Genomic DNA, 40,918 nt, shown 5'->3' on the forward strand with positions numbered 1-40,918 from the left:
ATTCGTTCAAATACCCGTCGCCGTCACGCTGGCGCTTTCGTGCGTCCAGTAGATCGAGCGGCGGCGCGACACCTTGGTCACCCTGGCTCCAGCGACGGCGTGCCGGGCCGTCATAGCCAAAAGACTGCAGGTGAGACTTGCCTATGAGTGCCGTGGCATAGCCTCCTGCGCGCAGCAGTTCCACAAAGGTAGTGTGATCGCGCGAGAGACTGATGCCGTTGTGCACCACGCCATGCAGCGATGGCAGCCGTCCGGTCATCAGCGTGGCGCGATTGGACATGCAGGTGGTGCTGGCCGCATGGAAGTTACTGGCGCGTACGCCGGTGCGGGCCAGGCGGTCGATGTTCGGCGTCCTCAGCAGCGTGTTGCCCGCGCAGCCCAGGTGGTCGGCACGCTGCTGGTCGGTGACGATCAGCAGCACGTTGGGAGTCTTGTTCGTCATGAGGCCGGCTTTCAGTCGGCAGTGATGCCAAGTTCTTTCACAAGCTTGCCGTAGCGCTTGTAGTCGGCGCGGGTCTTTTCGGCGAAAGCGCTGCGTGGCTGGTTTTCCACGCTCTGGTACAGGTTTCTGAACTGGGCTTCGACCTCGGGCTTGGCCAGAATCTCGCGCAAGGTTTTGTTGATATCGTCAGCCAGCGCCGGGTCCATGTTGCGGGGGCCATAGACGCCGAAGGAAATGTCGACCTCCACCCCTGCAAAGCCTTGTTCGTGCATGGTTGGCAAGCTGGGCAGAAAAGAGCTGCGGGCTTTGTCTGCCACGGCCAGCGGTACCAGGCGTCCCGCATCGATCAGGGGCTTGGCAACAGGCATGCCGAGGAAGGTCAGCATTACATGGCTGCCCAGCACGTCGTTGATCGCCGGTGTCGTGCCTTTGTAGGGCACATGGCGCAATTGCACGCGAGCTACCTTATTGAACAGCTCGCCCACTATATGCATGGGAGACCCATTGCCCGAGGTGGCGTAGCCCAGGTCGGGCTGTGTCTTCGCTATCCGGGCCACATCGCCCGCCGTTTTTGCACCGAGTCTGGGGTTGGCGAGCATCAGCATGGAGGCTGATGAGAGCAGAGCGATCGGAGTGTAGTCCTTGACGACATCGGCATGCTGCCCGCCCGCCGGCAGCACGTGAGGGACCATGGTGAAGGTATTCGGTGTCACCAGCAGGGTGTGGCCGTCGGCCTCGGCGCGGGCTACGGAGTCGTTGCCCAGGTTGCCCGACGCTCCCGCCCTGTTCACCACGATGACGGGATTTTTCCAGCGCGCTTGAAGCTGGGGCGCCAACAGGCGCGCTATCTGGTCGGGAGCCCCTCCTGGCGGGAACGAGACGACCAAGGTGATGGGCCTGTCCGGATGTGTGGGCATGCCGGTTTGCGCGGCCGCGCCCCAAGCTGCCCCGCCGAGGCCGAGGCAAAGGGGAAGTAATAGTTGTCCAAGCAGGTGGGGCATCTGTGTGTCTCCGGCGATTTTGAATGTTTGCCAAACTTTACTTAGCGCCCGCTTGCTGTCACAGTGGGTGAGAGATTGAAATAGCTTCAAGCAGAATTTGTAAATCCATGGACAGGCTTAGACTCATCACCACATTCATGAACGTGGCTGAGGCAGAGAATTTCAGCCGTGCCGCGCAATCGCTGCACCTGACGCCACAGGCTGTGAGTCTGCAAATATCACAGCTCGAATCGTGGTTGGGCGTGCGCCTGTTCCACCGCTCCACCCGCCGCATGGCATTGACGGAAGACGGCCGTGTGTTCTATGAGCGTTGCCGCGTCGGCCTTCAGTCGATCGATCAGGGCGAGCGCGAATTGCGCGACCGCGCAAGCGGCATCACCGGCTCGATCAAGGTGGCCTCAAGCCTGAGTCTCGGGCAGTTGCTGGTGGCGCCACTGCTGGCACAGTTCAATGAAAGCTATCCCGATATCCGCATCGAACTCGTGACACAGAACCCCTGGCCCGACACGGTGGACCTGGGTATGGATATCGGTGTGATCGGCGGGCCACTGCTCAACGTATCGCTGGTCGCGCGCAGAGTCGGGCGCTTCACTCACATGCTCTGCGCCGCGCCTGCCTATCTGGCTGCCAAGGGGACACCCAAGAGCCCGCAGGAACTGCTGCAGCACTGCTGCATCGGCCTGAGGCACCCACGCACCAACCGCATCTGGCCCTGGACCTTTCAATCGGCGCGCCGGCAGACGATGCTGGAGCCACCGTTCTCCTTCATCACGCAGGACCCTGCCGTACAGCGGCAGCTCGTGCTGCAGGGGGCAGGTATCGGCCAACTGACAGATTACTTTGCGCGACCTCTCATAGCCAGCGGAGCGCTGGTAGAGCTCCCCCTTGGCTACAGCGGCCCTCGTCTGGACGTGCATGTTTTCATTCCCCAGCGCGAACACACGCCCCGGCGCATCAAGTTGCTCAATGATTTCCTCTATGAAAGGCTCAAGCAGTTCTTTCACAGCTAAAACAGCTAAAGACGAAGGATAGAGGGGCCCTGGTCGATAGCGAGGGCCGCAGATGCAGGAGTGGGAGTACACCAGAATAGGTATCTGGCGCATCAATGCTTTGCACGCAAATGGTGAGTTCGGGCATGTTTCCCCGCTGCGAAACTCACGCGAGCTGGACACCTCTCCAGCCACCCATCAGGCGCACAACCGGGCTACCCCTGATGAGGCGTACTTTGCAGCATTGCCGTTTGCACAAATGCAGGCGGCATAACCCTGAGGATCTCGCTTAGCAACAGGGTTGAGTTGTTCAAAGGAATGGGGCCACTTCTCACGACGGCGGCGGCTGCATAGTCAACTTGTGCTGAACGGCACAGTAGCCTCCGAATAAGCCGCCATACCGCACTGGTCAGTCGATTACTCCGCCAGTTCCTTTAGGAAATTTCCGAATTTTCACTTTAATGCTGGATTTAAAAAAGAATCATTATTATTTGCGTTAATCTTGATTCTTGCTGATTTTGGCGTTACGGATTTTCCAAAATTGGGAGGGAAGCGATGAATTTTATGGGTGCCACCTGGGTTACCGGAACCTGGGAAAACATGCTAGTAGTGGGTGTTGCCTGGTTCGTGGTTTATTTCGCGCAGTACGGTGCCTACCAACTAATAAGGAAGTTATGGAAAAAAGATTGGGATAAAAAACCAAACCTATTAGTTTTTATATTTATGACATCTACTTCCGGTTTTGCCTCGTCCATGGCTGAGAAGTGGTTATTATTTTGAAAGGAAATGTGTGAGAGAACTAACTTGCAAAAGCAGCTCAAGCTGCGAACCCCTAGCATTGGTGAACGTTTGGCATAGTTCACCCCGTCATAAATGGTTCGGAGTTTTTCCAAGGCTAGGAATTAAGAAGGAGTTCATAGAAGCCGGATACATATCTAGTGGAGCAGTCGTTCTCGCTCAGCAAGCTCTGATCTTAGACAATCCTGCTGCAGCCTTCCTCAGAATCTCACCGGAAAATATCGCTAATCCGTGCGTGTCGGCAATGATCTGAGAGTGGCTGATCTCGCCTATAGATGTGCAGTCTGTTCCTCGTTTCGAGCACCTTGCTCGTCTTGCCAGTCAAAAGTCACTGACGGCGCTTGCTTTTAAACGGCCAATAGATAAAGAAACTATGAATATACCCTACATTCACAGCAGCCTATTTGCCGGTATCTTGAAGGAGTAAATAAATGGATTTTCTTGGCGCGAAATGGCATTTAGGTACCACCTCTCACTTCCTAGTAACACTTTCTATCACGCTAATAGTTTTCTTTATTATTTTTGGAGGTTATCAATTACTTGGGAAAATGCAAAAGAAAAATAGAAAAAAGGAACTCAACGTCGGTTTTTTCACACTGACTCTTGCAGTATCGGTTGTTATAGGCCGTTGGGCCGAAAAATGGATATTTAGTTGAAATGGAATTATTATGAGAGAGCTAACAATACAGGACTGTGAAGTGGTAAGCGGCGGCTTCGGCCCTGTGGGGGCTGGCATTGGTGCAGTGACGGGGGCTACGACATATATTGGTGCCACCATTGGTAGCGGTACCGGCTTGCTTGGCGGGCTACTCAACAGCACTGTTAAATCGGAATATTTACTGGCCAGCCAGTCCCAACGGCACAGTAGCCTCCGAATAAACCGCCATACCGCACTGGTTCAGTCGACTACCCCTCAGTTTCTGCATGAAATTTCCGACTTTTCACTTTCAATGCTAAATTAAAAAGAATCATTCTTATTTGCATTAAGTTTGATTCTTGCTGATTTTGGCGTTACGGATTTTCCAAAATTGGGAGGGAAGCGATGAATTTTATGGGTATCACCTGGGTTACCGGAACCTGGGAAAACATGCTAGTAGTAGGCGTTTCTATGTTCGTGGTTTTTTCCACGCTGTACGGCGCCTACCAACTAATAAGGAAGTTATGGAAAAAAGATTGGGATAAAAAACCGAACCAATTAGTTGTGTTGTTTATGACATGTACTTCAGCTTATGCCTCAGCCATGGCCGAGAAGCGGCTTTTGTTTTAAAAGGACTGCAATGAGAGAACTTACATTACGTGATTGCGAAGTTGTTAGCGGTGGATTTGGCCCCGCTGGAGCCGTCGTAAATGCTATAGGGGCGGGTGTGACATATACAACCCATTCCGCAGTTTCCGGGACGGGGTCGTGGGGGGCCTAGCCCTCGCTGTCGCAGGTGGCGCAGCTGTTGGCTTTGTCACTGGGCCTGCTGCTACGACCGTGACGCAGTTTGCGGCCAATATGGTTTTAAATTCTGTCGTCGGGTCCAACGTAGGACTGGCCACTGGCGCCGGACAAAAAATGCTAGACGAAGCGGGTACTGACTATAGCGGAACTAATTATCAATAATCAACTGTATTAATGGTTGACGTGTAGCAAACATATTATTTGCTACACGGTTTGAAGAATATATAAAATATCTTAGTAATATGAATTTAGAGCTTGGCATTTCCTCTTCAGATTTTCAGGAGAATTATTTTGGGGTAAAGCCGCTGCTAATCCGTGGCGCAGTTTCCCCCTCTTTGATTACCTGGCAAGCTGCAAACGAAGTTTTCGGACGCTGTGATGTCTTGTCTAAAGACTTCAAACTCTCACATGGAGGGCCGGTGGATAAGTCCCTGTATGTGGAGCCGTACATGGACATTGGCGTTCTTCGACACCGCCTTATCAAACCCGTGGTGTACGACTATCTGCGTGATGGATCCACTCTAATCGCCAATAAAATCAAGAATGAACCACTCATTGACTCGCTTGCAAAACAGATTTGTCGGTTTACGGGGCAGCAAGTGGTTAGTAGCATCTACGCTGCTTTCGGTACACGAGATTCCTTCCGCGCACACTGGGACACCCGTGATGTATTTGCAATCCAATTAATTGGCCGCAAGCGCTGGACTGTTTACGAACCATCGCTGCCCTACCCAATCTACACTCAGCAGAGCAAGGATTACGAGCACGCCTACCCTTGCCCGGACCAGCCTTGTATGGATTTCGTGCTTGAAGCGGGTGATGTGTTTTATCTGCCTCGTGGCTGGTGGCACAACCCTCTTCCCCTTGGCGAGCCGACATTTCACCTATCGGTTGGTACGTTCCCGCCACTTGCCCACAATTACCTGGCATGGGCCGTCGAACAGGCCAAGTCGTATGTGGAACTTCGGAAACCTCTTTCTGAGTGGGACCAGAGTCAAGACACCATCCAGGCAATGGCTAGCCACATCGCAGCCTTTTTAGCCAACTCCGACAATTACCGGAGGTTTCAGGATGAGCATTTAGCGGCTGCCCGCCTCGACTCGTCGTTAGCTATTGAGACTCTGGGCAGTCCAGGCGATACCACCCTGCCCGACGAGCAGCGCCTGCGATTGTGCGCGATTGCATTGCATGGTATGGATAAAAATACCTAATTGCAAACGGAACCCGAGTAGATTTCGACGAATCAAGTCTTTCAGTAATTCAGTCAATTGCTCATACGCCGGGAATTACAGTCGGTGAATTGTTGTCACAGCACCAAGCCATCGCACCTAAAAAGATTCGATCACTTGTCACTGAGCTTTGCCGCCAAGATGTCTTGGAACCCGTCTTCTAATCGGTGACGGGTATGGCTCCAGTCGATTTTTATCGAAAAGAGGCATCTTCTGCCGAGGTTGTGCCGTGGTTAGGAAAGATCATTCTGACCCGGCCATTATCGTTCACGATGCTTGTCACTCTCGCAGGCACCGTGACCGTCACGCTGTTTGCAATACTGATACTGGGGTCCTATACCAAACGGACAACGGTAAAAGGTCAATTGGTGCCTGTGGGCGGACAGATGAAAGTCTACGCGCTGCAGGCGGGCGTCATTCTAGAAAAATACGTCTCTGAGGGCATGACGGTAGCCCGCGGTGCTCCGCTATATAAGATTTCCAGCGAACGCTACGATGCCAACGCGTCTCCGGTGCAAGCGGAAATCAGCAGCCATCTCACGGACCGCCGCGACCTACTGACTGGCGAACTAGAAAAAGCTCGAAAATTGCATGCCGATGAGCGCGACACCTTGGTCAGAAAATTAGCCAGCATATCGCGGGAATCTAAAGCGCTGGAGGCCCAGATCGTCAGTCAGCGACAATTGGTTCACATCACCAAAGATGCTTCGCAGCGTTACCAGGGCTTAGTCGAAAAAGGCTACATCTTTACCGACCAATTTCAGCAGCGCCAGGCGGACCACCTCGCACAGATGAAGGTGCTTCAAGGCTTGGAACGAGAACTTGCCGCGCTAGACCAGCAACGCGTAGAGAGAAGCAACGAACTATCGGGATTGGATCTGCGGCAGGCTAATCAGTTGGCCGCAACAGATCGTCTGATTTCCGCCGTTAAGCAGGAACTTGCTGAAAGCGAAGCGCGAAGAACCGTGCTCATCCGTGCACCCGAGGCCGGAGTTGCGACTGCGGCCTTTGCCGAAGTCGGACACAGCGTTGACAGTGGGCTACCGCTGGTGAGCATTGTGCCGTCAAACACTCAGTTGGAGGCGGAACTGTACGCACCCAGCAAGTCCATCGGTTTCATTAAATCAGGTGATGCGGTCAATATTCGCTATCAAGCGTACCCATACCAAAAGTTCGGCATCTATAAGGGACAAGTCCTGTCGATCTCGCGCTCCAGCATTCCACCGGCAGAGCTTGCTCGCACCGTAAACGGAATTCACGGCATGGACAGCAGTACCGAGCAGCTCTATCGCCTACGCGTTGGGCTGTCGGCACAGGACGTCTTAGCTTATGGCCAGCCACGCCCCCTGCAAAGTGGCATGCACTTGGACGCAGACATCATGCAGGACAAGCGACGTCTCTATGAGTGGGTGCTTGAGCCGTTGTTCAGTCTTACGGGCCGGGTGTAGGAGAAGATATGTACGGATTCGATGCGCTCGCGTTGGGCTTTGGCCGACGCCTTCCTGTGGTTATACAAACGGAAGCGGCTGAGTGCGGGCTGGTTTGCCTAGCCATGATCGCCAGCTACCACGGATACCGCGCAGATGTGACGGAATTACGCCAGCGCTTCAGTGTGTCGCTCAAAGGCATGACTCTGGCGCAGATTATGCAAATAGCCCAGCAATTGAAACTAGGTACGCGAGCTCTTCGACTGGAGTTGAATGAGCTAGAAAATTTGTCGTTACCTTGCCTAGTTCATTGGGAATTTGATCATTTTGTTGTCGTCAAATCCGTTAATGGCCGGCACGTGGACATCCATGATCCAGCCTGCGGCGCCCGGCGCCCGGCGCCCGGCGCATGGCATTGAGTGATTTTTCCAAGAAATTCACAGGAATAGCCTTGGAACTGTGGCCGTCCGCAGACTTTCAGAAAAAAGAAGCTAAGCCCCGGATACGGCTGCTTGGTTTGATGGGGAAGATTAGCGGGTTACGACGCTCGCTAGGCCAGATTCTGGTCTTGGGCTGCGCGTTGCAGGCATTCACCCTCGTTGGCCCTTTTTTAATGCAATGGACCATCGACAATGTAATTGTCAGCGATGACCGCGGCTTGCTTAACACGCTAGTGCTAGCGTTCTCGGCACTGCTCATCTTGCAGATCGTGCTCGGCAGCGCCCGCGCTTGGGCCATGATTCATATGAGCACGCTATTTAGCGTTCAATGGCGAACCAACGTCTTTAGCCATCTTTTGAGATTGCCCAGCCAATATTTTGAGAAAAGGCACTTGGGCGATTTGGTCGCGCGATTCGGATCAGCCGATCAAATCCAGCAGACCCTTACTGCAAGCTTCCTGTCCGTCATTCTGGACGGGCTGATGGCAATCACGACAGTTACGCTGATGTTTGTCTTTAGCCCCCAGCTAGCAATGGTGGTAGTCGGTGCCATGACGATCTACGCCATGATTCGATGCGCCTGGTACACCCCGTTGCGCGACGCTACTGAGGAGCAAATCGTCCATGCTGCTCGACAGCAGACCCACTTCCTCGAAACAATTCGGGGTATCCAAGCAATCAAGCTTTTCCGTCATCTTGATCTGCGACGCTCAGCCTGGTTGAGCCTATTCGTTGAGCAGATGAACGCAGGCATTCGATCTCAAAAGCTGCAACTTTTTTACCAGCAGGCCAATGCGCTGCTATTCGGAGTTGAGAACTTAGTGGTGGTTTGGCTAGGTGCCACCATGGTGATGGACGGGGAGTTCACGGTAGGCATGTTGATGGCTTTTTATGCGTACAAGTCACAGTTCAGCGGTCGTGTTGGTAGCTTAATAGATCGTGTTTTCGAGCTGTTCATATTGCGCCTGCATAGCGAGCGCCTCGCCGATATTGCCCTTCATCCTCCAGAGGATGAGACGATTCAAATGGACCGCGAATCAATCGTAAATTTACGCGCAAATATCGAGGTGAAAGGTTTGAAGTACCGCTACTCGGACCAGGAACCTTGGGTGCTTGACGGGGTTGATTTCACCATTGCAGAGGGTGAATCCGTAGCGATAGTGGGACCGTCTGGTGGTGGGAAAAGCACCTTGTGCAAAGTGTTGCTTGGCATCCTGCCAATCGGCCAAGGCAGCATACGTGTGTCGGGGCAGGAAATTACGGCACTAGGAGTTGGCGCATTGCGCGACATTTCCGGCAGCGTTATGCAAGATGACGTGTTATTCGCCGGGACTCTTGCCGAGAACATCAGCTTTTTCTCTCCTGATTCCGACATGGTCTGGGTTATGGAATGCGCAAAAACTGCAGGCCTACACGACGATATTGAATGTATGCCTATGCGATACAGCACTCTGGTCGGTGATATGGGCGCCGCGCTGTCGGGCGGGCAGCGGCAACGACTGCTGCTGGCTCGTGCCTTGTACAAGCGACCCAAGATACTTTTCCTTGACGAAGCGACCAGCCATCTCGATACCGACTGCGAACGTCGAGTCAATGCTGCCGTGAGAGCATTGAAGATTACCTGCATTATCGTTGCCCATCGGCCTGAAACAATCGCCAGCGCCGACCGAGTCATCGTCCTCGCTAATGGCCGCGTCGCAGACCTGCATAGCCATAGTCCATCATCGAACCGGTACGAGGAGCAGCTTTCTTGCGTCGATTAGCTGTTCCCATCCTCTTGATTGCTACCGCTTGTTCTGCATCTATCTCTGCCGCCCACGGCGTGGGGTCAAAAGCTAATGCGATTGAGCCAATCCAGTTAGCGCTTGAACAGACGTTACACGCTGACCGTGATTCTTGCAGCAGAACCGGAAAAATAGCCACCCCGCTCGCCCTTGCTGAAGCAATAGAACGAAGCCTTTGTCATGACCCCACCCTACGGCAAGCGCTAAGCGGAGCGCAACTGCGTCTAGCTCAATTGGGCCGGAAACGTGCGGCATACCTGCCACGTATCGATGGCCAGTCCGTAAATTCATCGGGTCGTTCGGTGATCTACGAGGATGAGCGTGACCCAATGCGAACGAGCAGCCGGGCGCAATCGGGGGGTCTTAGTTTTAGTTGGGTTCTATTTGATTCAGGCCATAGGAAATCGGCACTAGATGGTGCGCGCGAGCTGCTTGCAGCCGCTAATGCCGACCAAAACGATGCAATGCAGCGTGCATTTTTAGACGCAGCTCAGCTGTATTTTGCGGTGCAAGCAGCGCATCGGCGTTTAACCGCGGCAGAGCAAGTCTTAGCCATGTCCAAAGAGCACTTTGTTGCGGCAAGCGAGAGGCATAAGGCCGGCGCCGCCGCATTGGCCGATCGCTATCAAGCACAGACTGCCTACACCCAAGCAAATCTGCGACGGTCGCGCGAACAAGGCGCATTAGTCAGCTCTCAAGGAGTTCTGGCCTTAAGAATGGGGCTGAGCGCGAGTGATCCTGTGCCCGTCATAGTCGACGAGACGAATTTGCAAACTCATCGTTACGTTGAGCATGTGGATGAATTGATTGCGGTGGCGCAGCAAAAACATCCGGTACTGGTAGCTGCACAAGCGCGCGTGGCTGCCGCTAACGCGGCCGTGGCTGAAGTTAAGGCGCAGGGTCGCCCGACATTGTCATTGACGGGAAATCTGAATAAAGCAAAAAATCGTATGACAGGCAGCGTAGGCGCTGAAAGCAACCGCAAGGAAAGCACGATAGGGCTGCAATTGAGCATCCCAATATTTCACGGTTTCGAGAAAACTTACCAAGTACAAGAAGCGCAAGCGCAAGCGGCCATTCAGATTGCGGCTCTGGATACACATCGGTTGCAAGTATCAACGGATGTGTGGACGCAGCACGCGAGTTTGAAGATGGAAACTGAGAATCTTTCACACACGACACAATTAGTCCAGCAATCGATGAAGTCCTTAGAGATCATGCAAGGTCGATACCTAGCAGGCGTGGGCAGCATGACCGATGTACTCAATGCCATGAGCGCCTATGCAAGCGCGCAAGAGCAACATATCGAAGTTACACGGAGTTGGCAGGTGAATCGCTTGAGTTTGGCAGGCAGTCTTGGCCGCCTGGGATTCTGGGACTTGGGCGACGAATGACTCTGCGGGTCACACACAATAAAGATCTGTTGCCGGCAAGGCTGTCCGCCATGATCTCTCGAGAGACTTCGTTCTTCGCGGGTCTGAAGCCCAATGCGCATAGGCCGGCGTGCAGGGGTTTGCTACATTGAACCCATGAAACATGCTTCAAGCCTGGCAGGGATGATGATCGTCGTGGCGGCAGCCGGTGGCTGCGCGCAGTCGGTCTCGGTCAATTTTGGCAACCCCTCGGAAGCCAACTGCAAAAAGCAGGGCGGCGTGCTGCGCACCGAGAAGGGGGCGGATGCTGATCGAAATACCTGCGTGCTGCCTGACGGCTCTGCTTTTGAGGAATGGGTGCAGCACGCGCGGCAGCCGCCCGCGAAATAGGTCTAGGCCCAGACCTGAATTCAGGCAGTGGCAAGGCGCTGCTCAGGCCAGAGCTGCCTTGATGCCGCGAGGCCTGGCAGGCGTGGAAGCTGGCTTCAATCGCGCAGCACCACGGAGTGCTCGAAATTTTCCGATATGGCCTGAGTGCCGTCGTCAAAGACCAGTACGCGCTCGGGCCAGCGCATGGCGGCGAGCTTGCTGCGCTGCACAGGGTTGTCGCCGCGCAGGCGGTCTAGCCAGCGGGCGCCCACCGAATAGTCCACGCAGAACACATTGCCGCGCAGGCCGTGCCATGACAGCGGGGGCGTTGCGCCAAACAGGTTTTCAAACTGCGAGCCATGCGCCGGTGCGTCAGCCGGGCGCAGGCGGCGCCAATAGTGGCCGACGATGACGGCGGGCGCTTCTTCATATTCATTCCACCAGCCCACGCGTTCGACAAAACGCCATTTGCCGCCCGCGTAAAAGGGGTTGCGGCATTCGCGCTCCACGCCGGCCGTCAGCACCTTCAAAGGGTTGACCATGGCCTTGTTGAGTTCGTTCTCGCTGTGCGCTTGCAAAAAGGGTGGCTCGTGGCGATAGTCTTCCAGGCTGTAGGGCCAGCTCAGTTCTTCCTGGCGCATGCGTTCGGCCACGCATTGAGCGACGGACTGTTCTTCGGCAATTGTCTCGAAGTGGTCGTAGGCGGCGCGTGCGCTGCCGCTGGGCAGTTGGCGAATCATGGCGATCTGTTCGGGCCTCCAGGCGGCGTGAACAATGCGCAGATCCTCACGCTCCAGTGCGATCGGCAACTGGCCGAGCCGCTCGAGCATGGCGGGAATCTGCTCGGCCGGCATGCGTGCAAAAGGCGCGTACTTGGGCTGATCGGAGTCGATGCGGCTATCGAAGAACCAGCCCGAGCCATCCTTGGCATCTTCGCGCAGCAGATTGATTTCGTGGTTGCCCAGCACCGCATGGGCCGTGCCCGAGGCCAGCATGGCGCCGACCAGCGCGAGCACGGAAGGGCTGTCCGGCCCGCGGTCGCAGAAGTCGCCGACAAACACCAGTCGCCGTCCTTCGGGGTGATTGCCCTGCAGGTCGTAGCCCAGATGGCCCAGCAATTGCACCAGCGCGGCGTATTCGCCGTGGATATCGCCGACGATATCGAGGGCGCCAGGAGGCAGGGGCTGGACTAGGCTCATGATGAAGGGCGATAGGCTTGCGGGTTTGGAGGGCTCAGGCTGCAGCAGGCTGCCTTGCCATTGTCATACGGCAGTCATGCAATGAAGCTGACAATTGTTGCAATGCAACACCGCGAAGGCAAGAGAGTTTTGTCTCTTGCCGGACTGCTGGCCGCCCCGTGCCGATGCGATCCCGCACGGCACGAGACAAGGGTCAGCCCCGGCGCTCGAAGCGCACAAAGCAGTAGGGCAGGCCATTGGCGGAGACATGCTCGCTGCGGCTCACGGCTTGCCACTGCTCGCCCAGCTCGGGGGCAAAGGCATCGCCTTCGAAGTCGCGGCCGATTTCGGTCACTTCCACGGCATCGGCCAGTGACAGGGCCTGGGCATAGATCTGCGCGCCGCCGATGACCCAGACGTCTTGCGAGAGCTTGCGGCCCAGCTCCAGCGCTTCTGACAGGCTGGCAGCGCGCAGGACCTGATCGGATGCCGGCTCGGCTTGCCAGTCGGCCTGGCGGGTGACGACGATATTGCTGCGGCCCGGCAGGGGACGAAAGCGCGGCGGCAGCGAGTCCCAGGTCTTGCGGCCCATGATGACGGCGCAGCCCCGGGTCAGTTCCTTGAAATGCGCCATGTCTTCGGGCAGATGCCAGGGCATGGTGTTGTCCTTGCCGATGACGCCGTTGGCTGCGCGGGCGTAAATGAGTTGAATGGCCATAGCTATCAATAAAGAAGCTGCTGGCGCTTGCTATTCATGGACTTCAGATATGAAAATATTTGAAATCGCAGGATGGCAAGCGCAAGCAGCTTTGATTTTTATAGTGATCCGGAGGGTGCAGCTCAGACCGCCACGGGAGCCTTGATGCCGGCATGGTGCTGATAGTCCAGCACTTCGAAGTCTTCGTACTCGTAGTCGAAGATGGATGCGGGCTTGCGCTTGATGTTCAGCGTCGGATAGGCGAAGGGCTGTCGAGACAGCTGGGTCTGCACCTGCTCGAAGTGGTTGTTGTAGATATGGCAGTCGCCGCCGGTCCAGATGAAGTCGCCCACTTCCAGGCCGCATTGCTGGGCCAGCATATGGGTCAGCAGCGCATAGCTGGCGATGTTGAAGGGCACGCCCAGGAAGATGTCGGCGCTGCGCTGGTAGAGCTGGCAGCTGAGCTTGCCGTCGGCCACATAGAACTGGAAGAAGGAGTGGCAGGGCATGAGCGCCATCTGGTCCAGCTCGGCCACGTTCCAGGCGCTGACGATGATGCGGCGGCTGTCGGGATTGCTCTTGAGCTGCTTGACGACTTCGGCAATCTGGTCGACATGCGTGCCGTCGGCCTTGGGCCAGCTGCGCCATTGCACGCCATACACCGGGCCCAGGTCGCCGGTTTGCTTGTCGGCCCACTCGTCCCAGATGGTGCAGCCGCGTTCCTGCAGCCACTTCACATTGCTGTCGCCGCGCAGAAACCACAGCAGCTCCAGAATGATGGATTTCAGATGCACCTTCTTGGTGGTGACCAGGGGGAAGCCTTCATTGAGGTTGAAGCGCATCTGGTAGCCGAAAACGCTGCGCGTGCCCGTGCCCGTGCGGTCGGTCTTGGACGCGCCGTGCTCGTACACATGGCGCATAAAGGTTTCGTACTGGCAGCGCACGGGGCGCAGGGTGCAGGTGCTGGAGTTCATGGTGCAAAAAGCGGTCAAAGACTGGCAAAGACTGGCTGTGCTGGCAGCGTACACAAGGTGCCGCAGCTCTTGAAGAGGGTGGGCCCCGAGGGCCGCGATAGCCGAAGTGTGCCACGTGCCGGAGCATGCCGAGTTGCCCGCTGTCAATGACCCGTCCTGCGGCCCTGTCAGTCTCAAATCTGCCGCAGCTGGCTTCACAATGTCATGGAAAACAACCGAGCCGAACAAGGAGAGTGAGTTCATGTCACGCAATTTTGTGAGCACTGCGGCTGTTGCGCTGGCGATTGCGGCCTTGATGGCTGCCTGCGACAAGACCAAGGCACCATCTCCCACCGCCGCTGCAGCGGATGCCCGGGCAGCGGCCGCTGCGGCTGCCGCCCCGCCCGATGCCATGCCCCAGACCCAAGAGTCCGCTGCCACGGCGCAGATCGAGGAGGCGGCCACGGTCTCCATCGAGGAAGTACGCGTTCCCCATGTGGTCAAGGACGGCGAGCCAAGCCTGGACAGCCTCAAGCCGCTGCAGGGCAAGTACCGCTGGGATGGCGTGGACTATGTGAAGGACGGCGTGCTGGCCCAGCGGCTGAAGACGCTGATGGGCGGCAGTCAGTACGAGACGCTGCTCAAGAATCTGCAGGCCCTGGGCCCGCTGGAGCCCTCTGCAGGGCTGCTCTATGTGATGGGAAATCGCCAGCATCAAGGGGGCGAGGAAATGGCAGCCGTGGTGATTGATCCTGTGCGCAACGGCTTGCGTGTCTGGTTGCTTAGCGAGGGCAGGCAGACCGTGTTCACCGATGTGGATGGCGCAGACATCCCCTGGCCCAGCGCGGTTGAGAACATGCTGCGCAATATCGTGGCCTCTCGCTAAAGCCCTGGTCAATGCAAAAAGCCCTGCACAGCAATGCAGGGCTTTTTTGTCGGCGATGCCAGGATCAGCCGCGCGTCAGCACCACGCCGGGGTTCATGAGGCCCTGGGGATCCAGCGCATTCTTGATGGCGCGCATCATCTGCAGCGCAACGGGGGACTGGTATTTTTCGAGCTTGTCCGTCTTGAGTGCGCCCACGCCATGTTCGGCCGAGAACGAGCCGCCGAAGGCGTCCACGGCCTCGTAGACCAGATGGTTGACCAGGGCTTCCTTGTCGCGCAGAAAGGCCTTGCCGTCCTCGCCCTCGGGTACTTGCACGTTGTAGTGCAGATTGCCGTCGCCCAGATGGCCGAAGTTGACCAGACGCACGCCGGGAATCTCGCGCTTGAGCACGGCGTCGGCATGTTCGACAAATGCCGGGATGCGCGAGGCTGCGACCGAGATATCGTGCTTGATGTTCAGGCCTTCCTCAGCCTGGGCCAGAGGAATGCTCTCGCGGATATGCCACAGGTCATGGGCCTGGGTCAGGCTCTCCGCCACCACGGCGTTGACCACGCAGCCGTCCTCAAAGGCCAGCTCCAGCAAGTGCTCGAAGCGCAGGCGCGCATGCTGTTCGGACTCGCTGTCGCTGTTCTCCAGCAGCACACAGTAGGGTGCTTCGTCGCCCATGTCGGCAAATGGCACGCGCAGCTGCGGCATGTGCTTGACGACCAGGCTCAGCGCAAACTGGCCCATGACTTCAAAGCCCGTCAGTCCCGCGCCCAGATGCTGGTGCGCCAGGCCCAGCAGGCGCACGGCAGCTTCCATGGACGGCACGGCGGCAAAGGCCGTGAGCTGGGCGGCCGGCTGCGGGAACAGCTTCATGGTGGCGGCGGTGATGATGCCCAGCGTGCCTTCGCTGCCGATGAACAGATCGCGCAGGTCATAGCCGGTGTTGTCCTTGCGCAGGCCCTTGAGGCCATCCCAGATTTCGCCCTGAGGCGTCACCACTTCCAGGCCCAGGCACAGATCGCGGGTGTTGCCATAGCGCACCACCTGTGTGCCGCCCGCGTTGGTGCCCAGATTGCCGCCGATCGTGCAACTGCCTTCGGCGGCCAGCGACAGCGGGAACAGCAGGCCTTGCTGATCGGCCAGCTCCTGCAGGTTCTGCAAAATGCAGCCGGCTTCAACGGTGAAGGTCAGATTGTCCTTGTCGATATGGCGCACGGCGTTCAGGCGCGTCAGGCTGAGCACGACCTGCCGGCCGCTGTCGTCGGGGGTGGAGCCTACGGAAAGCCCGGTATTGCCGCCCTGGGGCACGATCTGCACGCCGGCTGCGGCGCAGGCCTTGACCACGCCGGCCACTTCGGCCGTGTTGCCGGGGCGCACCACGGCCAGGGACTTGCCGTGTACGCGCTTGCGCCAGTCCTGTTCGTAGGCGCTGAGGTCGCCGTCGGTCAGCACATGGGGAGCGCCCACAATCTGGCGCAGGGATTCGAGCAAAGCGGTGGAAGTCATGACAAGCAGGCCGCAGCAGGGGCGGCAGAGAGGGGAGACAGACGGAAATCCTAAGCCACGCACAGCGCTGCGACCGGAAAACCATGAAGCCGCAAGCGTAGAGCATGGCAGACTACGGGGCAATCGAAATAAATTGCTTGGTTATGCCAGTTTTTCCGAACAATGTCAGCCTGCGCCAATTGCGTGCCTTTGACGAGGTGGCGCGCCAGGGCGCGTTTGCCCCCGCGGCACGCGAACTGTGCCTGACGCAGTCGGCCCTGTCCGAATCCATTCGCCAGCTGGAAGATGCCCTGGGCCTGCGGCTGTTTGATCGCACCACGCGAACCGTGGGGCTGACGGCTGCCGGCCAGGCCTTTTTGCTCGATGTGCGCCAGGCCTTCGAGACCCTGGAGCAGGGCTTTCAGAACCTTGGCGATCTGACCGCACTGCGCCGCGGCAAGGTGCGCATTGCTGCCGCTCCGTCGGTGCTGGCGGTGTTGCTGCTGCCGGTGCTGCCGGCCTTGCGGGCCAGGCATCCGGGCATCGAGGTGGATCTGATCGAGGACAGCGCCGAAGGCATTGCCCAGCGTGTGCAGGCCGGCAGTGTGGATTTCGGCGTGGGAGCGGCACACCCGGCCGGCGGCGATTTGCTGACCCAGCCGCTGATCAGCGATGCCATGGGACTGGTGGCCAGGCTCGATGAACCTCTGCTGCAGGCGGGGCGGCTGACGGCGGCCGATCTGGCCCGGTTGCCCCATCTGGCTTTTGTGGGCCTGACCACCGATACCGCCATCAGCCAGCTGCTGGCTTCGGCCCCGGGCATGCCGCAGAACCTGCTGCAGACACCGCTGCGCCTGTCCAATCCGCAATTGCTGTTCGAGGCCGTGAGTCTGGGCCTGGGCGTCAGCATCGTTCCGGCGCTGACGGCGCGTCACCCTTCGCTGGGCCTGCAGGGCGATCTGGGCTTTCGCCTGCTGGACGAGCCGCGCATCTTGCGTCGCACGCTGCTGATTCAGCGCCCGCGCCGTGCGCTGTCGCCGGCCGCGCAGCTGCTGTTCGATGCGCTGGCGGCGCAGGTGCGGACGCTGGCGCAGTTTGAAGGCATCACGCCTGATTGAGCCGGGCCGCCTTGACGGCACGTTGGCGCAGGCGCACATGGGCTGCGCAGGCGATGAAGAGCAGCACGCACAGCGCCACCTCTGCCAGCGCCAGCCAGCGGCTGGGCGCGGCATCGCTCCAGGCCCGCACCACGCCTTCGGTGAAGTACAGCCACACCAGCAGGCTGAGCCAGCGATAGGTGTACATGCGGCGCTTGAGCAGGCCGATCACGGCGAACGCCAGCGGAAGGGCTTTGAGAAACAGCCAGGTGCCGCCTTCGCGCAGCGGTGCCAGCCACAACTCCCAGGCCACGCACAGCAGCATCAGTGCCAGCAGGCTGCCCACGGCCAGCCAGCGCGTGGCGGCCACATCGGAGCCGGGCTGCTGGATTGGTGAAGAAGTGTTTTCGGCGGCTTGGGGCGAGAGGGCGTCGGTCATAGCAGTGGCATCATATCGGTCATGCCAGCTCTGTTTGAATCCGGTCGTTTTGTTTTGCGTTCTGCGCTTGATGTTGCGCAGCACCCGTCCTCCTTTTGCGTTCGTGAAGGAGTGCCGTCATGAAGAAAAACGAGCGTGCCGGCTTTTGGGCTGCGTTGGAAGGCAAGGCGCAGCAAGCCAGGCCGGTGACGGAAGATCGGGACCGTGTGGTATCGCCGGCGTCGACAGCCGCAACTGCTGCCGCGAACGTTGCCGCCGAGCCCAGACAGGTAGAGCAGCGCCAGGAACCCAGCCTCGATGGTCCGGGCCTACCGCTGGAGCCATTGTTCGAACCCATGCCAGATCTTGGCAACGATCTGGCTCGGCCCGAACCCGTGCCAGCTCCTGCCGCGACGCCTGCGGCGGCATTCAGCACGGCAGCTCAGGGTTGGACCAGCTATTCCACGCCGAATACGACGCCAGCTCAGGAACAGAAAGCGGTGCATGCTTGCGTTTCAGGAGTGACCGACAGTCCTGACGACAGCTCGCAGCGCGCTGCCGAGAGCCCGCGCAGCAGCAGACTCGACAAGGCCAGGGCGCTGGCGGCTAGCTGCAAGGATCTGGCCGGGCGTATCCCCAAGCCCCAGATGCCCAGCCAGCAGGAGCTCAGGACTGAGCTGCGCCGCAGAAGCCGCCGTGCGCAGCAGCGCCTGCGAACCTTCCCCTGGCACAACACGGCCCAGGTGCTGCTGGCGCGCTTCAAGGAAGACCGTTTGGGCGTGACGGCCAGCAGTCTTACTTTCACATCGCTGCTGGCGCTGGTGCCATTTTTTACCGTGGCGCTGGCCTTGTTCACGGCTTTTCCGATCTTTGGCAAGGCGCAGAAGGTGCTGGAGCGCTGGCTGATGGACAGCCTGATTCCCGAGACCATTGCGCGCCAGGTGCTGGGCTATCTCACCCAGTTTGCCTCCAAGGCCAGCCAGCTGGGCCTGGTCGGCTTTTCCATACTGATGGTCACGGCCATTGCGCTGATCCTGACCATAGACCGCACGCTCAACAACATCTGGCGCGTGCGCCAGCTCAGGCCGCTGGGCCAGCGCGTGTTGATCTACTGGGCCGCCATCACGCTGGGGCCGCTGCTGCTGGGCCTGAGCCTGGTGCTGTCGTCCTATGTGATGTCGGCCTCCAAGGGCATGGTCAATGCGCTGCCCGGCAGCCTGCGCTTTGTCTTTGATTCCATAGAGTTCGTGGTGCTGGCCGCTGGCATGGCCGGGCTCTACCACTATGTGCCCAACACGCCGGTGCGCTGGCGCCATGCCTTGGTGGGGGGCGTGTTTGTGGCCGTGTTCATGGAAGTGGCCAAGAAGGTGCTGGGCCTGTATCTGTCGTCCGTGCCGACCTACTCGGTGATCTACGGCGCGTTTGCCACGCTGCCCATCTTGCTGATCTGGATGTATGTGGCCTGGAGCATTGTGCTGCTGGGGGCTCTGGTCACGGCCTATCTGCCCACGGTGCTTGCCGGGGTGGAACGGCTGACAGGACATCGGGGCTGGCAGTTCGAGCTGGCCGTCGAGGTACTGCAATGCCTGGCCAAGGAGCGCGAGCTGCCGCACAAGGGCCTGTATGTGCACCAGCTTTCGCGGCGCCTGCGCGTGGAAGCCTCTCAGATTCAACCCGTGCTGCAGGCGCTGGCCAAGCTGGACTGGGTCGGGGCCGTGCAGCCGCCCGATGCCTATGTGTCGCTTGAGAGCACCGAGCCGCGCTATGTGCTGCTGGTCGATCCGCATGTCACGCGGGTCGAGCCCCTGGTGCAGAGCCTGTTGCTCGAGCCCTCAGAGGCCGTGCGGCCGCTGTGGCAGCGTGCCCAGCTCGATTCCATGACCATGGCCGAGCTGATTGCCGCGCCTGGAGGCAATATTCATAGAGTTTGATGGCTGTGGCGGATATCTATGAATATCTGCGCTCAAGATCGGGCCGCCGATTCGCTGCCTGCAAAGCAGGCCAGCGGGCGCGCTTCAGAGGGGGAGTGGCACTACATCTTGATGCGGCCCAGCAAGATGTCGCGCCACATCATCCAGTCGCCGAGAAAGCTGTAGAGTGGACGCTTGAAGCTGGCTGGCTTGTTTTTCTCAAAGCCGAAATGCCCCACCCAGGCAAAGGCATAGCCGCAGATCAGGCCTGCGAGCAAATACCACCAGTCGCCCGTCAAAAACAGCGCCAGCAGGAACACCAGCGACAGGCTGGTGCCGATGAAGTGCAGCCGTCTGCAGGTGGCGTTGCTGTGCTCGCCCAGGTAGAAGGGGTAGAACTCGGCAAAGCTCTTGAACTGGCGCGGGTCCACGCTGGCTTTGACAGCGTCGTCCGGTTCTGAGGTCGTGGTCTGTGACATGGCGAACCCCGGTGAAGTTGATGCTGTTTTTATACTGCCGACAGCATGGCCAGGCCAGCGGGTTAGCGAGTGCTGGCAATTTGCTGCCGGAGGTCTTCGTCACCTGAACGACAGGCTATATACGGTAAGACTGCGCAAAATCGGCCAGATTCGTCATCTTTGCGGCCACTCCAGCTTCTGGCTAAGCTGCCATGAGCGTTCTCTTGCTAAGGTGACCGTGCACCTCATCGCCATTCAACCCAGACCCTGCCCATGTTTGACGACACCATGCCGCCCGTTGTGATCAGCTCCAGTGAAACCCGTGTTCAGACGCCCGACGGGCTGCTCCATGTCAAACGCTGGCAAGCGCAGGGCGGGGCGGCCAAGGCGCCGCTGGTGCTGATGCACGACTCTCTGGGCAGCGTGGATCTGTGGCGCGAATTTCCCGCGCAGCTGGCCGCGGCCACCGGGCGTGAAGTCATTGCCTATGACCGCCTGGGCTTCGGTCATTCGGACCCCAATCCGCATCGGCTTCAACCCAGTTTTGTGGAAAGCGAGGTCGAGGCCGGCTTCACGCCGCTTCATCAGGCGCTGGGTCTGGACGCTTTCGTGATGCTGGGACACAGCGTGGGCGGCGGCATGGCGGCCATGGTGGCAGCTGAGTATGGACGGCAATGCCAGGCGTTGATTACCGAATCGGCCCAGAGCTTTGTCGAAGACCGCACCTTGCAGGGCATCAGGGCGGCGCGAGACAACTTTGCCCAGCCCGGCCAACTGGAGCGGCTTGCCCGCTACCATGGCGACAAGGCGGCCTGGGTGCTGTCAGCCTGGGTGGACACCTGGCTGAGCCCGCCTTTCGCGCATTACCGGCTGGATGCGGCCTTGAGACAGGTGCATTGCCCGGTGCTGGCGATCCACGGCGAGCTTGATGAATTCGGCTCCCTCGTGCATCCGGAGAACATCTGCACCTGGGCGCAGGGCCCTTGCGAAGCGGAAATCATTGCCGGCGGCGGCCATGTGCCGCACCGCGAGCTGCCTGATCGCATCAGCAGCCGCATCGCCGGTTTTCTGTCAAGAATCGCCTGACTCTGTTTGAGCCAGGCGCCCGCGGGCGTAGTCGACCAGATCAGCCGGGTAGTGCGGGCTGCTGCGCAAAGCGCTGTCATCCCAGCCATAGAGCACGGCCAGGGCGGCCACCTCCAGTGCCCAGTAGCCCGTGCCCAGCCACGGACTGCCTTTCTTCTGCTGCTTGGGCGAGAGCTTGAGAAACTCCTGGTACTGGGTTTGCAGATAGGGCAGCAGTGGGTCAGGCAGAGCTTCGAGCTGTTCAAAAAAAGGCTTCATGGCGCCGTAAGGGCGTTTGTGGAAAAGCTCCTCGCTGACCTGCTGCAGCTGCAGACCGCCTGCGCACAGATAATCCAGCAACTGGTCCGTATCGAAGGCCAGCACATGCTCATCGATCGCCGGTACGTCATCCTGCGCATCCAGCAGTGTGGCCAGTGACAGCAGGGTCACGGCAACAGCGTAGTCGTCAGCGCGTGTGTTGATGGGCGGAGCTACGCCATAGTCCTCGCCAGTCTCCTGCGCCATGCTGGCGCGCGCATGCTCGGCCACCGAGGCGGCATCAATCCACAGCGCGGTCACTTCCTGGTAGATGGGGCGCAGCACATCACCGTTCAGGCCCAGATCGATACCATAGATCAGCAGCCAGCGCGCCTGCTCGCCCGCTTCCTTCCATTTCCAGTAGTTCTCCAGCGCGGCATGTGCCTGGAAATCCTGGTGAGCTTTATAGCTATCGCTGTTGGCAAAGCGCTTGAGCGCGCTCAGTGCTTGCTTCCAGTCGGCTTTTTTATCGCTCAGATTGAGATTGCGCCGGGGCTGCAAACCGGTCAGTGAAATCTTGGCCCATTCGGCGCAGGCGGCAGCCAGTTGGCCGTGGTGCTGGAAGGTTTGGCTCATGGCCCAAGCTTAATGGCTCATGCAGCCAGAAAATCCCGAATCGCAAACAGCGTCGCATCGGGCGACTCCGTCATCTGGTTGTGGCCGTTGGGAATGATCTGCACGCTCACCGTTTTGCCCGCGCCTTTGGCGGCTTCTATCAAGCCTTTTGCAGCCTTGGGTGGTGTCATCTGGTCTTGCTCGCCCAGCACAAACAGAAGCGGGCAGCTGACCTGCGTCATGGCCGCTTCGCCGCCCGCATAGCTGTCACAGGCCTTGAAGCCTGCATGCAGCAGATTCGTGTGAGCATTGCTGGCCAGCACGCGGCGGCCCAGGGCCACGCCGGCGCCAAACACCCAGCTGCCTGCGCCATTGGGCGGTGCCAGCGTGGCGCGCGAGAAGGTGTTGACCATCTGGATGGCTTTCTCGGGCGTATTCAGGGCCGACTCCAGCAGCGCGGGCGAGACCTTCATGGGGAAGGCCGTACCCACCAGCACCAGATGGCTGATGCGGTCCTGCAGCCTGGCCGCAGTCTCCATGGCAATCAGACTGCCCCAGCTATGGCCGATCAGCGCAGCTTGCTGCAGGTTTGCCGCATCCATCAGCGCGCCTATGAAGCCTGCAGCCTCCTCGACGGATTCCGGTGCTTGGCCGCCGCTTTTGCAATGGCCAGGCAAATCGATGGCCAGCACGTTCCAGCCGTGATTGGCCATGTAGCGGCTTTGCAGCGCCCAGACACTGTGATCGCAGAGCACGCCGTGGATGAAAATGGCCGTGGGCTTGGCCGCGTCGAAAGCCTTGCCGCCGGTGTAGGCGTAGATGTCTGCGCCTTGCACATTGATTTGCATGTTTGTCTCCGGTTCTGTTCTTTGTGATTCAGCAGTGTTCATTCAGCCATTGCTGAGCCAGCTCGCGTATGTCGTCGCTGGCATCGTGTTCAGCGGCATGCTCAATCGTGGCGCGCTGCGCTGCGCTGGCTTTTTTCCAATACCGCAGGCCCAGCATGGCCTGATAACGTACGTTTTCGTTGCGGTCGTGACTCAGGGCTTGTGCCAGTACAGGAGTGATGCGCCTGCCCGCGGCGGCCCCAAGGCTTCGCTCTCCCATGATGCAAGCCGCATGAACGCGCACCAGAGCGTGAACGGACTGCAGAGCGAGCAGGGCTTGCTCCAAATCCTCAACCCGAAGGCTGCAATAACCGGTTCCGGGTGATAGCTCTTCATTCAGCGCCTGGGTCAAGGCCGGATGCTTGAGGTCGAGCGCCCGCTCCAGCGGCGCATAGTCAAGGTGCAGGGCCGTGGTGCCTGGTTTGCTGTTCCAGGAACGGTAGGGATAGGCAATGCCTTGCGCGATTCTGTCCACAGGCACGGCCGTGGTGCCTATTTGCTGCTGCAGCCATTCCTGGTCACCTAACGACCCCAAGGCACTGGCGCACCAGCCTCGCTCGCTTTCTTCCCGGGTGCTGCGGATGGGGGCCTGAACCTGCCGACGCAGTGCAGTCAGTACCTGTTCGTCTCGGTAAGCTATCTGGGCCAGCAACATGGCCGCGCGCCACTGTTTGCCAGGCCGATTCAGCATGGGCAGCAGCGCATGGGCCACCTGGCTGTGATTCATGGCAAGCAGCGCAGTCTCGGCCTCTTCCCCCAGCAATTGCGCCTCTTTTGGGCTCAGTCCCAGTTCCGGGCACCCGATACCTTCAAGACAGCTCAGATGGTATTGCAGCTGTTGAGCGGGGGAGAGCGCGGCAACTCTGGCGCGTCTTTGCGCTTGCTGGTCATGGCTGGGAAACAATGCAAGAAAGCGTGCCTCCCCCATGCACTCGCGTGCCATGGCTTCGCATTCCTGAGTGTCTTCCACATAGATCAGCACCGCAAACTCTGGAGTGAGCTGGCCGGACCAGGGCGATTTTTGGCAGGCTTTGGTCAGTTGCTTGCAGATGCGGATCAGCGCCTTGATCAGCTGCGCCTCGGTACGCAACCAGTGGGCAGGCGTGCTTTTATTGGCCTCGGCCAGCAAGGCTTGTTCCAGTTGCTCCAACTCCTGAGAGTCCGAGGCTGAATCCAGCTCCTCCCATTCCCAATCCGGCGGGTTCCAGCGCAGACTGCCCAACTGGCCGGTATCCAGGTCGAATTCGGACAAGCGACCCTGCGGCTCGGGGGCATTCACCATTTGTGAATAAGCCTGCTCGCTATTGGCAGACAGCGTGGGCAGGTAAATGGGGCCGTCCTCCTCGCGGTACAGGCCGTTCAGTGCCAGTGCGTAGATGCTTTCTTGAGGGTTCGCGGCCAGGAACGCCTGAGCATCTTGCCAGTAGATGCTGAATAAAGTCTGTTCAAACTGCTTCCAGTCCAGCGATGCAGAAGTTGTGGCAACCATGTTTGTTCAGGTCTCTCAGGCTGCTTTCTCGGCCGCCTTCAGCGCGCGCTTGAGGTCGTCGATCAGGTCGTCGGCGTCTTCCAGGCCGATCGACAGGCGGATCGTGCCCTGGCCGATGCCGGCCTGGGCGAGAGCCTCGTCGCTCATGCGGAAATGCGTGGTGCTGGCGGGGTGGATCACGAGAGAGCGGCAGTCGCCCACATTGGCCAGATGGCTGAAGACCTTCAGCGTTTCGATGAACTTCTTGCCCTGGTTGCGGTTGCCGGCAATGTCAAAGCTGAACACCGAGCCGGCGCCGCGCGGCAGCAGCTTCCTGGCCAGGGCGTGCGAGGGGTGGGTCTCCAGCATGGGGTGGCCCACGCGACTGACCAGCGGGTGGCTGGCGAGGAACTGCACCACTTTTTCGGTGTTGCGCATATGGCGCTCCATGCGCAGCGGCAGGGTCTCTATGCCTTGCAGGATCAGCCAGGCGCTGTGCGGGCTCATGCAGGCGCCGAAGTCACGCAGGCCTTCGCGGCGAGCGCGCAGCAAAAATGCACCCGTGGTGGATTCCTCGCTGAACACCATGTTGTGAAAGCCGTCATAGGGCTGGGTCAGCTCGGGAAAGCGCCCCGATTTTTCCCAGTCGAAGCTGCCGCCATCGACGACGATGCCGCCGATCACCGTGCCGTGGCCGGACAGGAACTTGGTGGCCGAGTGGTAGACGATGTCCGCGCCATGTTCGAAAGGCTTGATCAGCCAGGGCGAGGTCAGCGTCGAGTCCACCAGCAGCGGCACGCCGGCTTCGTGGGCGATCTGGCTGACCGTGGGAATGTCCAGCACATCGAGTCCGGGGTTGCCCACGGTCTCGCCAAAGAACAGCTTGGTGTTGGGGCGCACCGCAGCCTTCCAGCCATCGATGTCGCCTGGCTTGACGAAGGTAGTCTCTATGCCGAAGCGCGCCAGCGTGTAGTGCAGCAGGTTCTGCGAGCCGCCATACAGGGCCGTGCTGGCCACGATATGGCTGCCCGCGCCCATCAGCGTGGCAATCGACAGGTGCAGCGCCGCCTGGCCGCTGGCCACGGCAATTGCGCCCACGCCGCCTTCCAGGGCCGAGACGCGTTGCTCGAGCACCGCGTTGGTGGGATTGGAGATGCGGCTGTAGACGTGGCCGGGGCGCTCCAGATTGAACAGGCTGGCCGCGTGGTCGCTGGATTCGAAGACAAAGGACGTCGTCAGATGGATGGGTACGGCACGTGCGCCGGTGGCGGGGTCGGGCTGGGCGCCTGCATGCAGGCTCAGGGTGTCAAAGCCGGGGTCAGAGTAGCCGGGCATGTTTTGTCTCCATGGCTGGTTTTGATCGACGCAATGTGTGATCGAGCACGCAATCAAATATCGATTTGGTCGGATAGACGAATGAATATGTGGAAATTCATATGTTTCGTCATTGATTTAGTTTTTCTCAATGCAAGCCATTGTGGGCTATATTTGTGCACGCACCTGCATTCTGTGCAAAGCGATGCCGCATGTGCTGACACATGCAGGACAAAAGCTGCCACAGCGTGCCAAACAGATTCGGAGAACAGCAATGAAAGTTAGTGACATCCTGCGCGTCAAAGGCAATACCCTGTACACGGTGTCGCCCGACGAAAGCCTGGCCGCGGCGGTGCAGGTGATGTCGGAGAAGGACATTGGCTCGCTGGTCGTGATGGATCACGGCGATGTGGTGGGCATGCTCACCTTCCGCGAAGTGATCCAGGGCTTTGTGAAGACCGGCGGCGTGGAGAACATCTCCGTGCGCGGCGCCATGGACGACGCGCCCATGACCTGCACCATGGAAACCGATATGGACGAGGTGCGCCGCATGATGCTGGACCGCCATGCGCGCTACATGCCCGTGATGGACAAGCGCATGCTGATGGGCGTGATCTCGCTGTACGACGTGGCCAAGGCCGTGGTGGACAGCCAGAACTTCGAGAACCGCATGCTCAAGGCCTATATCCGCGACTGGCCCGAAGGCGAGCGCCAGGGTGCCGAATAAGCCAGCTTTTGCTGCAGACCCCGCCGAGGCGGGGTTTTTCATGTCCAGCCTGATGTGCTCTGCAGGCGACGCAGCGCTGCCTTATGGCTGTCGGTCGGCTGGGCTGTGCGGGCTCTGCAATACAGTTGTTGGCGACTTTGCCTTGCGCAGACCCTTGAGTAGCAGCCCCACAAAGCACAGCACGGCGACACCCAGGCCCACCATCATGCCGATCACGGCCTTGCCGTAGCCGCAGGCATACTGGCCCGCGCAGCGCGACGGTGCAAATTCGAAGAACAGCAGACCGCCGACGCCGCCGATCACCACGGACACCAGGGCCGAGGCCAGAATAAACGCAAGTTTGAGCATGGTGAAAAGACTTTAGGCAGGACAGTGTGCAGCCGTCAATCATCACTTCAACGATAATCAGCAGCCTATGAGCGGCAATACCTTCGGCACAATTTTCACGGTCACCAATTTCGGTGAGTCCCACGGCCCGGCCATTGGCTGTGTGATTGACGGCTGCCCTCCGGGCATGGCCTTGAGCGAGGCGGACATCCAGCATGATCTGGATCGACGTCGCCCCGGGACCAGCAAGTTCGTCACCCAGCGCAACGAGCCCGATGCCGTGGAGATTCTCTCCGGCGTCTACGAAGGCAAGACCACGGGTACGCCGATTGCGCTGCTGATCCGCAACACCGACCAGCGCAGCAAGGATTACTCCAATATCGCGCAGAGCTTTCGTCCCGGTCATGCCGACTACGCCTACTTCCAGAAGTACGGTATCCGCGATCCACGCGGCGGCGGTCGCTCCTCGGCACGCCTGACAGCGCCCACGGTGGCAGCGGGTGCCGTGGCCAAGAAATGGCTCAAGGAAAAGTTCGGCACCGAGTTCCGCGCCTGCATGACCCAGATAGGCGAGCTGTCCATAGGTTTCGAGAGCTGGGAGCATGTGCCGCACAATCCCTTTTTCGCGCCTGTGGCCGATGTGAGCCGCTTCGAGGAATACATGGAGCAGCTGCGCAAGAGCGGCGATTCCTGCGGTGCGGCGCTGCGTGTGAACGCCAGCAATATGCCGGTCGGCCTGGGCCAGCCCCTGTATGACCGCCTGGACGCCGACATCGCCTACGCCATGATGGGTCTGAACGCCGTCAAGGCCGTGGAGATCGGCGCAGGCTTTGACAGCGTGGCCCAGCGTGGCACCACGCATGGCGATTCGCTGAGCCCCGAGGGTTTCCGCAGCAATAACGCGGGCGGTATCGTGGGCGGCATCAGCACCGGCCAGGATCTGGAAGTGCGTATCGGCATCAAGCCCACCAGCTCCATCATCACGCCGCGTGAGTCCATTGATGTGCACGGCCAGAGCACCGAAGTCATCACCAAGGGGCGCCACGACCCCTGCGTGGGTATCCGCGCTGCGCCGATTGCCGAGGCGCTGCTGGCGCTGGTGGTGATGGACCATGCGCTGCGTCACCGTGCGCAGAATGCCGATGTGGATTCTGGCCTGGCTCCGATTCCTGCCTCGGCCAGCTGACATCACCCAGACCTTTTTGTGCGTTAAAACCTCTGACTCAGGAGAGTCTGATGGTTTCAGCTGACAAAAAACCGGATCAACGCCAGTCTCGCGCCCTGTCGCCAGGCTGGCGTTGTGCTTTTCGCAAGGTCTCCGCTCCTCTCTGCGCTACGCTGCTCGCATTGGGCTTGAGCGCATGCAGCGGTGGTGTGACAAGGCCTGCCAGCATGGAGATCACCTTGCTGGGCTTCAATGACCTGCACGGCCATCTGGAGCCGCCCAGACTGGCCGTGACGGCCCAGAACGCGCAGGGGCAGAACATTGCCGTGCCCGCTGGCGGCGTGGCCTATATGGCCCGGGCCATCGCCCAGCGCCGCCAGGCCAGCCGCTATGTGGCGCTGGTCACGGCCGGGGACATGATAGGGGCCTCGCCCATGGTCTCTGCGCTGTTTCTCGATGAGCCGACGATAGAGGTGCTCAACCTCATGCGGGTGGACTTTGCGGCCACCGGCAATCACGAATACGACCAGGGCGTGGCCGAGCTGCTGCGCATGCAAAACGGTGGCTGCGAGAAGTTCACCAGCAAGCAGCCATGCCAGATCAGCCAGCCCTTCAAGGGTGCGGAGTTCCCGTTTCTCGCGGCCAATACGCTGCGTGAAGACGGCCGGCCACTGTTCCCGGCGACCGGGGTGAAGTTTTTCGAGCAGGACGGTCTGCGCATAGGCGTGGGCTTCATCGGCATGACACTCAGGAACACCCCGCATATGGTGCGACCCAGCGGGGTCAGGGGGCTGGCATTCGCCGACGAGGCACAGACGGCGAATGCGCTGATCCCGCAGCTGCGTGCGCAGGGGGCCGATGTGATCGTGCTGCTGATCCATGAGGGAGGGGCCACCACGTCCGGCCTGCAGGACGATAGCTGCAAAGGCCTGTCCGGAGCCATCGTGCCGATTCTGGAGCAGCTCTCCGGCGAGGTCGATGTGGTGATCTCCGGTCATACCCATCGCTCCTATATCTGCGATTACGCCAGGGTGAATGCCCGCAAGCCGTTCCTGCTGACCAGCGCCGGTCAGTACGGCGCGCTGCTGACCGAAGTCAGACTGACGGTGGATGCGCACACACGCCGCGTCAGCCGCAAGTCGGCGCACCAGACCATCGTGCAGGGCGAGGCCTATCGCAGCGCTGGTGGCCAGGTGGGCTTGCAGCCCGAGTTTCCGGTCTTTGACGCCGATGCAGACGTGGCGGCGCTGGTGGCGCGCTACAAGGCTGCGGCGCGGCCGCTGGCCGAGGCCGTTGCAGGGCAGCTGGCCGGGCCTGTCAGCCGCATGCCGCAAGCCAATGGCGAAAGCGTGATGGGGCGCATCGTGGCCGACGCCATACTTGCGGCCACGCGCGATGTCGCCGCGGGCGGGGCACAGCTGGCCTTTGTGAACCCCGGCGGTGTGCGCGCCGACCTGCTGCCCGCGGCCGACGGCAGCGTGAACTATGGCCAGCTGTTCAGCGTTCAGCCGTTCGGCAATACGCTGATGGTGATGAGTCTGACGGGCGAGCAGATTCGCCAGGCGCTGGAGCAGCAATTCGACAGCGGCAGCAACACCGTGAATGCGCCACGCATCCTGCAGGTCTCCGAGGGCTTCAGCTACCGCTTTGACCGTCGCCTGCCCGCGGGCCGGCGCGTGAGCGAGCTGCGCCTCAACGGCCGGTTGCTCAAGATGTCACAGCGCTACCGCGTGGGACTGCAGAGCTATCTGGGCAGCGGCGGCGACAATTTCAGCATTTTCACGCAAGGCATCGACGTGGTGGGCGGCATGCTGGATCTGGATGCACTGGCGGAGCATGTACACGAACAAAGCCGCAGCGGGCCGATGGCGCTACCTTTGAAGGAGCGTGTTACGCGCGTTCATTAAGGAGATCAGATAAAAACTTGTCTGATTTCCTTTTAGATCAGGCGCTAGATGCTCATTAGTTCATAGCTGATGCTTGCCATCGAGCGCGCAAAACAAAAGCCACCCAAGGGTGGCTTTTGGCATGGCAAGGCACGGCGGTCAGAGCTAGGGCTTTTTGGCGGCCTTGGCCTTGGGGCTGCGAACCTCATCCATGATGTTCTTGAAGTCGTCCACATCCTCGAAGCTGCGGTAGACGCTGGCAAAGCGGATATAGCCGACCTTGTCCAAGCCCTTGAGTTCATCCATCACCAGCTCGCCGAGGCGGCTGGAATCGATTTCACGCTGGCCCAGATTGAGCAGCCTGTCCTCAATGCGCTCTATGGCTGCATCGATGAGCTCGGTGCTCACGGGGCGCTTGCGCAGCGCGATCTGAAAAGAGCCTTGCAGCTTGGCGCGCTCGTATTCGATACGGCGGCCGTCTCTCTTGACCACGGTGGGAAAGCTGACCTCGGGGCGCTCGTAGGTCGTGAAGCGCTTGTCGCAGCCTCCGCAGCGGCGGCGGCGGCGGATGAAGCCCCCGTCCTCGGACTCGCGGGTCTCAACAACCTGCGTGTCCGGATGGTTGCAGAAGGGGCACTTCATGACAGATCAGCGCAGCTGGAATTACTTGCTGTAGACGGGGAACTTGGCGGTCAGCTCGGCCACCTTGGCGCGCACGGCGGCCAGATTGGCTTCGTCTTCGGGCTTGTCCAGTACATCGGCCACCAGATTGGCAGTGATGCGGGCTTCTTCCTCGCCGAAACCACGGGTGGTCATGGCGGGCGTGCCGATACGGATGCCGCTGGTCACGAAAGGCTTCTCGGGGTCGTTGGGGATGGCGTTCTTGTTCACTGTGATGTGAGCCAGACCCAGGGCCGCTTCGGCAGCCTTGCCGGTAATGCCCTTGGCGCGCAGGTCCACCAGCATCACGTGGCTTTCGGTGCGGCCGGAGACGATGCGCAGACCGCGCTCGGTCAGCGTTTCGGCAAACACCTTGGCATTCTTCACGACCTGTTCCTGGTAGGCCTTGAACTCGGGAGTCAGGGCTTCCTTGAATGCCACGGCCTTGCCGGCGATGACATGCATCAGGGGGCCGCCTTGCAGGCCGGGGAAGATGGCGCTGTTGATGGCCTTCTCGTGCTCGGCCTTCATCAGGATCACGCCGCCACGGGGGCCACGCAGGCTCTTGTGGGTGGTGGTGGTGACCACGTCGGCATGGGGCACGGGGTTGGGGTACACGCCTGCGGCAATCAGGCCGGCATAGTGGGCCATGTCCACCCAGAAGATGGCGCCGACTTCCTTGGCGATCTTGGCGAAGCGCTCGAAGTCGATGCGCAGGGCATAGGCGGAGGCGCCGGCCACGATGATGCGGGGCTTGTGCTCGCGGGCCAGTTCTTCGAGCTTGTCGTAGTCGATGGCTTCGTCGGCGTTCAGGCCATAGGAGACGGCCTTGAACCATTTGCCGGACATGTTCAGCGCCATGCCGTGGGTCAGGTGACCGCCTTCGGCCAGGCTCATGCCCAGAATGGTGTCGCCGGGCTTGGCGAAAGCCATCAGCACTGCCTGATTGGCTTGAGAGCCGGAATTGGGTTGCACATTGGCGGCTTCGGCGCCAAAGATCTGCTTGATGCGGTCAATGGCCAGCTGTTCGACCACGTCCACATGCTCGCAGCCACCGTAGTAGCGCTTGCCGGGGTAGCCTTCGGCGTACTTGTTGGTCAGCTGGGAGCCCTGGGCTTCCATCACTGCGGGCGAGCAGTAGTTCTCGCTGGCGATCAGCTCGATGTGCTCTTGCTGGCGATGGTTTTCAGCTTCAATAGCTGCAAACAGTTCGGGGTCGACTTTCGCGACGGTATCGGTGCGTTGAAACATGGCAGTCCTGTGAACTTAGAAATTCCCTTGAGGCCAAGGGCTGCCCAGGCGAACGGCTGAAACGCTTGCAGGCTGCAGTCGCTGCGACCCTGGGCGGTACGCTCCCCGGTGGTTCACAGACCTTGCAGTCTGCCGGATTCCACGTCAGCGGCAGAAAATTCTGCGCCTATCGCCAGTTGCGTACACCCGCTAGTGTAGCTGAGCTGGCATGGCTGAAGAACCTATGCCCGTTTTTCCCGCAGGACCTGGCCGGGGCATAAAAAAAGCTGGCCGGAGCCAGCTTGAGAAATGCAGGGGTCTGTCGCTTAGAGGTTGGAGTTGGCCAGTGCCACTTGCTGAGCGTGAGAGACCTTGGTGGCTTCGTCGGACTTGGCCGTCATCAGCGGGCTGGCCTGCAGGCCCACGCCCTGGCGCAGACGCTGGTGTTCGGCAAGCACCTTGGCGGCATAGCCGCCGTCCGAAGGAAGATTGGCTGCACCCACGTAATAGCGCAGGCCACCCTCGATGGAGCCGGCGCGGGCAATGCATTCCTTGAGCACCTTGACGCCGACCTTGAGATTGGTCACTGGGTCGAAGGCAGCGTGCTGGCCGCCAAAGCTTTCGTACTTGTCGGTGTGCACGGAAGTCATCACCTGCATCAGGCCCTGGGCACCGACCGAACTTTGGGCAAACGGGTTGAAGCTCGATTCAATGGCCATGATGGCCAGAATCAGCGTCGGATCCAGCTTGTTGGCTTTGCCCTGGACATAGGCTTCGCTGACCAGGGCGGCAATCGGCTCGGGCGCCACCCGGTATTTTTTGCTGAGCCAATAGGCCACAGCCGCCTGCTCCTTGGGCAGGTTCTTGGGGTTGACGGCCGTGGCGCGGTCGCTGGCGACGACAATGTTGGCGGAAGCAGGGGCTTCCTCCACTTCGGCGGCAGCCACCACGGTGCTGGCGGGCAGGCGTGTGTCGAGCCACTCGCGCAGCTCGGTTGCACCGGCCAGACGCAGGTCCGGACGAGAGATCAGAATCAGGGCCGAAATGGCCACGGCCAAGCCCAGCAGGGCGAAACCGTTGTGAGTAAGAGCAAGAAAACCGTGGGCCGTCTTATGGCCCAACGTTCGCGCAGAGGCGATTAATTTTCCTGACGCTGGCATAGCTTGTCCTTTCTTGGCTATCGCCCGAGGCCGCACCGGATCAATCTCGCGGTGCAACCAGGACAACTGGCCGATGAGGTTTGCTGCGGGCCGATTAAAAGCGCCCCTTGGGGCGCTGATCGGTCTGCTCAGTCGTGAGGCAGCGGAAACAAAAAACGCTCATTTCGAGCGCTGGCGGATTCTAGAAGCGCCCTAAATATTCAGTCAACACTAACAAAAATACTTTTTAGATTTTAAAATTATATAAAAACTGTATGAATGTACAGCTTGCTCAAAAAATTACAGCAAAAAATCACGGATTCAAGAGGTGTATACGCTCACATCGTTTTATTTGTCATCAAGGCGAAATAAAGTGCAAAAAGCCTGGTAGCCCTACGCGAGCACAGATATAGTGAATCTGCCTGCACGTTGCAGGTGCTTGCCAAAGGAAAGGAAAAGCAAATTCCGCCGAGGCCTTTGATTCCATGGGCTGTTGGCACTTGCTCTTTATCTTCGCTTGAGGCACAAAAGGGAGCAATCGTTGCTTCCAGCGGCAAGGACCACACCCTCCTTGATCCGCGAAAAACGGCCCGGTCTGGTACCGGCCGTAAAGCCCGGAAGTCGGTTTCGCCACTTCCGGGCTTTGTCATTTCCGGCGTTGTCTTTTCTCTGCAGCGCATTGTTTGCATTTTTCGCGCTCATCTGCCTCTGGTCGGCATTCCTATGGCGCAAACTTCTCCCTTGGAAACGCCTCTTGCCTCTATCTATATATAGAGCGCAATCTAGATACACCAGGGTGCGCTCAAGGTACAGTGGTGTTCCGGGCGCGCGGCGGGTCCCGCCCCTGAGAGTCTTGGAAGGCTTTCAATCTCTGCATCAATAACAATTGCCCATGTCCTTGCTCACATCGAATCGCTGGCTTCGCCGGCTGATCTGGTCTGTTCTTGCTCTTTTGCTGTTATGGCTGCTGCTCTGGGCGGTAGTGCCCTGGGTGGCTAAAAGCCAGCTGGAAAAACGGGCTGCCGAGAAACTGGGGCGCGGCGTCCATGTGGGCAAGATCGAGTTTGCGCCCTGGGCCATGTCCATCACCCTGCATGAACTGGTGATCGATAAGGCTATAAAAAAAGTAGCTGAAACCGCTGATGCAGAGAGCTCTGTGGCTCAGAAAGATCTGAAATCCGCCGCCGAGCCACAGCTGCAGATCAAGCGCATCTTCATCAATGCCAGCGCGCAGTCCTTGTTCAGGCTCGCTCCTGTGCTGGATGCGATCGAGGTCGATGCGCCGGTGGTGCGCCTGACGCAGCATTCACTGGGCAAGCTCGATATCGACGATGTGATTGCCAAGCTCTCCGAGCCCGATGACGAGGAGCCGTCCAAGCCCCTGAGCTTTGCGCTCTACAACATTGCCTTGCGCGACGGCCGTATCGAGCTCAATGACGAGTTTGTGCAGCGCAAGCACGAGCTCAAGGACTTGCAGCTGAGCATTCCTTTCATCAGCAATCTGGCCTCCAAGCGCGAGATCAAGGTGCTGCCGCATCTGGCTTTCGATCTCAACGGCAGCAAGTTCGATACCTCGGGCGAGAGCACGCCGTTCACTGACACCCGCCAGACGGCGATGCAACTCAAATGGGAGCACATCGATCTGGCCCCTTATCTGGGCTATGTGCCTGCCAGCGTTCCCGTGCAGCCTCTGTCTGGCGTGCTGGACACGGATCTGCAGATCAGCTTCGAGCAAAAAGACCAGCCTGTGGTCAGCATCAGCGGCAAGCTGGCCTTGAGCAATGTCGCGGTGCAGGACCGCCAGAGCGCGCCGCTGCTGAACTTTGAGGCGCTGGAGGTGCAGCTCAAGAATGTTCTGCCTCTGCAGAACCAGATTGCGCTCGAATCGGTGCGCTGGGTCAAGCCCGAGGTTCATGCCAGCCGCAATGCGCAGGGCGTGATCAACTGGCTGGGGCTGAATGCGCCGTCCACTGCTGCAGCAGCGCCCGCCGAAAATGCAGAGCCTGAGTCTGATTCCTCCGACGCCAAGGCTTCGGTCCAGGCGGGCACCAAGGCCGAGGCGCCCGCCCAGTCCCTCGCAGTGAGCGTGAAACAGTTCGATATTGATAGCGCTACAGTGCATTGGAGGGATGCTGCTACAGGCGCGGCGCCTGCGGCGCTGACCCTGGCTCCTTTGATGCTGCAGGCCAAGAATCTGGCTTGGCCCATGAATGCGCCTTTGCAACTGACGGCCACTGCAGGTTTGCAAACGGCTGAGCAGGCCCGGGTGGAAGGGGCTGCCAGGCTGGCTGTGGATGGAGAAGCCACGGACAAGGCGGGCAAGCTCAATCTCAAGCTCGAGCAGTTGCCGCTGCAATGGGTGCAGCCCTATATGCAAGCGCACTTCAAGCCGCAGCTCAGCGCCATGCTCAATACCGATGCCCGGATTTCCTGGGGTGAGGGCGGAGTCGTGGCAGAGGTGGCCGAGCTGACTGCCGACAAGCTGCAGCTGCAGGACAAGCAGGCCCCTGTCAATATCGAACAGATCAAGGTCAGCGGCGTTCAGGTCGATCTTGCTGCCCGGCAGGTGCAGGTGGAGGCCATTGCCGTGCAGAAGCCGCAACTCGCGGCCCTGCGTGACGCACAAGGGCACTGGATGTACGAGCGTTGGTTGCCCGTGGCATCGCCTGCAGCCAGGCCGGCAACGCAGGGCAGCAAGGTGGAGCCGGGCAAACCCTGGTCGGTCAAGCTGGCAGCGATTGCCGTGGATGGCGGTGCGCTGCAGTTTCGCGATGCAGCACCTGTGCAAGGCGGGAATGCACGGCCCGTGCAGCTGGATGTGAGCGCCTTGCGCATACGCCTGGGGGCTTTCGAGCCTCTGGCGGCCAAGGCAGCGCCGACTCCGCTGGAGGTCTCGGCTCAGCTGGCTGCCAGTCGCCGTGTGCAGGCTGGTCATATTCAGTTCAAGGGGCAGTTGGGTCTGACCCCTGTTTCGGCTCAGGGGCAGTTGCAGGCCCGTGCCGTGCCCTTGCATGCGCTGGAGCCGTATTTCGGTCACAAGCTCAATGTGGATCTAGTGCGTGCCGACGGCAACTTCCGGGGCAAGCTTAACTATCTGGCCCATGCCAAGGGGCCTCAGCTGTCTGTGTCGGGCGATGTGGAGCTCAACGACCTGCGCGTACGCTCCACGCTTGCGGCCCCGGTGCAGGAAGAGGTGGGCAAGCCCAGTACCGCCAAGGGCGCGCTGACGGCAGTGCTCAATGACTCAACGGCAGACCGTGCCAAGGCACTGGCTGCGCGCACAGGTCTGGGTCTGGGCGATGATTTGCTGGCCTGGAAAACGCTGATGGTGCGCGGCCTGGACCTGAATATGCAACCGGCTCAGCCGCTGCGGGTGAGCGTGCGCGAAACCGCGCTGAGCGACTTTTTTGCGCGCGTCATCGTGCAGCGCAACGGCCGCATTAATCTGCAGGACATTGTGAAGACCGAAAAGTCCGAGCAGTCCGTCGCACAGAACGAAGAGGCGAACGCCCAGGCGGCTGCTGGCGAGAAGCCCGAGCTCAGCAGACCCGTGGCTGAGCCCGTAAAGCCCGAAGATGTCGGCCCCGCGCCCATCATCAAGGTCGGGCCCATTGTGCTGACGGGCGGCAAGGTGCAGTTTTCCGACTATTTCATTCAGCCCAACTACTCGGCCGATCTGAGTGAGCTGAACGGCCGTCTGAGCGCCTTCTCTTCGCAGGCTCCTGCAGGCCAGGTCGAGCCGCAAATGGCCGATCTTGAAATCAAGGGCAAGGCCCAGGGTACGGCGAAGCTCGATATCAGCGGCAAGGTCAATCCGCTGGCCAAGCCTCTGGCGCTGGATGTACGCGCCCAGATGAATGACCTGGAGCTGTCGCCGCTGTCGCCATATTCCATCAAGTACGCGGGCTATGGCATAGAGCGCGGCAAGCTCTATATGGATGTGAACTACAAGGTGCAGCCTGATGGGCAGCTCACGGCATCGAACAAGCTGGTGCTGCGCCAATTGACCTTTGGCGACAAGGTGGAGGGCGCGCCCGCATCGCTGCCCGTCAAGCTGGCTGTGGCCCTGCTGTCCGACCGCAACGGCGTGATCGATCTCGATGTGCCTCTGAGCGGCTCGCTCAACGATCCGCAGTTCCGTCTGGCGCCCATCATCTTCAAGGTGATCGGCAACATCATCATGAAGGCAGTGACCGCGCCGTTTGCGCTGTTGTCGGGGGCGTTCTCGGGTGGCGACGAGTCGGGCGCAGTCAACTTTGCGCCGGGCAGCGCCAAGCTCGACGGCAAGGCCAGGGAGCAACTGGCCAAGATCGTCAAGGCACTGAACGACCGCCCCGCGCTCAAGATGACGGTGGTGGGCGAGTCGCGTGAGGCCGAAGACAAGGAGGCCTGGAAGACTGAAGAGCTGGATCGTCTGCTGCTGGCCCAAAAGCGCCGCAACGTGATTCGCGAAGGCAAGAGTGGAGACGAGGTGATGGAGTTCAGCGATGCCGAGCGTCCGGCTCTGCTCAAGGCCGTTTACGGTCGAGCCGACATCAAAAAGCCCCGCAACATGGTCGGAATGGCCAAGGATCTGCCTGCAGACCAGATGACGGCGCTGCTGGTGGCCAGCATCAAGGTGCCTGACGATGCCATGCGCGAGCTGGCGCTGGCGCGCGGTGTGGCTGTGCGGGACTATCTGGCCACGCAACAGCTGCCGCTGGAGCGCCTGTTCCTGGGCGCTCCCAAGCTGGATGTGCAGGACAAGGACTGGACGCCACGTGCCCAGTTGAGCCTGTCTGCGCAGTGATGAAAGTGCTGCGAAACACCTTGCGATTTCGCATTTTTTGGCTTGCCTTTAAATAAAGGCGAAAATACCGGTTTGCCCAGGTGCTCATGTGCCTGGGCTTGCGCTTGGAAAGTCTGCCCTCATGTGGGCTGGCACTGGCCCGTTGCAGCGTTGACTGCGCTGGCTGCCAAGCATTTTCTGACCCTTACATGACATCTATTTCTCCTAGCAGCACCATGTCTGATGCATCTGAAGTGAACCCGGCCTCTGCCAAGAATACTGAGCAACATCCGCTGGATGCATTGACGGGTGGTGCTTTCTCCGCCGAGACGTCGGGTGATCGCGCCGCGCGCATTCGCGACTGGTTGGCGACTCAGCCCACGGTCGAGCAACTCCAGGACGTTCACAAGGAACTGAGCAAGGGCGACAAGAGTGCTGCCCGTGCCGTGCGCGAACGCCTTGACGAAATCCGTCGCACCGCGAATCAGGAAAAAATTTCCGTGGAATGGGCCGAGAAGGCTCAGGCACTGCTGGCAGCAGAGCCCTTCGATGCCGCGGCTGCGGCTGCCTGGCAGCGTGATGCCGCCAAGGCCGGTGCCGCGCTGTCGCGCGAGCCTCTGTCGCAGTTCAAGGCCCGATTGGGCGAGCGCGTGAAGGCGGTGGAAGACCTGCAGCATCGCACCCAGGTGCAGCGCGAAGTGGCGCTGCTGCTGGCGCAGCGCATCGAAGTGCTGTCCACCAAGTCCTGGAAGGATGCCAAGGCGGTGCTGGAAGCCCTGGGAGTCGATGTCGCGCGCTGGCAGGAGCAGGCCAAGGAGCTGACCGGCGACGCCAGCTGGGGCAGTGTGGACGGCCGTTTCCCGCCTCAGCTGGAGGCAGCCTCTGCACAACTGGCACTGGTTTGGGATGCTTTCCAGTCTGCACTGGCACAGACCGAGGCCGCTGCCGCCGACGAGGCAGCGCCGTTGCCCACGGTCCCCGTCTGGGCCGACGAAATCCGCGTGGCTCGTGGTTTGCCTCCCGAAGCCGCAGCTGTGGAAGTGGCCAAGCCCGCAGCACCGCGCGCAGCAGCCGCCGGCCGTGGCAAGCCCACGCCCGAGCAGGTGGAAGCAGCCAAGGCTGGCCTGGGCCAGGCCCTGCAGGCGCTGAAGGCAGAAACTGCAGCTGGCAACAGCCAGGCCGGCTCCGAAGCCGTGCAAGCCATGCGCGCAGCCATCAAGGCCCATGGCCGTTTTGTGGACGAAGCGCTGGTGGGCGAAGTGCATGAAGCCCTGTTGGCCGCCGGTGAGGCCGAGGGTTGGCAGCGCCATCTGGCCGAGAAACTGCGCGAGGACCTGGTGGCCAAGGCCGAAGCCTTGCTCAACCGTCCCGAAGGCCAGGCACTGGGTGGTCGCAAGATCCAGGAAACCCTGCGCAGCCTGCGCGAACAATGGAAGCAGGCCGACCAAGGTGCCATGGCCAATCATGCGCTGTGGAAGAAGTTTGACGAGGCCTGCAACGCAGCCTACAAGGTGGTCGAGTCCTGGCACGACAAGATTCGTCAGGACAGCACGCAGGCCAAGGCGCAGCGTCTGGCGCTGATCGAAGAAATCAAGGCCTGGGCTGCAAGCAATGCGGCCAGCCAGGACTGGAAGAGCATGTTGCGCGCGCTGCGCCAGTTTGGCGAGCGCTGGCGTGAAAGCGGCCATATCGGCGAAAAGCTGTTTGCCGAACTGCAGCCCCTGTTCAAGCAGGCCATGGCTGCTGCCGAAGCGCCCCTGCAGGCTGCACAAAAGGCCAGCCTGGAGCGTCGCCATGCCATGATCGACGAAGCCACGGCCCTGGGGGCAGCCCCCAGCCTGCGCATCGACGCCGTGAAGGCGCTGCAGCAGCGCTGGCAGGCCGAAGCCCAGGTGGTGCCGCTGGATCGCAAGCACGAGCAAAAGCTCTGGGATGCATTCCGCAAGCCGCTGGACGATGCCTTCAATCGCAAGAGTGTGGAGCGTGGTGGTCGCAGCCAGGTGGCGGTCGAGTTGTCCGAGCATGATCGTCGGGTGCTGGATGCGTCCAAGGCGGTCGAGGCGGCCAATGCCAGCGGCGATGCGCAAAAGATTCACGCAGCGCTGGCCGAGCTCGAAGCAGCCATCAAGGCTCAGCCCGCCAAGTCTGATGAAAACCAGCCCCAGGGCCAGGCAGAGCAAGCGTCTGAAGCTGTTGAGGCGCAAGCGAGCGAAGCCGCTGCAGTGGCCAAGCCGGCACGTCCCGTGGTGGCCGTGCGTGGCGATGACCGCCCTGGCATGAGGAAGGAAGCGGCAGCTGCTGCAGGTGGTCGTCCTGGTGATCGCAGGGATGGCGGCCGTGGACGCGATGCAGCGCGCGGCGAGCGCGGTGGCCGCGATGGTCGCGACAGCCGTGATGCCGGCCGTGGCCGTCGCGAGTTCGCGCGAGAGGAGCGCGGACCGCGCCTGGCCGATCCGGCCTTCCGCGCCCAGCGTGATGCCGTGGAGCATGCCCAGGAAGCTCTGCGCAAGCTGGCGGCACAGGCGCACGGCGAAGCGCTGACTCAGCTGCTCGGTGCCTGGCAGGCTCGTGATGCTGCGCAGCTGCCATCGGCTCAGCAACTGGGCAGCAAGGTGACGGCGCCTGTGCGCTCTTCCTGGTCCGGTGCTGTGGCTGCTGCACCCAAGGGCAATGCTGCAGAGGCCCTGCTGCGCCTGGAAATGGCTGCCGATGTACACACTCCGGCCGATCAGCTGGCGGCACGCCGTGCGCTGCAGCTGCAGATGCTGACCCGCCGCAACGATCCTTCGCCCCAGCAGACCTGGGGTCAGGACGTGGCCACTGTGCTTGGCAGTGCCAGCGATGAGGCATCTGCCCGTCGCCTGCAGACCGCACTCAAGCAATTGCTGCGCAAGTAAGCGACATGTCGCCTCGATGGGAGGCGGTTGCCAAAGAAAAAGGGAGCCGTTGAGCTCCTTTTTTCGTATGTGCCGCGTACTGTCAGAGGGAGTCGGGGGTGCCAACGAAAAAGCCGCTGCATTTGCATGCAACGGCTTGTCGTGT

Annotated in this window: 34 protein-coding genes and 1 riboswitch (1 of these 35 only partly in view); of the genes, 18 read left to right on the forward strand and 16 right to left on the reverse strand. The window is 60.0% G+C overall.

Annotated elements, in window-relative coordinates:
* Both AAIL67_RS17395 and AAIL67_RS17400 read right to left on the reverse strand, forming a co-directional pair.
* On the reverse strand, window positions 1-442 hold the 5' end (the start) of the coding sequence (locus tag AAIL67_RS17395; RefSeq protein WP_343484457.1) for a sulfatase-like hydrolase/transferase. Its footprint begins 1,160 nt before the window's first position; 442 of the gene's 1,602 nt are visible here — the first part of the coding sequence; it begins with the start codon at window positions 440-442; its stop codon lies off the left edge, out of view.
* A gap of 11 nt (window positions 443-453) precedes the next feature.
* A complete protein-coding gene (locus AAIL67_RS17400; protein ID WP_343484458.1) occupies window positions 454-1,359 on the reverse strand; it encodes a tripartite tricarboxylate transporter substrate binding protein in 906 nt (301 codons plus the stop codon).
* Between the two features lie 191 nt (window positions 1,360-1,550).
* Here AAIL67_RS17400 and AAIL67_RS17405 point away from each other — a divergent pair, with 191 nt between their 5' ends.
* The 9 genes from AAIL67_RS17405 to AAIL67_RS17445 all read left to right on the forward strand — a co-directional run bounded on the left by AAIL67_RS17405 (window position 1,551) and on the right by AAIL67_RS17445 (window position 11,317).
* The gene (locus AAIL67_RS17405; RefSeq protein WP_003063765.1) at window positions 1,551-2,453 is read left to right on the forward strand and encodes a LysR family transcriptional regulator; all 903 of its coding nucleotides are present in this window, start codon (window positions 1,551-1,553) and stop codon (window positions 2,451-2,453) included.
* A 534-nt stretch (window positions 2,454-2,987) separates the two neighbouring features.
* Entirely contained in the window at window positions 2,988-3,212 is a 225-nt protein-coding gene (locus AAIL67_RS17410; RefSeq protein ID WP_087866335.1) for a hypothetical protein, read from the forward strand.
* Window positions 3,213-3,661: 449 nt separating this feature from the next.
* Window positions 3,662-3,886: a hypothetical protein gene (locus AAIL67_RS17415; protein WP_144267725.1), complete on the forward strand. Its 225-nt coding sequence runs from the start codon at window positions 3,662-3,664 to the stop codon at window positions 3,884-3,886.
* A 1,030-nt stretch (window positions 3,887-4,916) separates the two neighbouring features.
* Window positions 4,917-5,885, forward strand: coding sequence for a cupin domain-containing protein (locus AAIL67_RS17420; protein WP_343484459.1), 969 nt, complete (start codon window positions 4,917-4,919; stop codon window positions 5,883-5,885).
* A gap of 194 nt (window positions 5,886-6,079) precedes the next feature.
* On the forward strand, window positions 6,080-7,351 hold the full coding sequence (locus AAIL67_RS17425) for an HlyD family efflux transporter periplasmic adaptor subunit (protein WP_343484460.1): 1,272 nt from the start codon (window positions 6,080-6,082) through the stop codon (window positions 7,349-7,351).
* Between the two features lie 8 nt (window positions 7,352-7,359).
* Window positions 7,360-7,749 carry a cysteine peptidase family C39 domain-containing protein gene (locus AAIL67_RS17430; RefSeq protein ID WP_343484461.1) on the forward strand — a complete coding sequence of 130 codons (390 nt, stop codon included), beginning with the start codon at window positions 7,360-7,362 and terminating at the stop codon, window positions 7,747-7,749.
* Window positions 7,750-7,943: 194 nt separating this feature from the next.
* Entirely contained in the window at window positions 7,944-9,533 is a 1,590-nt protein-coding gene (locus tag AAIL67_RS17435; RefSeq protein WP_343484468.1) for a peptidase domain-containing ABC transporter, read from the forward strand.
* On the forward strand, window positions 9,521-10,948 hold the full coding sequence (locus AAIL67_RS17440) for a TolC family protein (RefSeq protein WP_080746896.1): 1,428 nt from the start codon (window positions 9,521-9,523) through the stop codon (window positions 10,946-10,948). The genes AAIL67_RS17435 and AAIL67_RS17440 overlap by 13 nt, the downstream gene beginning before the upstream one ends.
* A gap of 162 nt (window positions 10,949-11,110) precedes the next feature.
* The gene (locus tag AAIL67_RS17445; protein WP_034359314.1) at window positions 11,111-11,317 is read left to right on the forward strand and encodes a DUF333 domain-containing protein; all 207 of its coding nucleotides are present in this window, start codon (window positions 11,111-11,113) and stop codon (window positions 11,315-11,317) included.
* Window positions 11,318-11,412: 95 nt separating this feature from the next.
* Here the strand turns inward: AAIL67_RS17445 and AAIL67_RS17450 are convergent, their stop codons facing one another.
* From AAIL67_RS17450 to AAIL67_RS17460, 3 genes are all read right to left on the reverse strand, one after another.
* Window positions 11,413-12,495 (reverse strand): metallophosphoesterase, encoded by a 1,083-nt coding sequence (locus tag AAIL67_RS17450; RefSeq protein ID WP_012839153.1) that lies wholly within the window; start codon window positions 12,493-12,495, stop codon window positions 11,413-11,415.
* A 193-nt stretch (window positions 12,496-12,688) separates the two neighbouring features.
* Entirely contained in the window at window positions 12,689-13,192 is a 504-nt protein-coding gene (locus AAIL67_RS17455; RefSeq protein WP_343484462.1) for a dihydrofolate reductase, read from the reverse strand.
* 122 nt (window positions 13,193-13,314) lie between these two features.
* A complete protein-coding gene (locus AAIL67_RS17460) occupies window positions 13,315-14,145 on the reverse strand; it encodes a thymidylate synthase (protein WP_034359309.1) in 831 nt (276 codons plus the stop codon).
* Between the two features lie 241 nt (window positions 14,146-14,386).
* On the opposite strand from AAIL67_RS17460, the gene AAIL67_RS17465 reads away from it, so the two are divergent.
* A complete protein-coding gene (locus tag AAIL67_RS17465) occupies window positions 14,387-15,010 on the forward strand; it encodes a hypothetical protein (protein ID WP_034382018.1) in 624 nt (207 codons plus the stop codon).
* Between the two features lie 64 nt (window positions 15,011-15,074).
* Here the strand turns inward: AAIL67_RS17465 and AAIL67_RS17470 are convergent, their stop codons facing one another.
* A complete protein-coding gene (locus tag AAIL67_RS17470) occupies window positions 15,075-16,505 on the reverse strand; it encodes an FAD-binding oxidoreductase (protein ID WP_003063759.1) in 1,431 nt (476 codons plus the stop codon).
* A 143-nt stretch (window positions 16,506-16,648) separates the two neighbouring features.
* Here AAIL67_RS17470 and AAIL67_RS17475 point away from each other — a divergent pair, with 143 nt between their 5' ends.
* Window positions 16,649-17,602, forward strand: coding sequence for a LysR family transcriptional regulator (locus tag AAIL67_RS17475; RefSeq protein ID WP_343484463.1), 954 nt, complete (start codon window positions 16,649-16,651; stop codon window positions 17,600-17,602).
* Here AAIL67_RS17475 and AAIL67_RS17480 read toward each other — a convergent pair.
* The gene (locus tag AAIL67_RS17480; RefSeq protein ID WP_003063757.1) at window positions 17,589-18,104 is read right to left on the reverse strand and encodes a DUF2069 domain-containing protein; all 516 of its coding nucleotides are present in this window, start codon (window positions 18,102-18,104) and stop codon (window positions 17,589-17,591) included. The genes AAIL67_RS17475 and AAIL67_RS17480 overlap by 14 nt on opposite strands.
* Before the next feature lie 542 nt (window positions 18,105-18,646).
* Here AAIL67_RS17480 and AAIL67_RS17485 point away from each other — a divergent pair.
* Window positions 18,647-19,930, forward strand: coding sequence for a YhjD/YihY/BrkB family envelope integrity protein (locus tag AAIL67_RS17485; RefSeq protein ID WP_224651181.1), 1,284 nt, complete (start codon window positions 18,647-18,649; stop codon window positions 19,928-19,930).
* Window positions 19,931-20,031: 101 nt separating this feature from the next.
* On the opposite strand, the gene AAIL67_RS17490 is transcribed toward AAIL67_RS17485, so the two are convergent.
* Window positions 20,032-20,388, reverse strand: coding sequence for a DUF962 domain-containing protein (locus AAIL67_RS17490; RefSeq protein WP_003063755.1), 357 nt, complete (start codon window positions 20,386-20,388; stop codon window positions 20,032-20,034).
* A 252-nt stretch (window positions 20,389-20,640) separates the two neighbouring features.
* Here AAIL67_RS17490 and AAIL67_RS17495 point away from each other — a divergent pair, with 252 nt between their 5' ends.
* On the forward strand, window positions 20,641-21,453 hold the full coding sequence (locus AAIL67_RS17495) for an alpha/beta hydrolase (protein WP_224648514.1): 813 nt from the start codon (window positions 20,641-20,643) through the stop codon (window positions 21,451-21,453).
* Here AAIL67_RS17495 and AAIL67_RS17500 read toward each other — a convergent pair.
* The 4 genes from AAIL67_RS17500 to AAIL67_RS17515 are packed head-to-tail and all read right to left on the reverse strand — an operon-like array spanning window position 21,439 to window position 25,995.
* Window positions 21,439-22,326, reverse strand: a complete 888-nt coding sequence (locus AAIL67_RS17500) for a PoNe immunity protein domain-containing protein (protein ID WP_059441318.1) — start codon at window positions 22,324-22,326, stop codon at window positions 21,439-21,441. The genes AAIL67_RS17495 and AAIL67_RS17500 overlap by 15 nt on opposite strands.
* A gap of 17 nt (window positions 22,327-22,343) precedes the next feature.
* Window positions 22,344-23,153, reverse strand: coding sequence for an alpha/beta hydrolase (locus AAIL67_RS17505; protein ID WP_059441319.1), 810 nt, complete (start codon window positions 23,151-23,153; stop codon window positions 22,344-22,346).
* A 28-nt stretch (window positions 23,154-23,181) separates the two neighbouring features.
* The gene (locus AAIL67_RS17510; RefSeq protein ID WP_224648513.1) at window positions 23,182-24,681 is read right to left on the reverse strand and encodes a DUF4303 domain-containing protein; all 1,500 of its coding nucleotides are present in this window, start codon (window positions 24,679-24,681) and stop codon (window positions 23,182-23,184) included.
* Between the two features lie 15 nt (window positions 24,682-24,696).
* The gene (locus AAIL67_RS17515) at window positions 24,697-25,995 is read right to left on the reverse strand and encodes an O-acetylhomoserine aminocarboxypropyltransferase (protein ID WP_003076227.1); all 1,299 of its coding nucleotides are present in this window, start codon (window positions 25,993-25,995) and stop codon (window positions 24,697-24,699) included.
* 253 nt (window positions 25,996-26,248) lie between these two features.
* Here AAIL67_RS17515 and AAIL67_RS17520 point away from each other — a divergent pair, with 253 nt between their 5' ends.
* A complete protein-coding gene (locus tag AAIL67_RS17520) occupies window positions 26,249-26,701 on the forward strand; it encodes a CBS domain-containing protein (RefSeq protein WP_003053381.1) in 453 nt (150 codons plus the stop codon).
* 81 nt (window positions 26,702-26,782) lie between these two features.
* Here the strand turns inward: AAIL67_RS17520 and AAIL67_RS17525 are convergent, their stop codons facing one another.
* Window positions 26,783-27,049 (reverse strand): hypothetical protein, encoded by a 267-nt coding sequence (locus tag AAIL67_RS17525; protein WP_034382008.1) that lies wholly within the window; start codon window positions 27,047-27,049, stop codon window positions 26,783-26,785.
* A gap of 67 nt (window positions 27,050-27,116) precedes the next feature.
* On the opposite strand from AAIL67_RS17525, the gene aroC reads away from it, so the two are divergent.
* Entirely contained in the window at window positions 27,117-28,214 is a 1,098-nt protein-coding gene (aroC, locus tag AAIL67_RS17530) for a chorismate synthase (RefSeq protein WP_019043197.1), read from the forward strand.
* A gap of 50 nt (window positions 28,215-28,264) precedes the next feature.
* Window positions 28,265-30,100, forward strand: coding sequence for a bifunctional metallophosphatase/5'-nucleotidase (locus AAIL67_RS17535; protein WP_343484464.1), 1,836 nt, complete (start codon window positions 28,265-28,267; stop codon window positions 30,098-30,100).
* Window positions 30,101-30,244: 144 nt separating this feature from the next.
* Here AAIL67_RS17535 and nrdR read toward each other — a convergent pair whose 3' ends face one another.
* From nrdR to AAIL67_RS17550, 3 genes are all read right to left on the reverse strand, one after another.
* Window positions 30,245-30,721 (reverse strand): transcriptional regulator NrdR, encoded by a 477-nt coding sequence (gene nrdR / locus AAIL67_RS17540; RefSeq protein WP_003053388.1) that lies wholly within the window; start codon window positions 30,719-30,721, stop codon window positions 30,245-30,247.
* 21 nt (window positions 30,722-30,742) lie between these two features.
* On the reverse strand, window positions 30,743-31,990 hold the full coding sequence (glyA, locus tag AAIL67_RS17545) for a serine hydroxymethyltransferase (protein ID WP_003053390.1): 1,248 nt from the start codon (window positions 31,988-31,990) through the stop codon (window positions 30,743-30,745).
* A 35-nt stretch (window positions 31,991-32,025) separates the two neighbouring features.
* A riboswitch (ZMP/ZTP riboswitch) is annotated at window positions 32,026-32,180 on the reverse strand.
* A gap of 115 nt (window positions 32,181-32,295) precedes the next feature.
* The gene (locus AAIL67_RS17550; RefSeq protein WP_034359288.1) at window positions 32,296-33,129 is read right to left on the reverse strand and encodes a lytic transglycosylase domain-containing protein; all 834 of its coding nucleotides are present in this window, start codon (window positions 33,127-33,129) and stop codon (window positions 32,296-32,298) included.
* A gap of 871 nt (window positions 33,130-34,000) precedes the next feature.
* Between AAIL67_RS17550 and AAIL67_RS17555 the strand changes: the two genes are divergently transcribed.
* Together AAIL67_RS17555 and AAIL67_RS17560 are read left to right on the forward strand one after the other, a co-directional pair.
* Window positions 34,001-37,897 (forward strand): DUF748 domain-containing protein, encoded by a 3,897-nt coding sequence (locus AAIL67_RS17555; RefSeq protein WP_343484465.1) that lies wholly within the window; start codon window positions 34,001-34,003, stop codon window positions 37,895-37,897.
* 215 nt (window positions 37,898-38,112) lie between these two features.
* Entirely contained in the window at window positions 38,113-40,773 is a 2,661-nt protein-coding gene (locus tag AAIL67_RS17560) for a DUF349 domain-containing protein (RefSeq protein ID WP_343484466.1), read from the forward strand.
* Window positions 40,774-40,918: the final 145 nt, after the last annotated feature.

Origin of the sequence: Comamonas sp. A7-5 (assembly GCF_039581385.1) — a bacterium.
GTDB classification, from domain to species: domain Bacteria; phylum Pseudomonadota; class Gammaproteobacteria; order Burkholderiales; family Burkholderiaceae_C; genus Comamonas; species Comamonas thiooxydans.

Bases quoted from the DNA above. Each gene is read 5' to 3' on its own strand.
- AAIL67_RS17465 (WP_034382018.1), top strand. From the start codon at position 14,387: ATGTCACGCAATTTTGTGAGCACTGCGGCTGTTGCGCTGGCGATTGCG.
- AAIL67_RS17485 (WP_224651181.1), top strand. From the start codon at position 18,647: ATGCCCAGCCAGCAGGAGCTCAGGACTGAGCTGCGCCGCAGAAGCCGC.
- AAIL67_RS17535 (WP_343484464.1), top strand. From the start codon at position 28,265: ATGGTTTCAGCTGACAAAAAACCGGATCAACGCCAGTCTCGCGCCCTG.
- AAIL67_RS17550 (WP_034359288.1), bottom strand. From the start codon at position 33,129: ATGCCAGCGTCAGGAAAATTAATCGCCTCTGCGCGAACGTTGGGCCAT.
- aroC (WP_019043197.1), top strand. From the start codon at position 27,117: ATGAGCGGCAATACCTTCGGCACAATTTTCACGGTCACCAATTTCGGT.
- glyA (WP_003053390.1), bottom strand. From the start codon at position 31,990: ATGTTTCAACGCACCGATACCGTCGCGAAAGTCGACCCCGAACTGTTT.
- AAIL67_RS17560 (WP_343484466.1), top strand. From the start codon at position 38,113: ATGTCTGATGCATCTGAAGTGAACCCGGCCTCTGCCAAGAATACTGAG.
- AAIL67_RS17455 (WP_343484462.1), bottom strand. From the start codon at position 13,192: ATGGCCATTCAACTCATTTACGCCCGCGCAGCCAACGGCGTCATCGGC.
- AAIL67_RS17495 (WP_224648514.1), top strand. From the start codon at position 20,641: ATGTTTGACGACACCATGCCGCCCGTTGTGATCAGCTCCAGTGAAACC.
- AAIL67_RS17470 (WP_003063759.1), bottom strand. From the start codon at position 16,505: ATGACTTCCACCGCTTTGCTCGAATCCCTGCGCCAGATTGTGGGCGCT.
- AAIL67_RS17405 (WP_003063765.1), top strand. From the start codon at position 1,551: ATGGACAGGCTTAGACTCATCACCACATTCATGAACGTGGCTGAGGCA.
- AAIL67_RS17425 (WP_343484460.1), top strand. From the start codon at position 6,080: ATGGCTCCAGTCGATTTTTATCGAAAAGAGGCATCTTCTGCCGAGGTT.
- AAIL67_RS17505 (WP_059441319.1), bottom strand. From the start codon at position 23,153: ATGCAAATCAATGTGCAAGGCGCAGACATCTACGCCTACACCGGCGGC.
- AAIL67_RS17420 (WP_343484459.1), top strand. From the start codon at position 4,917: ATGAATTTAGAGCTTGGCATTTCCTCTTCAGATTTTCAGGAGAATTAT.
- AAIL67_RS17430 (WP_343484461.1), top strand. From the start codon at position 7,360: ATGTACGGATTCGATGCGCTCGCGTTGGGCTTTGGCCGACGCCTTCCT.
- AAIL67_RS17525 (WP_034382008.1), bottom strand. From the start codon at position 27,049: ATGCTCAAACTTGCGTTTATTCTGGCCTCGGCCCTGGTGTCCGTGGTG.
- nrdR (WP_003053388.1), bottom strand. From the start codon at position 30,721: ATGAAGTGCCCCTTCTGCAACCATCCGGACACGCAGGTTGTTGAGACC.
- AAIL67_RS17500 (WP_059441318.1), bottom strand. From the start codon at position 22,326: ATGAGCCAAACCTTCCAGCACCACGGCCAACTGGCTGCCGCCTGCGCC.
- AAIL67_RS17475 (WP_343484463.1), top strand. From the start codon at position 16,649: ATGCCAGTTTTTCCGAACAATGTCAGCCTGCGCCAATTGCGTGCCTTT.
- AAIL67_RS17460 (WP_034359309.1), bottom strand. From the start codon at position 14,145: ATGAACTCCAGCACCTGCACCCTGCGCCCCGTGCGCTGCCAGTACGAA.
- AAIL67_RS17415 (WP_144267725.1), top strand. From the start codon at position 3,662: ATGGATTTTCTTGGCGCGAAATGGCATTTAGGTACCACCTCTCACTTC.
- AAIL67_RS17510 (WP_224648513.1), bottom strand. From the start codon at position 24,681: ATGGTTGCCACAACTTCTGCATCGCTGGACTGGAAGCAGTTTGAACAG.
- AAIL67_RS17410 (WP_087866335.1), top strand. From the start codon at position 2,988: ATGAATTTTATGGGTGCCACCTGGGTTACCGGAACCTGGGAAAACATG.
- AAIL67_RS17490 (WP_003063755.1), bottom strand. From the start codon at position 20,388: ATGTCACAGACCACGACCTCAGAACCGGACGACGCTGTCAAAGCCAGC.
- AAIL67_RS17520 (WP_003053381.1), top strand. From the start codon at position 26,249: ATGAAAGTTAGTGACATCCTGCGCGTCAAAGGCAATACCCTGTACACG.
- AAIL67_RS17515 (WP_003076227.1), bottom strand. From the start codon at position 25,995: ATGCCCGGCTACTCTGACCCCGGCTTTGACACCCTGAGCCTGCATGCA.
- AAIL67_RS17400 (WP_343484458.1), bottom strand. From the start codon at position 1,359: ATGCCCACACATCCGGACAGGCCCATCACCTTGGTCGTCTCGTTCCCG.
- AAIL67_RS17555 (WP_343484465.1), top strand. From the start codon at position 34,001: ATGTCCTTGCTCACATCGAATCGCTGGCTTCGCCGGCTGATCTGGTCT.
- AAIL67_RS17450 (WP_012839153.1), bottom strand. From the start codon at position 12,495: ATGAGCCTAGTCCAGCCCCTGCCTCCTGGCGCCCTCGATATCGTCGGC.
- AAIL67_RS17435 (WP_343484468.1), top strand. From the start codon at position 7,944: ATGCAATGGACCATCGACAATGTAATTGTCAGCGATGACCGCGGCTTG.
- AAIL67_RS17445 (WP_034359314.1), top strand. From the start codon at position 11,111: ATGATGATCGTCGTGGCGGCAGCCGGTGGCTGCGCGCAGTCGGTCTCG.